Genomic DNA, 57,188 nt, shown 5'->3' on the forward strand with positions numbered 1-57,188 from the left:
CCGCCGGGTTGTTCCCGCATGAACAGACAAATTCTGGTCCGGTTTTACACCAAGCCCGGCTGCCCGCTTTGTGAGGACGCCGAATCGCTGTTGGAAGTTGCGGGGCGTCGTTTCCCGATCGCGATCCAGCCGGTCGACATCCGCCGGGATCCGCGCCTGTTTGCCCTCTATGGCGAGCGCATCCCGGTCCTGGAATTCCCCGATGGCACCCTGCTGGAGCCGCCGGTCACACGGGACCGTCTGACGGCGATTCTGCGCCGCATGGACTGAGCCGCGCGCGGCGTTCCCGCCTTGACGCGCCCCGGCGGCGCATTATCTTGACACGAGGTTGTACACGGAGAACGCGCTCCATGGGGCAACGTGGCTTTCACAACGGCAATGGGCTTTCGCGACCGGTTCTGGTGCTCAACCAGAACTATGAGCCGTTGACCGTCTGCCCCGCCCGCCGCGCGGTGGTCCTCGTCTTTCTCGGCAAAGCCGAAATCATCGAATACCTCGAAGGGGGCATGGTCCACAGCGCCCGCGACAGTTTTCCGCTGCCGTCGGTGGTGCGTCTGGGCGTCTACATCTCCCGTCCACAGAAGCGCGTGCTGCTGACCCGGCGCAACATCATCAAGCGTGATGGCCACCGCTGCCAGTACTGCGGCCAATCGCGCACCGCAATGACGGTCGATCATGTCATCCCGAAAAACCGCGGCGGCGAAGAGACCTGGGAAAACCTCGTCTGCGCCTGCGTGCGTTGCAACAACAAGAAGGGGGACCGTACGCCCGAAGAGGCGGCCATGCCCCTGCGCCGACAACCGCGACGTCCCACCCACATCACATTCATCCAGCGCTTTATCGGCCTGGGCGACCAGCGCTGGAAGCAGTACCTGTTTCTGGATTGACCCACCCGCAGAAATACGCCGTGCAAGGCGGGCAGGTCTCAGACTTGCCCCACATATCCCAATCATCCGTAGAAGCGGCTGTTGAGCCGCGCTCGGCCGTCTGATGACAAAATCGCCATTCGGGAGATTGGGCCTCCCAAGGGCGCCATCGTGGCGCCGCTTACGCCGGCAAATGCATCGCCCGCCGCACTTCCGTCATCGTGTCGGCGGCGCGGGCACGGGCCTTGTCGGCGCCGACTTTCAGCGCCTTGTCGAGGGTCGGCTGGTCCTTTTCCAGGGCGGCGCGTCGCTCGCGCACCGGGCGCAACGTGGCGTTCAGATTGTCCGCCAGACGCATCTTGCAGTCGACACATCCCAATGCCCCGCTGCGGCAGGGTGGCGCGATTTCGGACTCGTGAGTGGGTGTGTAAATTTTGTGTAATGAATAAACCGGACAGATCTCCGGACGTCCCGGATCGCCTTTGCGCAGTTTGTTGGGGTCGGTGAACATCTTTTTGAGCCGGGCGCGGGTCTCATCCTCAGAATGCGAGAGCGAAATCTCGTTGTTGTAGGATTTCGACATCTTGCGCCCATCCAGCCCCGGCACCGCCGCAAACGGGGTCAGCAGAGACTGCGGCTCGGGAAAGACTTCCCCGTAAAGTGAATTGAACCGACGCGCCACCTCGCGGGTGAGCTCGATGTGCGGCAATTGATCCTGCCCGACCGGCACGCCCCCGGCGCGGTAAACGAGAATGTCGGCCGCCTGCAGCAGGGGATAGCCGAGGAAACCGTAGGAGTCCAGCCCCAGCTCGTTGGCCTTGTCCTTGTAAGAGGGGACGCGCTCCAGCCACGGGATCGGCGTGATCATGGAAAACAGCAGATGCAGTTCGGCATGCTCTTTGACCTGGGATTGGATAAAGACCGCGGTCCTGGCGGGGTCCAGGCCGGCAGCGATGTAGTCGATCGCCATCTGCCGGATCCGCTCGGGCAGTTGCGCGGTGTCGTTGTAGTCGGAGGTGAGCGCGTGCCAGTCGACGATACAGCAGTACATCTCATGGTCCTGTTGCAGGCGGACCCAGTTTTTGAGCGCGCCTTCGTAATTGCCCAGATGCAGACGTCCGGTCGGCTGCATGCCCGAAAGGATAATCTTATTGGCTGCCATGTTCTCCCTTAAGTCCCGTGAAATCACCATCCGGATCCATCCCGGATCAATCCCGCCAATTAATGCCGCGCGACGGTGACCGTCACTGAGTTTCTGGCACGCACCGGTCGCGCGACTAGGGGCTTTCAGGCCCTTGTCCTGCACCCCCACTGACATGACGTACGGGGGGGCGAGCCTCCCGGCGAGCCGCCACAGCATGATCGCCTTGTTGCATCCATATCCATTCCTTCCCCCTGAACGGATTCGCGAATCGTCGACTGAAGCGCCCACCTTCAGTGGCGGCTCCGCAGGAGCTTCGCCCTCCCGGCACTGTGCGCTGGTCTCGGCTGCATGCTCAACAAAGATCCTAGGACCCGGCAAAGAGCGCCGGGTCCTGGACGACGGAACACGGCATTGCGCAGCAGGTCTGGGAGCGGGCCCTGGACACACCAAACCCGTAGAAGCGGCTCTTGAGCCGGGTCGCGCTCGCCTTGAAAACGAAGACACCCGTCAGGGATTCGCGCCGGATTGACCAAACGCAGCGCGGCCGTAACCGCGGTACTGCGTGGGATTGGGAGAGGGAGGGACTTACTTGGACCGTAGATCGGAGCGGATGGAACGTCGATCGTAGAACGGTCACGGCCGCTGCGCCCTGCCGCAGAGGGACCTGCGACCGGACATATGCGCTGCACCTCCGCAGCACAATCTTCTGAAGACCTGCCTGTCGTTTGAGTCGGGACGGGCCTGCCGCCCCGGTAATGTCGTAAGGCCGGTTCTGCGCCGCATCGAGCCCCCCAGGGCCCTCGCGCGGCAGACATGCGCAGTTGTTTCCTACCCGGAACTTTGCTCTTGGTTCCAAATGAGGAGAATAAGTTTTGAGTATTTGCGCTGACTTCGGTGAAAACGGTGTTCACAGTTCGACCACCTCGCCTCCCTTGGGATGTCCCCATACCTGCTTGCTCTAACCCCTTGATTTTATGGAGTTCAATGGCGCGTCACTTAATCTGACCGTTTAAGAACAGTTGGCATCTCCCTATCTGTTAGCACCTTGCGCAGGCGTTGTTCACGGATCAAACAGACCTGCGCAACGGCAGACAACTTGCAATGGCCCATTAACGGCAGGGGAGTGGATCACCGGGTGAGGCGCTCCGACTCCTCGTGGGAGCAAGGCAGGACGAGTGAAGGGAAGCAGGGATTTCGGTCGCAGAGGGAGGAGTTCGGAGATGTTACCGCAAGCAGGCAACCATCGAATCGCAAACATCCTGTTTGGGATCGCGGTCTTCGCGCTGGCCATGGCCCCGTGTGGCCCGGCGTGGGCGCAATTCGCCGGGGGCGGTCTGTCGTCCAACGGCGTCAGCGTCTCGGGGTACTTCGATGTACAGGCGGTCGGACGCAACGCCGAGCTGGGCAAGAATGACTTCCAGATCGGCCAGTTGGCGGTTGAGTTGTCGTCGGATCTGTCGCGACGGGTGACGGCGGGGATGGAGATCGCCTACGGTTTCGACGAGAATGTCGCCATCGACGAGGCCTTCGTCGATTGGAACGTTTACCAATGGGATGGCAAGCCGCGGGTCAACCCGCTGGGTACCATCTCGGCGGGTTTTATGGCGGGGCAGTTTGATGTCCCGTTCGGGCTGGACTGGCGGTCCTATCGCAGTGTCGACCGGCCGCTGGTGTCCATGCCCACGGTCATCGCCAACACCCACCGTGGCTGGAACGATCTCGGCGTCGAATTCCACGGCGAGCAGACTTGGGCGAACTGGTCGGTGTTTGCGGTCAACGGCTTCGGCACGTCGAAGACTCTACGGATGCCGGAGCGGGCCGCGCCGACCGGTTTGGTCGCAGGCGGGAACGATGCCGCCTCCGATGATGTGTTCCCCACCGAGGCCTACGGCGCGCGCTTCGGGCTGGTGGTCAACGAGCACATCGAGTTCGGAACCTCCTTCGCCGCCGGATACACCGACAACAACGAGCAGGATGAGCGCCTCTTCGGGTTCGACCTCACCGGCCGGACCGACGAGTTTGAACTGAAGGGAGAGTTCATCAGCCATGAGCGCCACCGGGTCGGCGGGAAGGAAACGGTGTTCGGGTTCTACGCGCAGGGGATGTACAGCGTCGACGAACACTGGTTTGGCGTGGTGCGCCAGGATGTGTTCAACGCCGACGGCGCGGTGGTGTGGCCGCAGAACGTGGCGATGACCAACACGCTTCTTTCCACCTCGGCCGGCGCGGGCTACCGCGTCGGCCCCGGCGCGCAGGTGCGCGTTGAGTACCAACTCACCGATGGCGCCAACAACGACACGGTGTTCCTCCAGACCGCCGTCGGTTTCTGATCGCACCTCCCCCCATTCGCCGCAGTCGGGCGAATGGTCGCTTCACTCACCCCCCGGTCGCTCTGCGAGGCGGCCGGGGGATTTCATTGACATACACGGTGTGACGTGGCAGTGAGCGATGGACGGAAAACCCCTTGTCCTGCTCGGGGAGGGCGAGGCTTCCGCCGAGCCTGCCCTTTTTCTGGTCCCTGACAAGAGCAGGCTCCGCAAAGCGTCGCCCTCCCGTTCGTTACGAAAGTTCCCCATCCGGGAGGGCGAAGCCCGGAGGCGTTGAGCCGCCGCGAATGGTGAGCATTCCCGACAGCGATACGCGCATTCGCGCACGGGGGAATCTGAGGCCGCCCATTGCCTGGGCATGGGTCATTCGACACCCCGAGCCGATTCAGTCGATCTGGCCGCGGATTTCGCCGCTGGGATGCTGGTCGGTGTGCACGTTCACATAGGCGCCGCCCGCGTCGATGATCGCGATCAAATCGGAAAGCGGATGCCCGGCCAGCGGACCGGTCAGGTTGGAGGCGGTGATGACACCCTCTGCGAGGACGCCATCGGTGCGTCCCGGGAGAGTCGGCCCGAGGTAAAGCCCGACCACCACCGGCCCGGCGGTACCGGCCGGTGCGGTGTGGATGTGGGCCGCGCGCACATTCTCGATGTTGGCCACAATGAGTTTGTAGGACAATGTGAGGCCATCACCGCTCAACTGAAATTCAGCCTGGCCCTGGGCGAGGGTGGACACCGCGGGCGTTTCCTCATCTCCGGACAGATGCGTGCGGAAATTGCGGGGCGGCGCCGCCACCGTGACGGTCGCTGTCAGCCATGCCGCCACTCCGATCGCTGACAAGGCCGTGGCCATGGACTTGCGCATGCTTGCCTCCTCTGTGCTCGCTGGTTTGCGGTAACCTGCCGATGGGGCAGGGGACTCGAATAATAGACCCTACCCAAACCGGACAAAAAAAGTTCCGGCCGGACAACAGCCAGCTGGCTGTCCGGCCGGACCCACATCTGACCATTGGGCTAATTCATCGTGGCACTGAAGCGCACGGCGACGCTGGGTCCGCTCCAGTTCTCATCGACATCGGGATCAGGGATCGAGTGCAGGCCGAGCGATCCGGCCACTCCCAGCCCCCAGTTCCGCCCCACCCACCACTCCTTGCCAATGGTGAGGTCGATGACCACGCCGTTATCGGATTCGAGGTCCATGTCATCGGCCTCCAGAGTGAGCGAGCCGAGTCCGACCGAACCGGATAGATAGACATTGGCGGGCATAAGATAGTATGTCAGCCCCACGCCAACCGCGCCGAGGGTGAGATCGCCATCGAGTTCGCCCTCGGCATTGCCGACTTCCGCATCCGGGTTGGTCATGCTCCAGCCGAAGAGGGTCCCGTGGAGCGCGAGATTGGGCGCCACGATGGCCCCGATCGCGAAGTTGAGATCGCCGGCCGGCCCGGAGAATTTGACCTTGGTGTTCATCGCTTCAATTTCGGTGGAGGCGGCGCCGACGCCCGCCGAGAGCCGCAGGAAGAATCCGTTGAGATGGTCCCGATCCCCCGCCGAGGCGTTCGGGCTCAGAACGAAGGCCGTCCGAACGGCGGCAAGCCCCCACGGCGCGACACGCGTAATCGGCTTCATCGATGGTCCTCCGGATTGGGTTGAAAAGTTGCCGGCGACTGGCCGGCGTGCGTTGCCGCCATGGTCGCGCAGCAGAGCGGCCGGGGTCAACCACATTTCGAGCGCCGATCTCAGGATTCGGTGGCAATGCCGCGGACGCGCTCGGCCCCGTGGCGGCGGCGTCCGGGCTATTCCGATGTCCACGGCGTGCAGAGCGCGCCGGCTACGCCAGCGGCCGCCCGTGTGCGGATCATCTGTCCGACCCACTGTTCTGCGTCGTCGCACGAACGGAAGATCCGCACGATACGGGTGCTGTGCGGGGCCATGTCACGGTAGGTCTGGTACATCCGTGCCAGTCCGAACGCGGTCGGATGCGGCGCCACAATCGCCAGATAGGTGGGCTCTGCGGGCGAATCGTTACTGGCCGCCAGTTCCGCCAATTCGCGCACGTTGCGACCGGAGATATATTCAATCCGTTCAACGCTTGAGAGATCAAAGATTTCATGGAATCCACGGTGCTCCGGAAGCGCCCGCACATGCAGTTGGTAATCCCTCACATCGTTGCTTCCAAAAGTGCCAAAGGCACGGACGCGAATGATACGGGCGGCGTGGTCGACAGCGAATTTCAGTGGCATGAGTAAACCCTCCGTCTACACGGTCTTCGCGCGCGGCAGCGGCCCGGTCCCGTCCGTGGCGCCGCCATCGGCGCGCACGGCCAGCGCGCTGTAGGGGGCGCCGCGGCGTTGCGCCGCCTCGGCGTGCTTGCGCTCGCTGATGTCCTGAAAAATCGTGATGAAATACCCGCGCCGCGGCGAGAAGGCCTGCACCGCATACCACCGCCGCAACGGCGCGGCATAGTCCTCAAACTCCATCGGCTGTCCGGTCAGCGCCACACGGCCGTAGTTGGTGATCCATTGTCGGACCACTTCGTCCATGCCGGGAATGACTTGTGTGACGCGTTTACCGATCACATCACCGCGCTTGAGGCCGGTCTGGCGCTCGAAGGCGGGATTGACATCGAGAAACTCGTAGTCGATCGGATAGCCGCGGCCATCGACCACGACCCGATGGATTGCGAACGCCGCCGGCATCGCGTGGAAGCAGGCACGGCAGTCGATCAGATCCTGCGGAACATTGACCGTCCCGCCGGCATCGACCGCGTTCCCCGCTGTCTCATCCGCCTCTGCCGGCACGGAGCGCGGCTCGAACCAGAGCAACCCCAGCACCATGAACAGCGACCCGCACAGCGCCAGCGTCTCCGGCAACAGTGGCCATTCGTAGCCGCCCCGGCCGCGCAGCAGTTCGGTCATGGTGATGATCCGCCGTGTCGCGCTCAGACTACAGCTGCCCATGATGAGCAGCGCCGCGATCCTGTTTTTGGGCGAGGTCATCAGCCGAAATGACAGCAGAACCGCGCAAAATTGCAGGAAGATGGAGAAGCCAACCACAAATCCGATGCTCATACTGCCCCCGATGGTGTCGTCCTGGAAGTCGGTTGTCTGTTTTCAGGTTATCGGAATTTTGCCGGAAACCTTACCCGCCTCGGAAAAGGGAGGCGCGCGACAAACCCGCGGAGTGGGTCGGGGTGCAGGGGAGGGGAGAGATAACGCGACCGCGGCGGTCAGGTTACTTCGATCACGGAGTTATAGCCACCGAATTCGTTTGGCTCCTTGCGTTCGTTGGCGGGATCCTCTTTCCACTCCGAGTCGATCAGGAACTTGTAGCGATACAGCCCGGGCGCCAAATCCAGCCTCAGCCGCCAGAGGCCATCGGCGTCCCTGGCCATCGACTGCGGCGTCCAGTTATTGAAAGTCCCTGCCAGAGCGACGTCCCTGCCATAGGGAGCATCGAGGACGAACGTCACCGGCCTGACCTGGTCGGTTGCCGGTTTTGTGGTCTTGCGCGTGGTCTTCTTCGCCGCCGGGCGGGCCGGCTTGGCGGCGGTCTTGGACTTGGACGTGGGCTTTTTCGCTGGCATGATTATCCCCCGGTCCTGGATGCTTCTCGCTTGTTTTTTCTCTCGGGAACCTATGTTCCCTGCCTGCGCATGCCAACCAGAATCAGCCACGTCCACGCCGGCTGGCCATCAATCTGACAACTCCCGGGACCGGCATCGGGAGTGTGCGGTCATTTACGAAGCCATAACTGAGTGGGAGGCAATGCCTTATTAATTCTTTCTTATTTTCGGCTTTACCTGCGGCGCTAATTGCGTTCCCGGCTGTTTTCGTCGGCGAAAATAGCGCCGGACAACTATTTTCGAATTATTTCTATTCCGATAATAATACTTGGGGGCTATTTTCACCCCCGGGCACCGAAATCCAAGAGGGGGGAGGGTGGCATGACAACCAAAACAGCGGGACAGAGACCGGGACGGATGGTCAAGGCGGGGGAGGGGTACTACGCCTTCGTGCCCGATCCGCCGCCACAGGAGATCGGCTGGACGCCGGCGTTGGTGCGGGCCCTCTCCGATGCCGACCGTCTGGTGGGCCGTTTGGCCGGCGAGGGCGGTCGGCTGCCCAACCCGCATCTGCTCATCCGGCCCTTTATCGCGCGCGAGGCGGTGCATTCCAGCCGGATCGAGGGCACACAGGCGACCATCGGCGAGCTATTGGCCTCCGAGGCGGGCGCGGCCATCGAGCGCAGTCCCGATGACCTGCACGAGGTCGGCAACTACGTGGTCGCGCTCGAATACGGGATCAAGCGGCTGAAGACCCTGCCATTGTCACTGCGGCTGGTGCGCGAACTGCACAAGAAGCTGATGAGCGGGGTGCGTGGCAACCAGGCCACGCCGGGGGAATTCCGCCGCACGCAGAATTGGATCGGCCCGCCCGGCAGCCGGATCGCCAACGCCACCTATGTCCCGCCGCCGCCGCCGGAGATGATGGAGGCGCTCGGCGAGTGGGAGAAATACATGCACCTCACCACCATGCCGCCGCTGGTGCAGATCGCGATCGGGCACTATCAGTTCGAGGCGATCCATCCGTTCCTCGACGGCAACGGCCGTGTCGGACGGCTGCTGATCACGCTCTTTCTGGTCGAACGCAAGATCCTGCCGTCACCGCTTCTGTACCTGTCGGCCTTCTTCGAGGCGACACGGCGCGAATACTACGATCGTCTGCGTGGCGTGACCGAGGCGGGCCGCTGGGGCGACTGGGTCGAGTATTTCCTCAACGGCGTGGCGCGGCAATCGGAGGATGCGCTCAGCCGCGCCGAGCGGATCAACACGCTGTTGGGCGAGTGGCGCAACCGGATCGCCGGCGCGCCCAGCAAGACGCCGGCGCAACTGCTCGCGCTGTTGGCGGAAAATCCCTTCTGCACGATCAAGGGTGCCGCCGAGCGGCTGGGCGTCGCCTTCACCACCGCCCAACGGGCGGTCGAGCGGCTGGAGAAGGAGAAGATTCTCACCCAGACATCGGAATCAAAGCGCGACCGTGTCTACTGCGCGAGGGAGATTCTCGCCATCCTCGAGGAGCCGCCGCACCTGGGCGGTTGAACGAATCGTGTCTTCCGCCACCGCCAAGCCGCTTGTGTCGGCTTGCGAACTCCCGTACGTTGTCCACGGGGCAGCCACCCGCCACCGAAGGGAGACAGATGCCGCAGGCAAAACAGGGCGATACGGTTACGGTGCACTACACCGGCAAGCTGGATGATGGCACCATTTTCGACAGTTCCGCCGGCGGCGACCCGCTCGAGGTCACCCTCGGCGCCGGCTTGGTGATTCCCGGATTCGAAAAAGTACTCTTCGGCATGAACGCCGGCGAGACACGCACCACGCGCATTCCCTGCGAAGAGGCCTATGGCCCGCGCCGTGAAGAGTTGGTGGTGCAGGTGGGACGACACCAGTTGCCCGAAGGCATGGAGCCGCAGGTCGGCGAACGGCTGCGATCGGAGCATCCCGACGGCGCCAGTTTCACCGTGGTGGTGACCGCGGTCACGGACGACGCGATCATCGTCGACGCCAATCACCCGCTGGCCGGGCAGGCATTGACGTTCGAGATCACGCTGGTCGAGATCCTGGCGGCGTAGTCTACGACACCGGCATCCAATAACTGATCTTGACGGCGAAGTAGTGGGAGCCCTCGGCCGAGAGCGCCTGCTCCAGCGATTTGAGCCGTACCCGCCGTCCCGGTTCCTCGAACCCGAAACGGTCCTGCTGCCAGACCAGGTAGAGGGTGCTGCCGGGGCGGAATTCCCAGCGCAACACTGCGTTGCTGCGGAACGATCGCACGCCGAAGTCGTCGGCGCGGAAGTCGAAGGTGTTTGCGCCGTCGGTGACCACGTAGCGGCCGTCCTCCACTTCGGTCAGGGTCCGTCCCGCGACACCATACTCGCGCAGATCGGTGCGGGCCGGCGCCGGCAGTTCGCCGAAGCCGCGATACTCGCCGCTGGCGGCAAACGGCTCCGCGTAGCATTCCAGACTCAGATCGGGCGTGAAGTAGCAGTTGAGCCGCAGCTGCGCCGAAATCTGCGAACGGTAGATATTCCCGAACACGTAGCGGTTGCCGTAGGTCGCCGGATTGCCGGCGTCGTCGGCATCGGGACGCAGGGTCGCCACATACTGACGGGCGTTGACTTCGCGCGAATAGCGCGGCTCAATCGAATACGAGACGCGGCTGCCGATGCGACCGCCCACTTCGAATCCGGCGCTCTGTTCCCAACTGCCGATGTCGTTGCTGAAGTAGAAGACGAACGCCGACAGCGTCGTGCGGCTGGTGAAGTTGTTGCTTGCCGAGATCTCGGTGAAGATGCCTTGCGGCGTTCCCGCCAATGGCCCGCCGCGGGTCAGATCGTCGGACTTGCCCGGCCAGTCGTAGCCGACGAAGTATTGCGTCCGCCAGAAGTTGCGGAAGGTCGCTTCGATGTCCAGTTCGGCGAAGGACAGCATGTGCGAGGGATCGTGCGCGGGCTTCTTCACCGCGGCGAAATTCCAGAAGGAGTTCTGCGAAAGGGTGATCTCGTAGCTGCGGAAGAGCGGCCCGGGCCGCTGCTCGCGGTAGATGAGATGGCTCCACGCGTCGATGTCGTCGACTTTGCTGACGATGCCGGCGTCGTTGAGCTCGAACTCCGGCGATTCCACCGAGAAGCCGCCGCCCCAGAGCCAGTGGCGCCCTGAGCGTTTGCCGCCGCGCAGCCCGAAGGCGTACCCCGACAGCGCGGTCGCGCCCGAGTCGATGCGGACATACCCGGCGTCGGGACGCTGGAAGTAGCGGGCGCTGGATTGCTGCGTGCGCAGGATCGCGCCCTCGCTGCCTTCGACACGGCTGAAGCCGGCGAAACCGACGATGTCGTAGGCGCCGCCCTTGAAACGCAGATTCCAGTCGGCGCTCCCTGTAACGGCGCGCCGGCGCAGGAGCGAAGCCAACGGATCCGCGGCGTCGAGGTCGCGCTCGACCCCGGTCAGAATGATCCCGGCGGTCGACTGGCTGGCGCCGAATTCCTGCTGCAGACGCAACACCCCGTAACCGGTGGCGGGCTCGACTTCGATCTCGGCTTCCTGGTCGGTCGACTTGTCATAGGTCCTGGCGTGTTCACGCGCGGTCAGGGCGCTCAGCGCGCCAATCGACAGGCCGCCGGCGGTGCGCCCGGTGACCTTGGCGGCGCCGAGGATCGTGGCGCTGCCGGGAAAGTCGACATAATCGCCCTCGGCAGGCCCGCGCGGACGGGCGCCGATGCGGCGGGAGTAGAAGTAGTCTTCACCCTCGACCGAAAAGAGCTGACTGCCTTCAATGAAGAACGGCCGCTTTTCGGAAAAAACGGTCTCGTAGGCAGAGAGATTGACCACGGCCGGATCGGCTTCGACCTGTCCGAAATCGGGATTGATGGTCGCGTCCAGGGTCAGGTTCGGCCCCAGACCCATCTTCAAATCGGCGCCGACACGCCCATTGAAGTCGCTGCCGTCACCAAACGGGTTGTCTGGGTCGCTCTCCGATTCCAGATGCAGATCGGCGGCCGAATAGGGGAGAAGCTCAAGGCGGCGCGAGGGCTGGATGCCACGGATACCGCGCAAATCGCCAAACCACGACGACCACCCCGTCTCGCTTTTCGGCACCGGCACCCAGAAGATGTCCTCGTTGCGGGCCGGGATCCAGCGGTTCATGTTCACGCCCCACACCTGCACCTCCTGATCGATGAAGCGCAGTTGCGAGAACGGAATGCGCATCTCGCAGGTCCAACCCAGCGAGTCGATGGCGGTGCGCGCGTCCCAGACCGGATTGAAGGAGAAATCCTTGTCGTATTCGTGGTCGTAGGAGTGGTAACGGTCGGTGCGCACCCCCGCGACCGAGACGCCGAAATCGTAGCAGGTCCGGCGGTCGCGATAGGAGTCGATCGAGACGATCAGCTGCTCGGAGTTGCCGGGATTGTCGCGCCGGTTCAACTCGATGCGCAACGACTCCGGGTGGGCGCAGTGCATGCGCGCCCCGACATAGAGGGCGTCGTCGTCGTAGACAAACCCGACCTCGGTGCGATCGCTTGGGGTTGAGCCCTCGTTGGGCTCCTTCTGCACGAAGTCGTCGGCCATCGGGATCTGGCGCCAGAACGCCTCATCGAGACGACCGTCGATGCGGACATCGCCTGAGGCAACGCGGGTGGCGGTGAGCGTCTTGCGTTCCTTCGGCGCGCCGTTTTGCGCGGCGGCAACGGTGGCCATGAGGATGAGGGCCCCGGCCAGCGGGACCGCCCAGCGCGGCGCTGTCATGCGTGATGATCTCCGGGCATACAAATGCCGTGTCCCGCAGGTCCCCTCCCGGAACCTGCGGGATCACGGTGCTCCGAAGCTACGGTCCAATCGTTACAGATTCCACCAATAGTTCATCTTGATCATGAAGACGTTGCGCGAACCCAGGTCGAAGAGCTGATCCATGCCGCGGCGGAAGGAAAACTGCGGCAGTTCGCGGAAATCGTCGCGCGCCTGCGACCAGACCAGAAAGATGGTCGACCCGGGGCGGTACTCCCAGCGCACCACCACGTTGGCGTTGAAACTCAGAAGCGAGAAGTCCGGATCGCCCGGCGTGCCGTCCAGCGACTGATCCGGCGCGGGCGTGAATGCAAACCCGCCGTCCCAGTACTTGTAATTGTCGTGCGTGATGTGGGCGATGAACGGCTGGGCGTACAGCTGCACCGACAGCGCGGTGGTGAAGGTGGCGATCCCGCGTACGGTCAGGGAAAACTGCTCGGCGTCCTGCTCGGCGAACAGGTATCCGCCGGGGGTGTTCTGGCCGGGCTCGACGGTGGTGATGTAGCGTGACGAATTCCAACTGAGAGCGTAGCTGGGGCCGAAGGTGACCTCCAAGTTGGTCGAGGGGCGCACGGTCATGAACAGATCGTAGCTGTTTTGCGCGCCGTCGCGGTCATCCCCCCAGGAGTAGTTGATGTTGCCGCTGACCGGCTTGCGGTAATCGGTCTCGGCCCAGACCCAGGAGTAGGTGGCGGCCGGCTGCGGCACCATCACCCTTCTGCCGATTTCGTAGTCGTCGACCCGGCGGGCCGAGCGCTCATGGCCGCCGCCCAGGTACCAGAGGTTCTTGAATTGCATCTGGCCATTCCAGTTGAAGCCCAGCCCGAGACGGTCACCGGCGTTGTTCCAGTTGTACCAGGAGTTGAAGTTGTTCCAGGTGCGGCTGATCGGCCCCCAACCCTTCTCGGTGCGGTACTGCAGCCACGACCACCCGCCGACGTAGTCGGCCCGGCGGATGAAACCGAGATCGTTGTAATCGAAGGCGCGGTCGTTGTATTCGAACCCGGTCTCGGCGATGACGTGCCGTCCCGACAGCTTCTCCGCCAGCAGCCAGACACCCCAGCCCGGCGCGCGCAGCGCCGGGTCGGTCGCCCCCGCCTGCCCGCGGAACCCGTAACTGTTCTTTTTGGTCCGCAGCGTCCAGTCCACCGCGCCGGCGTAGGACGGGTTGCGCGTGTCTTTGTAGAGGGACGTCACGGTCAGGCCGACCGACGAGTTGCCGAGGATGTCTTGCTTGACGCGGGCGATGTTGGCCATGCCGCGCTCGGCGACCCGCTCGCGCAGGACCACGGTGTCGCCCTGGCCATCGGCGCCGTAGTACTCGGCGTGCTCATCGGTGGTGATGGCGTTGACCATCGAATACGAGAGCCCGCCGCCGGTCTTGCCGGAGAGTTTGCCGGCGTAGAGAATCGTGGCGGCCTCCGGACGGCTGATGATCATGTCGTCGGAGGCGGCGCCGGAGGGATAGCGCGGCGCCGCGCCGATGCGCCGGGAGTAGAAGAGATTGAACGGCGTGTCGAACAGCTGCAGACCCTCGAGGAAGAAGGGGCGTTTCTCCTGATAGAATGTCTCGAAGCGCCCGAGATTGAGCACGGTGCCGTCGGCCTCGACCTGCCCGAAGTCGGGGTTGATCGTGGCATCCAGCACGGTGTTGGGGGAGAGGGCCCATTTGAAGTCGGCGCCGGCATTCTGCAGCATCTCGCGCCCGTCGGGATTGCCCGGCTTCTTCGGCTCGGTCTGCACCTTGCTGGTCGTATAGGGCAGAAGCTCCAGGTGCCGCGGCGGGTCGATCTGCCGGATGCCTTTCAGCAGGCCGTAACGCGAGACCCCGGTCGCCTCCGAACGGGGGACAAACTGCCAGCGCGTGGTCTCATCGTTGCGCGAGATGTAGCGGATAAAGTCGATGCCCCACTCCTGCTCCGGCTGAGGCGGAAAGCGCAGGCAGTGGTAGGGGATCTTCATCTCCACCGTCCAGCCATAGGGAATCTCGCGCACTTTCGACTCCCAGACCGCGTCCCAGGAGTCATCGCTCCAGTTGTTGTTGTAGATGTAAAGATCGCGCTGCACGCCGGAGGCGTTCACGTTGAACGCGTAGGCGGTCTGACGGTCATGGTAGGAGTCGATCGCCACCTGGACAAAGTCGGCCTCGGTGGAGCGATCGCGGCGGGTGAGGCGACGGCGGATCTCGTGCGGTTTGGAATCGTAACAGACGATGCCCACATAGAGCGCTTCGTCGTCGTAGGCGAGACGCACCAGCGTCGACTCGCTGGCCAGCTGGCCTTCCTTGGGCCAGGTCTGCTTGAAGCCGCTGGCCGCGGGGGCTTCCGCCCAGAACTTTTCATCGAGGAGACCGTCGAGTTTGAACTCGCCGGTGCGGCGCACCGCCATCACTTCGCGCAGCGGATCGGCCTTGATCACGCTGTCGGCGGCGGGTGGCTCGGCCGCCGCGCCCAGCGAGGCGCCAGGAAGGGCCATCGCCAGAATCAGAATCATCGCCTTGTGTCGCCGCATGGACATACCTCACCCTTCCCGGTGGCACGCGCCCCTGATCCGAAGTGGTTGACGCACGATGGCGTCCGGTGGGACTCAGGTCCGGCGTGCTCCGCTTCCAGACCGCCGGTCATCTTCTGTTATTCAGCAAAGTTCAATCGCTGACGTTGTCGCGCGTCCCTCCCATGGTCGCGATCGTTCTCACCCGATTGGACGAGTGACGTGCGGTTCGGTTAGTCGCGGCCATCTGGTGGAGGCGAAAATCTCCCCTGCGATTCCGCACCCCGCGGCGAGAGGACGCCGCGTTGACACTCAGAGTACGGCCGCCTCCGGCGAAAGTTTCGCGCGGGAAGATCAGGTGCGCGCGGCCGGCCCGACCGGCGGTCGGGCGTCGACGGAAGACACGGTGCAGGAGGCCAGGCAGGGAATGAACTCAGAGCGGGCAAACTGCGAACCCCAGACATCCAGCATGCTCTGATCCAGCGCCAGGACACCCTCGCGGGTCACACCCGGCGGCGGCGGCAACAGTTGCGCCATGCGGTCGTAGACCAGCCCGCGGTTGGCTTTCGCCACCCGCGGCAGCAGTTGCCAGAGCGTGAAGACCTCGCACATGTTCGATTCGCGCAACACGGTCTCGAGATCGGCGACATGTCCGCCCTCAAAATCGAACCGGGCGAGCGCGGCGCGGAACGCGTCCGAAGCGCCGCCGAAATAGGGTGTGCCCGGCGCCTCGCCGGGACGGGTCTCACAGACCGCGCCCGACGGCACGCGCATCTCGCGGCCGGCGTGACGCACCGCCACCCAGCCGGAGTTGACACACAGATGGCTGCGTCCGGAGGCGTCGACCGTCAACGTGTACGCGGATCCCAGATCAATGATCGTGGCCGATGGCGTCTCGATGGCAAACACGCGCGGCGTGGTCAGGCCGACCGCATGAATCGTGCCATGGGTCAACGACAATCGCTGGTCGGACGGGCGGGTGCGGACCAGACGGAGGCGCGAATTCGGCGCCATCTGCACACAGCCGTGCTGGTTGACCTCGATCAACGCCGCCGAGGTGTCGTCGGTGACGATCGCGTGACCTTCGCCGGTGGTCACGACACCGTGGACGGCGGTCTCATCCAGGCGCGGCGCGCCGGCCAGCGGGGCGACATGCCAGGCGATCACCGGCTCGCCGGGACGTTCGGCGCCGCCAAACACCGCGATCAGCCAGCAGGCCGCCGCCGCCAGAGGCATCATCGTCAGGATCTCGATCAGTCCCTCGTGACGGCGCGGCGGGGGAGAGGCGGGGGCCTGACGGTAGCGACCCAGCAGCGTCTCCAGACGCCGCACTTCCGGGTCTTCCGAACCTGAGCCGTCCCACAGGTAATCATCGTTGGGCGTCATTTCGTCCATCCCAGTTTTTCGCGCAGCATTTGCATGCCACGGTGCAGATTGACCCGGACCGAGCCGGGTGTCAGGCCGGTGCGTTCGGCAATCTCCGGACCGGTCATGCCTTCCACCAGACGCAGGACCAGCGTCTCACGGTAGGCCTCCGGCAGCGATCGCACCAACAGCAGCACATGCGCCGCCTCGGCATCCTCCTGCGAGCGCGGGTCCGGCGCGGTTTCTTCGATCAACTCGACATCCTCGCGTCTTTGACGGTGATAGTCGTTGGCGCGGTTGCGGGCGATCGTCGCCAGCCAGCCGCCGAACGATTCCGGCTCGCGCAACGACGGCAGGCGCTCCACCACCGCCACAAAGACATCCTGCGCCAGATCGTCAACCTCGCCGCGCGGCACGCGCGCCAGAAGCAGCCCATGCACCATCGGGGAAAAGTCGCGATGCAATCGGGCCATCGCAGCCTCGTCGCCGCGTTGGGCCCGCACCACCAGCGCCGCCACGTCGGTTGTGCCCCTGGCGGCTGTCATCTTCATCCGGTGAAGTTGGCCCACAGGCCAAGTCAGGTCAATGACGCTCTCCATGGCCGCCATCCGCGTTGACTTACGCGACAGTGGAAAAGACGCCCCCGCGGCCATCAGCGTTAGCGTGACTGATCCAACCTGTGGGGTCCGTCCCATACTCCGACGCCCCTCGACGGCCCCCTCGGGCAGGAATAGGCCGGGCAGGGGGGACAGGGGGGAGAACCGCCGGCTTAAGCATCGCTGTCCCAAGGCATTCCGTTCGTGCGTTGAAGGGCCCCCTGCCCGCGGTCTGTGGCATGGGGGTTGCATGTTAGCCGGGGGCGGAGAAGTCACCCAAGTCGGAGAGGATAACGGCCATGAATTCATTGAACAGGCGCATCAACGATCAGCGGGGCATCTCGATCATGGAGATGATGATAGTCGTGGTCATGATAGGAATTCTGGCGTCGCTGGCCGTCCCCTCGTTCCTGGAACAGATGCCGCGGCTGGAGACCAAGTCGCAGGTGCGCGAACTGGTCGGCAAACTGCGCGAGGCGCGCTCGCTGGCGGTCGCCCACAAGACGCCGGCCGGGATCTGCTTCGACGGGTCCGCCAACACCTGGACCGTCTTTCTGGACAACAACCCGCAGAATGCCACGCACAACACCGGCGACTCGGTGCTGGCGACCGGATCGCTGGGCGGACGCGTGGTGATGACATCGAACACTTTCAGCAACCATGATGTGATCTTCAATCCGGACGGCTCCTGCCTCGAGTCCGGCGTCGTCTGGCTGGCGGCCGAGGATGCCAGCACCGGATATACCATCGATGTGCTCGCCTCGACCGGACGGGTCAAACTGGTCGAAGGATACGTCTCCGCCAGCCGCAGCATCCTGACGCAGTAACCCCTGGCATCATAGGGTCGGGTTCGGCCGCCATCCTCGGATGCCGGCCTTCTTTTTCCCCGTCGCCACAAACGGAACAAGGGCGGCCTTGACGACCGCCCCTATTCGTTCACCCACGGTACCAACCACCACCCGGAGAGGGAGGGTGCAACGCTTGCCCCCACAAGACCAGTCTTCCGGAAAACGCAGACGGGGATCTGCGCTCCCGGCGAAAGATTTAGCAAATTGAAGGCCGCGCCCGTACTATAAAGTTGTCAATCAATCGAGAGGCAATACCTGCTGTTCTCACAGAGGGTTAGCGCGTCAGTCCGCAGGGAACCAGAGCGTCTGTGAAGTGGGTTCACGATCTGGGAGTCAGAAAGTCATGGGATTTCCCTACAGGCTCTCGGGAGTTAGCGCAGCCGCTCCCGGCCGATCACTTCCGAGAATATACATTATGTCAGATTATCCGCAGCCCGTAACGGGTAACCAAGGATTGACGCTAAATACTGGCGGCACTCGCAGTTGGGTCTTGCCATCCACTGCCGTCGCGACGATTTTCGGAAAACGCTCTGCTCTATACGGCGGATTGGGGGTCTGCTTTCATGGAAGTTGTTGACGCGCATATACATTTCATCTCGCACAACTATCTGCGTCTTCTCACTCAGCAACGTGAGCACTACAGCGACCTGGAAACATTCATCGCCGAACAGGCCCAGCGCCATCACTTCGAGCCCCCGCCCCAGGACCCGGTCCGTTTGGCCGACCGCTGGGTCATCGAGCTGGACCGTCACAACGTTACCCGCGCCACCGTCATTTCGATGATCCCCGGCGATGAGGTCTCGGTGGGCGCGGCGTTGCGTGTCTATCCCGACCGGTTCATCGGGGTCGCCACGGTCAATCCGTATCTGCCGGTGGCCGAGGAACTGGTCGAGCACGCCGCCACTGAATGGGGTTTTCGCGGAATCATGCTGTATCCGTCGATGACCCGTTGTTCGGTGGCCTCGGAGCGGCTGTATCCAATCTATCGCGTCGCCCGCAAGCACCATATGGTGGTCTACGTCCACATGGGCCGGTTGCGGCTGGCGGCCCGGCGCTGGTGGGGCTTGCCCGATGTCTATGACTGGCGCTATGCCAACCCGGCTGACCTGCATCAGCCGGCGACGGATTTCCCGACCCTGCCGTTTGTTGTACTGAGTTTCGGCAGCGGCACCCTGCCGCAGTTGCTGAAACTCGGCCTGCAGTGCCCGAATGTGTATGTCGACACATCGTCCTCGAACAACTGGCTTTTGGATCAATCGGAATTCCGCGATCTGCAGCATGCCTTTGAAAAGACGCTGGAGGTGTTCGGTCCCGGACGGGTCCTGTTCGGGAGCGATTCCGATTTCTTCCCGCGCGGGTGGCGTCTGCCGGTCTTCAACGAACAGCGCGAGATTCTCGAGCGGCTGCGACTGTCGGACCATGCCCGTGAGGCGATTCTGGGCGGTAATCTGCGCTCGCTGTTCGGTCTGGACACCGCGTAATCGATCGGTCTTGCTCAATCCTTGACCAAGGTCAGGGCCACCCCCGCCAACGCTGTGGATTCCCCGCCTCCGCGCGAACAGCAGCATCGTCATAGTGAGAAGGCCCGATCTGCTGCAGGCAGACCGGGCCGACGAAGCACTCTCTTTTTAACCGCGGGCAACCGGTGTCCCGTCGCCGTTGCCTGCGTCTCCCCTGCTTCTAATCCTCCGCCACGAGCGCAAACTCGGTTTTCGGCGCGCCGCAATTCGGGCATTGGTCGGGCAGGGGCTGGCCGAGGTCGGGCCACATTTCACCGCAGACCAGACACCGCCACATGATTTCCATCTCGCCCATTCGCGCTTACGCCTTCGCTTTCTTCTTCATCCGTGAAACACTCTCGCGGATCAGGGTTTTCAACGACGGCAGGTGAATATCCGCCAGGCGCTTCACATAGAGGCAGCCCTTGCCGCTTTTGTATTTGCCGAGGGTCGCCAGCGCCTTCGAATCGCCCTCGAGACAGCCGGTGATATAGAAGCTGATCTCGGTTTTGCGGGGCGAAAATCCGGTCAGGAACCAGTCGCCCTCGCGTCCGCTGGCGTACTTGTAACGGTAGTCGCCGAAGCCGATGATCGATGAGCCCCACATCTTCGGTTCCGACTTCGTGATCTGACGCATGATGTCCACCAGCGCCAGGCAGTCGGCGCGTGTCTGCTCGTCGGCGATGCCGTTGAGGAACTTCGCGACACTGGCGTCGGTCTTTTTGGTTTTCAGTTCGGCCATGCTGTCTCCGTATGGCAAACGTCGTTGAGCGGTTGCGCTTTCGCGGTTGGACCTCTCAGGGCGCCAGAATGATCGTCAGACCATCGTAACCTTTTACGCCGACAGTCTGCATGGTGCTGGCGGTCAGGCCGCGTTCCCGAAGGATTTCATGGAGCCGCCGGACGCCGCGCACGCGCGGGTCGTCGTTGTTCGGATCGGCGAGCGCTCCGCCGCGGACGACATTGTCGACGATGATCAGTGCGCCCGGGCGGGCCAGGCGCAGCGACGCGTCGAGGTAGCCCGGGATGCTCTCCTTGTCGGCGTCGACGAAGATCAGATCAAACGGTCCCTCCCCCTGCACGGCCAATCGCGCCAGACCCTCGAGTGCGGGGCCGAGACGCACCTCGACACGATCGCCCAGTCCGGCGCGCGCCAGGTTGGCGGTGGCGATGGCAGCATGTTTGGCATCGATTTCCAACGTGACCATACGTCCACCGTCCGGCAGGGCGCGCCCCAGCCAGATGGCGCTGTACCCGCCCAAGGTGCCGATCTCGAGAATCCGCCGCGCGCCGATGGCCCGTGCCAGCAGATGCAGGAGGCGTCCCTGCATCGGCGACACACCGATCGCCGGGAGTCCAGCCGCGGCGCTGTCCTGCAAGGCGGCATCAAGCGCCTGATCCGACGGCGCCAGCATGCCCTCCAGATAGCGGTCGACGGCGGTCCAGAGATCGTGGGTGGCCTCGGGCGGTGATTGATGGAGTTCCATCGGGGTGGGGTGTCTCCGCTCTAAGTTGATCAGACGGGCATCAGAGTCGCTTTAACTACGCAGGAAACCGCAGCAAGATCATCCACTTTCTCGCTCTTCGCCACCTTATCTGCCGGGCCACCAGTTACGCCAGAGCCATCAAAAGCCGGGAGGAACAGCCCTTGCGGTTACGAGGGCGACAACGGCACGTACCGCGGGGCGGGCCAAGCTCCCCCTTCGTCGGTCAAGCGGCGGCCTGCGGATCCCCGCCCGGGGTTTCCTTCTCGACCACCACCGTCAATTCCGTGGCGATCGCCCCCAAAGCGACAAGGATGGACACAATCGGCGCCACGAGGATGCCGACCGCGCCGATGGCCCCGGCGGCCAGCGCCGGCAAATCGACCAGGACTTTGCCGTCCTTGTTCTTGACGATCACCCGGCGGATCTTGCCTTCGGCGCGCACCTTTTCAAAGACTTTCCTCAGTTCCTCGCCGACCTGCTCGGCGGCGTCCTTGAAGCCCGCCTTCAATTCGCTGCCGCTGATTTTGAATTCTTCCTGACGTGACGTCTCGGTCATGGCACACCTCGCGGTTGACTGTTCCAATAATCTGTCGGTATCGGATCGGGCCGCACAAGTCAAACCGGCCGGGCGGCCGTGTCCTAAACGAGCCGCAGTCGGCGGGCGACCGCCCAGGCCAGATACTTCTTGTACGTGAGTTTGCCTTCGACGACCGCGGCGAATCGCTGCGCCGCCGCCGGATCGCCGCAGAATGTCTGTCGGAAGAAGCGCGGCGCCGTATGAAACAGTCGCGCCATGCGCAGCGAGTCGCGCAGTTCCGGCAGGATCGACACGGCGCAGCGACGACGGTAATCGCGCCCGGCCTCATCGTCGGTGGAGCGCAGCAGTGACAGTGCCGCCAGTTGTCCGGAGTGGATGGCGTGGGTGATGCCCTCGCCGGTGAACGCATCGACAAACCCCGCCGCGTCCCCGGCGGCGAGGATCCGTCCGCGGTCCAGGACGCGTCGGAAGCCGCCCACCGGCAGCGGATGCCCCCGCGGCGCGATCAAGGCGGCCGGGAGTCTCAGGTGATTCCAAAAGTCGCGATAGTGCGCGCGCAACGAGCCCGCCGATGCGCGTCGTCCTCCGATGCCCACAACCAGATACGGCCCATGATGCAGCACCCAGCCGTAGCCATACGGAATCCGGCCGAATTCGAGCCGTGCGGTCCCCGGCATAACCTCCAATGGCGCGGCGTATTCGACCGGCAAACGTTGCTCGAGGGCAACGCCGAATCGCCCGGGCGGGTCGGGAGCGCGGAGCGCACGAATCAGGCCTGAGTTCGCGCCGGCGCAGAGGATCACGCCGCCGGCCCAGACCGCTCCGGCGGTCGTCATCAGATTGATCCCGGCGCCGTCGCGCTGGACGGCGGTAACCTTGGCCGTCAGCAGCGCCGCCCCGGCCGATTCGGCCGCCGCGATCAGATGCGCATCAAAGATTGCGCGATCGACAAAGACACCCAGTCCCTCCGGCGCCACGTAGCGGACGCCCCGGGTTCCGTCGCGCAAGTCGACCGTATCGAAGCGGTGTTCAATGACATCCTCGCCGAGCGGGAACTCCAGCATGCGCAGGGCGCGATGGGCCACCCAGCCGCCGCAGAGCTTTGGGCGCGGCAGCGGCTGCTTCTCGATGATCACCGCACGCGCGCCTCCCCGCACGGCCGAAAGCGCCGCGCTCGCGCCGGCGGGCCCGGCTCCGATGATGGCGATGTCGTATCGGTTCATACGTCTACCCGTGGCGCAAGATACTCCACGCGACCGGATGATGCCGTAGACGAATCATCCGCCATGCGCGGATGGAACGCATGCAATCGCATTTGCCAGAAGTCGATACGGGAGTTCGTTCAATGTCTGCTTTAGGATGGGCACTTTTCCGCCGCCGAATTGTAAAAGAAATATCCGTCCATCTGGCAGCCCGCATCAATCCTGTTCCATATCCGGAAGGAGGACGACCATGACGTGCAAGGCACTCTCACTATCGTCGGTGATGCTCGCATTGGCCATGATCGCGGCCGGCTGCGGCGGTGGCACCGAACAAACCGCGAGCGCCCCCGGGCAGACGCAATCGGCGACCCAATCCAAACCCAAATCCAGCGCGGTGCAAACTGTCAGCGTTCCATCGGGGACGATGCTCACTGTGGCGCTGGATCAGCAACTGCGCACCGACACGCACAAAAGCGGCGACGCCTTCAGCGCCCGCACCACCGAGGCGCTAATGGTTGATCGCCTGACGGTCTTCCCCGCCGGCGCAATGGTGCAGGGTCGGCTGGAGAATGTCGAGGAGCCGCATCGCACGGCTGGCAAGGCGAAGATGACTCTGGTCTTTGAATCGATCACCGACGCCAGGGGCAAGACCTACGCCATTGAGGCCCGGAAGATTGTCCTCGAAGGCGAGGGCGACAAGATCAGCGACGAGGAGAAAATCGCCGGCGGCGCGGTCATCGGCGGCATCATCGGCGCGCTCACCAGCAAGGACAAAGCGAAGGGCGCGGCGACCGGCGCGGTGGTCGGAGGCGCGGCCGGCGGCGCGATTGCGCTGGCCACCAAGGGGCAGCAGCTCGAACTGCCCGCAGGTCAGCGGTTCGCCGTCGAACTGATGCGCTCGTTCGATGCGCAGGTCGCGGCCAGATAAGTCACCATGATCGCTTGTTGTGCGAGACTGCCCTCCATGCGCGGGGGGGCAGTCTCTTTTCCGGACTCCAGTACTCGCATTGCGAGGCGGGTTTTCACGCGGCCGGGTTGGCAACGATGCGTGTCCGAACCAGCGCCCTGACCAGACATGCCGTCAGGGGTCTGGCGGCGGTAAAGTGGATTGATCCTTCCCGTTGGAGTAGCCCACAGCAGATCGGCATGAGCACGCATCGCCTTCGGGCTCATTACAAAGGCACGGCAGTGGTTGGCAATGGGGCACAGGCACCAATCCCGCCATTCAGATTGAGGGTCGGAATCCGGAATTCTCCATTCTCTTATTCGTTGTAGACCGCCGGAGGCCCGTCCGGGTTCACAAACTCCCAAGACTGGCGCGTCGGATCTCTTTGCCAAAACGACAGATAGCGAGACAGATGCCGTCGGGAGGGAAAAGCGAAAAAAAATTGCGCCCGATGGAACCGGTAAAACCAGACAGCTTTATATACACATGCGAGCCGCCGGCAGGGCGCCGGCGGGAGCAGCAGTACTCTGGCCCTCCATTGGAGGAGGCCACTTCAACGTTAAGGAGGTTGTGGTATGACCAGCACCACGGCAACTACTGCGGCCTTCAGTGTCGAGGTCGCGCACTTCTCGGACATCGATCGTCCCGGTGTCTGGGTGGACCAGAATGACGGGAAGCTGTATCGCATCTTCCCGGGTTCGCTTCAACCGGGGCACTCGCCGTTGATCGACGTTCCCACGGCCCGCAACCTAATCCTGGTGGACGCGGATCCGGCGGCGCTGTACGAGAAGGTACGGATGGTCTGCTCCAACCACAACATTCGCGTCCAGCCCTACGAGCCCTGAGGCAATCGTAGGTTAGATCGGATTGGCATCGTACGGCCCCGCGCGCCCATCGCGCCGGGGCCGTGCGATTTGCGGCTCAAGAGCCGCTTCCACGTTCGAATGGTTGAGCGATTTGCCGCTCAAGAACCGCTTCTACGATCTGATGGTTGAGTGTCCGGCCGGGTTGGTCGGAATCCAACGTAGAGGAGGCCGACGGTGAGCGCCACCTCGCCGAGCAGGATCGGGAAGGCGTATTTGGAGAGAAGCGTCCCCGCCGTCGGCGCGAAGATGCCGAGGAACGACAGGATCATATAGGCAAGCCCGTTCAGGATCAGCCAGATGCCCAGAAACCGCGGCAGGAATCCCGACCGATAGACCAAAGCGCCCAACGGCAACAGCCACAGCCCCCAACTGAACTCGGAGAGGATCGCACTTTTGCCCACCAGGTGCAGGCAGAGGGCCGCCATGATCTCCCGCTGTGCCGGATCGAGCGTGGCCAAAAACCCTTCCCCGTGCGCCATCTCCAACGCGCCGAATTGCAACAGCAGAGTGACCAGCCCCTGCGGCAAGTGGACGAGGACCACCAGCGCCATCAACGCCGCCAACACATGATGCACATGCTTCAGCAACTGGTAGAGCAGCAGCGCCACCAGCATGAACACCACCATCGAGACCTGCCCGACCACCAGGTCGATCCGCAACATCGTCGCATGGTCGAGGATACTCTCGGTCGTCGCGGCGGCATCTCCGGGGACGATCACGGCGCCGCGGACATACATGAGACTGAACACCCCGCCGATGACAAGCAGCAGGTATAACACCCCGGCCAGCCGTGCGATTTGCTTCGTTGAGTCCATCAGGTCCCCGCAGGTTGGAGTTGGACCTCATACGGCGTCCCCGGTGGACATGTTTCGTTTGCGTAGGGGATATTGACAGTCGACGTCCGCTGATCCGGCGCGGATTGGAGACACCGAGCGTTCGACACTGCGCAGGGAAGCCGCCGGCGTCATCGTCATCCCAAGTCGGCGGCTCCCGGCCGTCTTGGAATCGTTGGCGCTCTCCCCCGCCGGTCGGGCGCTCACGTCTTGCGCATCCACACACCCCAGGTCACCGGCCCGGCCACTTCATCGCTGACCGGCGTGCCCGCCAGCTTCAGCGCCAGCTTGATCTGACCGTGGTGGTATCCCTCATGCCAGATCATGTGCTGCAGCAGCAGGATCGGGTGATCGTAGTGCATCGCCATGGCCTGCTGTGCCTCCACCCGCCCGCGGACCGCCTCACGCACCGCCGCGGCGCTTTCCGCCAGCATCCGCGCGATCCGTTCCACATCGGTGTCATGCACCCACTCGTTCGCGGGCAGTTCGCGCGCGCATTCGGGCGCGTCCTCGGCCACAAACACCAGTCGCACATAATGCATGTGGGTGAACAATTCCGCCACCGTCGGCCCCTCCACCGTCGCCCGCGCCGCCAAGCCGCCCGTCGGAATTGCCCGCAGCAGATTGACCAGGATTCGATTGTTACGGTCCCAGGAGTCGAGAAGGAGGTCGAGCAGATGGTCGGGGGATGGGGTTGGCATGGGCTGCTCCTCTCGGCTCATTTCGTTGGCCAAGGCCCGTGGTGTGGAAACTCGGCATGGGGTGGAGACGGCTTTGTGTCGCCCTTACAGGGCTTTCTCTGTGTGTCTGGCCAACCCAGGGCTCACGCCCTGGGCCAAGGTACTTTCACGCCTCCGGGGTTCTGACGTGAGGGATCTATTCCCTGTGCGCATTACGGTCTGTGACCTTTCGCCCCTGTGTCAATTCGAAGCATCAGAAGCGTACGCCATGTGCGTCCGCCCCTATGCCCCCCAGCCCGGCAGGGCGGCGGCTTGCTTGATCCAGGCGGTCAACTGGGCGTCATCGAAATCGTCCTCGTGGATGTCGATCCAGCGTGCTTCGGGGCCTGAGCCGCCGGGCGGGACCGGTTGCAGCGATGCGCCCCGGAAGAAGGTCACCTTGACATAGCGCGTGAAGACATGAAACGACAGAAACCAGCCCTGCCCGGCAATGCCATAGAACGGGGAGTTCCACCGTACCGCCTTGCGCACGCCGGGGACATGACGATCGATGAGGGCATCGAGACGCCTACCGATCTCGCGCTTCCAGCCAGGCATGGCGGCGATATAGGCGCGCACCGGCGCGGCGCCGTCGGCTTTGGCGATCTGCGGATTGCCGCCCGTGAGCAGGCGCGGCCGCTTCACGGTGCGTTGAGACTTCGTTTTCTCGAGCGTCAATTGTGAGTTGGCGGCCAACGCCGCTTTCACCAGCGCCTTGAAAGCGCGCGCATCGACCCTCTCCCCTTCGCGGATATCGATCGCCCGGCGTGCATTGCCATCCAGACTGGCGTTGAACAAGCCGGCCGGGTCGGGGAGACTGGCGCCGCGCGCAAACGTCAGCTTGACGACCTGCTTGTAGGTCTCGCCGGTGCAGACGATCCCGTGATGCGACCAGACAGGCACGCCCATCGGGTTGCTGGGCTTCTTCCACTTTCGCTCTTCGATCATCTCCGGGTCGGCCGCGAGGATCAGCGCCCGCATGCGAGCCAGAGTCTCCTCGCGCCAATCCCCGCGGACGGCGGCCTTCCTGCCGGTCCGTCTGGCGTCAGTTTTCCCTGCGACAGTCGCCGTCCTCTTGTGAGACTTGCCAGCCATTGTGCTCTCCCCGGCGAATACCATTACACCAAGATGGTGCGTGCAAAGAGCGCACACGCCCTACTTCTGCCAGAGGCCGAACTGCAGATCGCCGAGGAAATAGATCGCCCAGGTGCCGGTGTCGCCCTGTTGGGTCGGACCATAGGCGACCACGCCGCCGGCCGCCTCGGCGTCCTTGATGGCCTTGGCGATGTCGGCAACTTCCAGATAGGTGCGGATGATCGGTTGCTCATGCTCGGCCAGCGGCGCGCGCACGCCGATCAAACTCCCGTCGGCCGCCTTCGCTACCCGCGCCGCGCCGAGATCGGCCACCGGCGGACCGAAGGACAATCGATGAACCCGCTCCAGCGCCGCGCACTGAGCGGCAACGTCACGGCAAACGATCTCCAGATAATGGACACGCATATTCGACTCTCCCCTCTGTGCCGGCCCTACGTCCTCCCGGATGGCGCGCAACTTTGTCCACACTTCGGCGGTCTCCGGCTGCGACGACGCGCAAATGAAGACACAGTTCCCGACGGGCATGACGGAGCGCCAGACCTGAATCTCCATCCGCAGGGTCTGTTCCCTGCCGGTGGTGAATGGCTCGATCCATTTCAATTTACCGTTGTAGGCCGTGACCTCTTCGCCGCCGGCGCGCTTTTGCGGCGGCGTCGCGGCGTCGACAACAGACATTGTGAACCGGGTCACGTCGAGGACCTTCCCTTTGGACTCGGCCACCGCCTGGGCCAGCCCGCGGTAGTAGGTCAAAAGCTGGGTCTCCAGCGTGTGTGCATCGGTCGGCTGGTCTCCCGGCAACCAGAAAAGCAGCGCATAGGAGAAGAACGTCGCGGAGTCGGCGTTCATCCATCCCGGCGCAAAGCGCAATTCTTCGAGGCCGCTCCACTTCATGTCCGGCGCAAACGACGGCGGCAGCGGTATTGTCTCTTTCGCCCAGCCATCCGGTGTGGGCACAGCAAAAGGCAATTCCGCCGCCTCCTGCGCAAACGCCGCAGCGGCGAGGAGCATGCTGGCAAACAGGACACTGATTCGTGGCTTCATCTATCCATTCCAGACGGGTGGCCCTGACCTTCGTCAGGGCAGGCCTGAGTCACTTGCCGGGTGCCCCTCCGCTCGCGGTGGGAGTCCTTGGATGCGGGAATCTACAACGGAACCGCCTGAACCTGCAATGGCGCTTCTCCTAGTCCCTGATCGGCGTTCAAACTCGAACACTCCTAATCCGATGGAGCGGCAACCAACTCGCGCTCGGCCGGATTTATGGTGGCAGTCCGTATGGTGCGCGCGCTCTTTGCACGTACCGCTTTCTGTGCGCAAACTTCGTCGCGGACGGCGTGATGGTTTCAGCATCCTCGCGGGCGTCGAATTACCGGGCGCGTTCCTGGATGAAGCGGATGCAATTGCCGTCTGGATCCTTCACATACATCTCGCGGTTCCCCCAGGACTGATCGACGGGTCCCGAATCAATCACGACATTCCTGGCGAGCAGTTCTTTGTGCATCGCATCGACGTTTTCGACCGCCAGGTAAACCACGCCGCCAGACACGCCATCGCCCGGGAAGGACGACAGGTGCAGCCACACGCCCTCGCGCTCGATGACCATGTAACAGGGGTCGGCGCCCGCAAGATCGGGACGCATGGCCTGCCGCAACCGGAAACCCAGCTGGTGGCAGTAGAACTGTTCCGCTGCGGCGGAGCCGCTGACATGCAGGACGGGCACAACGTACTTCAGCACACGTCTCTCGATTCTGATTCCACTGATGGCGGGGTGGCCCTGATGCGCTTTCTCGCAGGATCAGGGCCTGCTCAGGACCTTCCTGTCACGCCGAAATCTATCATCAAGCGCATCCATCCGCAACGGCACATTCCCATAGCCCGTCCGCGCCCTCGCGCTCGACCACAACCATTCGCATGGATCGCTGACCAGTCCGCGGGTTACCGGATTTCATTCAATGTAGTCTACCGCCTTGGCAACGGTGTCCCAATTGTAAAGATTCCGGTCGTACCCCCCACCGGCTTGCCAGAGGCGATGCACCACTCGCTTTCCCTGGCGCGCTGTAATGACGGGTGGCCCTGACGCGCTCTTTGCGTCAGGGTTTACTCTGTCCCGCTGGGCTCCGCGAGTTGGCGCATAGGCAACACGAATTGGTGATGGTCATCCCCATACTGGTCGCTGCGGGCTTTGGCAAGCCCTGATCCTGCGGGAAAGCGCGTCAGGGCCACCCCTGGGGTTTGTGGCGCAGAATCAGCGCCCGGGATCAGGGCCACCCTGCCGCGAGCTGGCGCATACGCAACACGACTCGATGATGGTCCTCCCATGCTGGTCGCTGCGGGCTTAGGCGAGCCCTGATGCAAAAGGCGCATCAGGGCCACCCGCCGCTCTGACATCTGTCTCATTATCGCTTAGGTAATCCTTATTCTTCCACCAGGCTCATCTGGCCACTCGAGCTTCGGGATCATCGGTTCGAGCTCGTTGAGCCATCTGTTAATAAATCTTGCCCGGAAAGGCGAAAAAACATATCTGCTCGCTCGACAAGCAGTCCGCTTGTTGATGTGTCGCTTAAAGAATGTATCGCACGACGCAAAGCCTACAGGGCCACCCCATGATGCCAGAAACGTAAATCGGGAAGAGAGCGGAAGCGTAATCTGCGCGCCCGAGCTATCGAAGTCACCCTTCCACTTACCTGTTTCTCCTCCGATATCGACTATCGCGACCGGGTTGTCCGAAGTCAGAAACTGAAGATCGTCTCTTGCATCGATGATCGTGTGATCCATCGAGGCAATCTGCTTAGCGAGCTGAGGCAGCAACTTAAAGTATAGACTCATTGCGGCTCCCGGGTTCAAGCTAATTGTGTAGTTGTCTCGATTGAGAAACCATTTCCGGAGCTCTTCAGGGTCCATGCCGCCAAGCTCGAACCCCTGTGACTGGAATTCAGCAATCTTTTGTCGCCACTTAATTGGATCCTTTGCCGCTTTGTACACAACCTTGTCAATGAAACTCTTCCCAAACCCAAAGAAGATATCTCTCAGTGCAGCAGTCCGGTAGTGCATACTCGCCACAAATAGCGACAGCGATGCGTACTCTTCTGCTCTCGGCGTGCGGCGGTCCTCGACTATTGCACGGATAATAGGGGCAGCGATATCCTCTAATTTCCTCAAGTGTTCTTCGAATACGTTGTGTTCCTCACCGTCCACATCCTTAGCACGATAGAAATGCTTGATGACGGAAGCGTCATTGGGGTGTATTGGGATTGGCTCTCCACCGCCGCGCTCGTATCGCCACAACATTCCATCCGCTCGCTCACCACCGTTCGTGAAGTTGGCAAGGTAGAACCGTGGAATGACGTGATGTCGATTCTTCTCGAGAAAGCGATCCGGAATCTCAACCATATGCTTTCGTGAACCACAAAGATTGCTTCGTCGCTTCGCTTCTCGCAATGACGATCAGGCGGTCATTCCAGCCACACCCAGACGCACTACGTCTCCGTTTACTGCGTCAGTACGGTGGCGACATAGAGGTTGATGCAGCTCTCGTAGGGTGGGTGCGCTCTTTGCACCCACCGTTTTCGCTCTTCACATGCCGCCGATCGGGTTAACAAAGATTGCTTCGTCGCTGCGCTCCTCGCAATGACGATCAGGCGTTTACTCAAGGCCCACCCATACTGTCTTCAATTCCGTGTACTGCTCCAGCGCGGCGGCGCCGAGGTCGCGGCCGTAGCCGCTGCTTTTGTAGCCGCCGAACGGGGCGGCGGCGTCATAGAGGTTGATGCAGTTGATCCAGACGGTGCCCGCCTGGAGACGCGCGGCGGTGCGGTGGGCGCGGGCGATGTCGCGGGTGTAGACCGCGGCGGCGAGACCATAGGGGCTGGCGTTGGCCAGCGCCGCCGCCTCCTCTTCCTCATCGAAACGCATCACCGCCAACACCGGCCCGAAGATCTCCTCGCGGGCGATGGCCATGTCATCCGTGACCTCATCGAATACCGTTGGCTCTACGAAGTACCCAGCAAACCCTTCGGCTCGCTTTCCGCCGGTCACAAGCTTGGCACTCTCCATCTTCCCCTCGTCGATGTAGCGGAGGACACGGTTCATCTGCGTTTCGGAAACAAGCGCGCCCATGCGGGTCTTGGGATTGAAGGGATCGCCGGGGGCATAGCGGGCCGCCTTGGCGATGACCCCCTCGAGCACCTGATCGTGAATCTTTGACGAGACAATCAGCCGCGACCCGGCGGCGCAGACTTCGCCTTTGCCATAGAAGATGCCGACCAATGCGCCGCGAATGGCCTGCTCGATGTCGGCGTCGGCGAAGACGATGTTTGCCGATTTGCCTCCCAATTCGAGCGAGACCCGTTTGAGCGTGGCCGCGGCACGCGCGCCGATCTCGCGTCCAACCTCGGTCGAGCCGGTGAAGGCGATCTTGGCGACCAGCGGATGATCGACGAGGGCCCGTCCGGCGGTCGGCCCGAATCCATTGACGACATTGAGCACACCGGGCGGGAAGCCCGCCTTCTCGGCGGCGTCGGCGACCTCGAGCGCGGTGAGCGGAGTTTGCTCGGCCGGCTTGAGGACTAAAGTGTTGCCGCAGGCCAGCGCCGGGGCGAGTTTCCAGGCGCACATCAAAATCGGGAAATTCCACGGGATGATCGCGCCGACCACCCCGACCGGCTCGCGGCGGGTGTAGACAAACTGCGGCCCGGCGACCGGGATGGTCGCCCCTTCGATCTTGTCGGCCCAGCCGGCGAAGTAACGGAAAACGCCGATCGCCTGATGCAGGTCAATCTTCGATTCGAAGACCGGCTTGCCATTGTCGATGGTCTCGAGATTGATCAGCCGCTCGGCCCGCCTTTCCAGTTCATCGGCCAGTTTCCAGAGCAGCATCCCACGGGCGGCGGCGGACAGTGTCCCCCAAGGGCCTTTGTGCAATGCATCATGTGCCGCTTTAACCGCCCTGTCGATATCGGCGGCATCCCCCTCGGCGACTTCGCAGTAGGGCTGGGCGGTGATCGGGCAGATGTCGGTGAAGGTCTTGCCGGATTGCGCCGGGGTCCAGGCACCATTGATGTAAAGATCAGTGAACTGGGGCTTGAGCAGTGGCAAAGTCATGCGCCGTCCTTGTCGGTCGAGGTGGGCGGCAATGGCCGCGGTGGTGTTCGGGATTATTTACACTCAGAGGCGGGCAAATGCAATCATCTTGCGGCGAGTGCCCTCACCCGTTTTGCCTTCGGCAAAACGACCTCCCCCAGAGGGGGAGGTGAACTTTCCGTATCGAACGAATTCATGTTGAATGGTAGTGCGTCCGCCTCGCTGGACGCAGGCGACGCGAGTGCCCCTACTCGTTTTGCCTTCGGCAATACGACCTCGACGAGCGGGGAGGTGAACAAGCGTTTCTCTTGAAACTGGAGGGGGCCGGGGGATGAAAGTCTGCATAACTTCAGCGTCGTCGATATTTCATCCAATGAATTAACCGGACGAAGTACACGGAATGTTCACCTCTCCCTTTGGGAGAGGTCGATTCCGCCGTCAGACGGAATCGGGTGAGGGGACCCGGCGCGATTTACGATTGGCGATTTGCGATTGTTGGATCAGGAGACGGCCGCGTGTACACAGACGACGGATAAGAGCAGGCTCGGCGGAAGCCTCGCCCTCCCCTTCTGCGCATTTGCATCGGGAGGGCAAGGCTTTGCCGGGCCTGCTTTCCTGCCGCGGACACACGGGCCTAAAGGCCTGTGCCACCCCTACACGTCATCAATCACTTCAATCGACAATCGAAAATCGTCAATCGCCAATCGTCAGACGCCCGCGAACTTCGGGACCCGCTTCTCCACATACGCGGCCAGGCCTTCCTTGGCGTCCTGCGATTGGAACAGTTGCTGTTGCAGTTCGCGCTCGATCGCCAATCCCTCGGAGAACGGCACTTCGCAGCCGGAGCAGACAGCACGCTTGATCCGTCCGACCGCCTTGGCGGCCTTGGCCGGCGGGACAAACTGGCGGGCATAGATCAGCACGTTGTCCATGAACTCGTCGCGGTCGTAGATGTGATTGACGATGCCGAAGTCGAGCGCTTCCTCAAACGAGAAGGTCTGGCCGGTGCACATCATCTCGATGGCGCGGGCCTTTCCCACCAGCCGTCCGAGACGCTGGGTGCCGCCGGTGCCGGGAAGCACGCCGAGGGTGACTTCGGGCAGACCGATCTTGCCGCCCTCTTTCTTGGCAATGCGGATGTCGGCGGCCATGGCGATTTCCAGCCCGCCGCCCACGGTGTGGCCGTTGAGCGCGGCGATCACGAGCTTGGGTGTCTGCTCGAGTCGGTTGAGCGTTTCGTTGGCGTGCAGGCAGAAGTAGTACTTGAACTGCGGCGTGACCTCGGTGAGCATGCGGATGTTGGCGCCGGCGGAGAAGAACTTGTCGCCGTCGCCGGTCAGCACGATCACATGCACATTATCGTCGAAACGCGCCCGAAGGATGGCCTCATCCAGCTGCCGCATCATTTCGTAGGTGTAGGTGTTGGCCGGCGGATCGGACATGGTCAGAATCGCGATGCCGTCCTGAGCGTCGTATTTGATCAACTGCTTTTCCATTCTCGTTCCTCCCTAGAGCCAGACGGTGTCGAATCATGAGCGAAATACTATACAATCACGCCAATTAACCGCGCGCGGGCAGGGCTGTCAATGGGGGCAAGGGGCTGACAGCCCCTTGGCCGGTGGATCAGAGCACTGCCTCGCCTCCCGTCATCCCAGGACCCTGCGCTCTTGGCCGGGTCCTGGGATCTTTGTCGCGGTCACGATGGCGCAGGTGGTCAACCTGTGCTCCGCAGGCAAGAAGAGCAAAGGGCAGGTCTCAGACCTGCCCTACGATTGAAAGATGTGGATGCAATCGAACACGGCAGCCATCTGATTTTGCCCGACGAATGCGCCGGATGGCGCGTATAAGGCACGGGTCGGTCAACCGGGTCGTTGCCGCTTGCCATGCGATATTACCTCCCCCTTGCCATTGTGCTGGTGCTCTTGCCGACTGTGACGGCGCAGGCGGAGAATGCCACGCGTTTCAGCAACGCCGTGACGCAACCGGGTGGGTCGTTTTCTGTCGACATCCTGATCGAGAACGATGTCATCCTGGGCGGGCTGACGGTGCCGTTTCGCTGGTCCACTCCGGATCTTGTCCTCGATTCGGTCAGGCCGCGTCCGGAGCGCTGGGAAGGGATCATGAAGTCCATCCCGGGTGTGCCCAATGTCCCGGAGCGGTATTCCACCTTCACGCTGATCACTTCGCTCATTCCCGGCGAGGTGGGCTGGGTCCCGGTCGGGGATGGGCCGGTGGCGACCCTCTATTTCCATGTCGATCCCGGCGCCTTCGATCAGTACGCCTTCATCGACTCAGTCTACCAGGTGCTCAATGATCAGCCGATACGCTGGGTGAACTGGTCGAGCTACACCGGCGGGCTGATTGCGCCGTCGGTGTATCCCGGACGGATCACCATCGGCGACCCGGAGGCGGTGTCCATCGGTGTTTCACCCACGGCGATCACGGTCAGGGCTGAGACCGGCGATGCCGATCCGGCGGCGCGGAGTCTGAATATCTTTTCCGTCGGCGGGATTGAGGTCGATTGGGGCGCATCGTGGTCGTCGGACTGGCTTGAACTGACGCCGGCGGTGGGCAAGACACCGGCCTTTCCGACCATGTATGCCGACCCGTTCTTCCTGCTGCCGGGCATCTATCAGGACACCATCGTCATCACCGCGCCGCTGGCGGACAATTCGCCGCTTCTGGTGCCGGTGGTCTTCACGGTCGACACCGCCACGCCTGAGCCCCCATCGGGATTCGACTTTCGCTTGTTGCAAAGCCGTCCCAGCCCCTATGTCACCTACACCGATCCGGAGACCGCGATCCCGTTCGTACTGGAAGAGCCGGCGCATGTGCGGATCGAGATCTTCGACATCCTCGGACGGCCGGTGCGCACGCTGGCCGCGGGGGAGTTTGGCGCCGGGGAGTCGAGCGTGGTGTGGGATGGACGCGACGCGCGTGGACGGCCGGTGGCCTCGGGGCATTACCTCTGCCGCATGACCACAACGCAGGGCGAGATGTCGCGGGTGATTGTGCTGATTCGGTAAAATACAAGGGGCTGAAAGCCCCCTCTCCGGCATTGCGAGTTGCCTGAATAGCTCCTCGCAATGTCGTCCCGAGTCCGGAGGGCAGGGAATCTGCTTCGTGTGACCAGGCGCAAGCATCCTCCACCCGCGCCAACATTTCATTGCCATTACAACGGCTGGCGGCCACGGAAGCCGGCTTCGATCTCGTGCCAGAACTCGATCGACTTCTCCCCCATCCGCCAGCAGAGGAAGACTTCGCGGTTCTCGCGCAGGTGCGGGAAGTCGATCAGGCCGGCTTGCACGTCCTTGATCAGGATGCCTTTGTCCTCCAGGTCGCTCATCAGCCGTGTGATGGCATCGGAGATGACCAGGATCTCGGCGGTGGCGGCGCTGCCGCCGTTGCCGGGGGCGCGCTCGTGGATTGATTCGAGCGCGGCCTGATGCGCGGCCAGTTCGGCGCCGAGCGCATGAATCCGCTCAAAGACCGACAACACATGCGGCAGGAGGGCGTTGGCCTCCGCAACGGTGAAGTGCTTCTGGAACTGGTGCTCGGGCATGCGATGGCTTTCGTGCGTGCGCGCGCGTCGCGTCCAGGTCGCGATCATTGGCGACGGCGGCGGCCTTGTGGGTCCCTACGCATCGGGGAAGACTTTCCCCGGATTCAATATACCATCGGGATCGAACGCGCGCTTGAGCCGTTTCATCAAATCCAGCTCCGTCGGCGAAAGGGCGATCGGCATGTAGTGCTTCTGGACCCAGCCGATGCCGTGCTCGCCGGAGATGGTCCCGCCCATGGCGACCACCCGTTCGAACAGTTCGGTGATCGCCCCGGGGAGCCGTCCCTCCCACTCGGCGTCGTTTAAATCCATCTTAAGAATGTTCACGTGCAGGTTGCCGTCGCCGGCGTGCCCGTAGGTGATCGCGGTGAGCCGGTGCTTGGCGCAGATTGTGCGCACCACGCGCACCAGCTCGGGGAGTTTGGCGCGCGGCACCACGGTGTCCTCTTCCTTGTAGACCGAGACCGACTTGACCGCCTCGCCGATGCCGCGCCGCATCTGCCAGATGTCGGCGACCTTCTGCGGATCATCGGCGACCAGCGCATCGCGCGCGCCCTCGTTGAGGCAGATTTCGCCGACCTGCTCGGCGTCGCGCTCCAGCAACGCGCGGTCGTTGCCATCCAGTTCCAGAAGCAGGTGCGCCTCGGCGTCGGACTGCGGGAACGACTTTCCGAATTTCTGCTCGGCGCAACGCACCGCCGCGCCTTCAAGGTACTCGGCGGCCGAGGGGGACAGACGCGCCATGAAGATCTTGGTCAGCGCGCGCGCCGCCGCCTCGCCATCGTCGAAGGGGCAGACGATCATGATGCGTTCCTTCGGCAGCGGGATGAGCTTCAACGTGATCTCGGTGACGATGGCCAGGGTGCCTTCGGAGCCGACCAGCAGCTGGGCGAGGTTGTAGCCGGTGACATTCTTGAGCAATTTGCCGCCCCAGCGGATGAGGTCGCCGTTGGAGAGCACGGCCTCGACGCCGAGCACATAGTCCTTGGTGACGCCGTACTTGAGCGCGCGCGGCCCGCCGGCGCACTCGGCGACATTGCCGCCGATAAAGCAGGATCCGCGCGAGGCGGGATCGGGAGGATAGAAAAGCCCCTTCGCCTCGACTGTCTCCTGCAACACCTGCGTGATCACCCCCGGCTGGACGACCGCGACAAGGTTTTCGGTGTCGACCTCCAGGATCTGATTCATCTTCGCCAGCGAGAGGCAGACGCCGCCATGGACCGGCAATGCCCCGCCGGAAAGCCCGGTTCCGGCGCCGCGCGGCGTGACCGGCAGTTGGCGCGCGGCGCAGTGTGTCATGATCGCCCGCACCTGCGCGGTGGTGCGCGGCAGCACCACCACCTCGGGCGGGAAGGACAGATCCTCGGTCTCATCGGACCCATGAATGTCCAGATCGGCCCGGTCGGTAAGCACCAAGTCGTCGCCGCAGATGGCGCGGAGGGCATCGAGATCAGATTGGTTGATTCGAGTCATATCATCAGGGGAGGCGGGCGGAGATGCCCGAGGTGACAGTTTGGCGCCCGGCCATCGTTTTCGCCTCATCCGCGGCGCGGGCAATGCGGTTGAGGTAGTAGATCGCCAGCGCCAGCGGCGCGGTGACCAGCAGGACGATCAGCGGCCACGGGGTCCTCAACGCGGCGCCGGTGGCGATCATCAGCGTGAACAGATTCAGTCCGCCCATCAGGATGCCGATGCAGACGAAGATCGCCAGCATCATCTCGCGCATGAGATCATGCAGACGGGCGCGCGCCGCAGGTGGCAGCAGCGCGATCTCGGCTTTGCGTGGCACGTTGTAGGCGCCGGGAAACTTCAAGAGCACGATGCAGAGGATCGCCATGACGGTCGCGGTGATCGGCCCGACCCACATCTCCCAGCCGCCGCGCTCGGACCAACGGTCGGGATTGCCGGACAGATCGAAATGCACCGGCACCCGCCGCGGCAACGCGTCATAAAATGCCAGCGGCAGGAGCCACTGGCCTATGGTCAACGCAATCAGCAGAACAAAGAGAACCCTACCGAGGCCGGATTGCGGAATCATATGAACGCTGTCCTGCGCCTTTCCTGCCTGACACACCGTCGCCCGGTCACCCGCGGTCATTCCCGCTTAAAGCCGCGGGGATGACGGACGGCAGACGGCTACATCGCGAAGTCGCCGTGCTTCTGAAGGTGGGCGATCAATCCGCCGTCGGCGAGGATCCTCGTCATGATCGGCGGCAGGGGCTGGAAACGCCGCTCGAGGCCGTTGGTCTCATCGCGCAGGATGCCGGCGGCGAAATCGATGGCCAGCGTGTCCCCCTCGGCGATCCCATCGGTGTCGACCTCGATGCAGGGCAGGCCGTTGTTGATCGCGTTGCGGAAGAAGATCCGCGCGAACGATTTGGCCAGCACCGCGCGGGCGCCGGAGAGTTTGATGATCACCGCCGCCTGTTCGCGCGAGGAACCCATGCCAAAGTTGTTGCCAGCGACGACAAAGTCTCCCGGCTTGACCCCGGCGGCGTAGTCTTCGCGGGCATCGCAGAGCGTATGCTTGACCAGTTCCGGCATGTTCGACAGCAAATGGACATAGCGTCCGGGGAAAATCAGGTCGGTGGAAATGTCATCGCCGAAAATCCAGGCGCGTCCCTTGTCGCTCATGAGATCACCTCGCGGGGGTCGGTAATGACGCCGGTGAGCGCCGAGGCGGCGCAGGTGGCCGGCGACGCCAGGTAGATGAAGGCCTCGGGATTGCCCATCCGTCCCTTGAAATTGCGGTTCATGGTCGACAGGCAGTTTTCGCCGGACCCGAGAATGCCGGTCTGAATACCGGGGCAGGCGCCGCAGCCCGGCGAATTGACCAGCCCGCCGGCGCGGATGATCGTCTCCCAGACTCCTTCGCGCAGGCCATCGAGATAGACGGAGCGCGACGCGGGTGTGGCGACCAGCCGGGTGCCTTTGGCGACCTTATTGCCCTTGAGGATCGCGGCGATCTCGCGGAAGTCCTCGATCCGGCCGTTGGTGCAGGTGCCGAGGTAAATCTGATGGACCCGCAACCCCTTGACCTTCCGGTCGGTGACGCCGACGACGTTGTCGACGTTGTGCGGCATGGCGATCTGCGGCTCGAGCGTGGCGCAATCGACGGTCATCTCAAAGACGCACGGCGCATCGCGGTCGCCGGCCAGCGGGGTGTAGTCCTGCGGACGGCCATGCGCTGCGAGGTATTCCTGCGTGCGCGCATCGGAGGCACACAATCCGCACTTGCCGCCCGCTTCGACCGCCATGTTCGGCAGGACCGCGCGATCGGGCACGCCCCATGCGTCGATGGCGGTGCCGACAAACTCCATCGAACGGTAGGTGGCGCCGTCGACGCCGATCCTGCCGACGATGTGCAGCATGACATCCTTCGAGTAGACACCCTTGGGCAGTTTACCGTTGATGACAAAGCGCATCGTCTCGGGGACCTTAAGCCAGGTTTTGGAGAGGTACATCGCCACCGCGACATCGGTGGAGCCCATGCCGGTGGCCAACGCCGCCATGGTGCCCCCCATGCAGGTGTGCGAGTCGCCGCCGATGATGATATCCCCCGGCTTGGCGTAACGCTCCATGACGATCTGATGGCTGATGCCTTCGCCGACGTCGATTAATTCGACATTCCACTCGGCGGCGAAGTCGCGGATGGTCTTCTGCTCGTTGGCCGACTGGACCGTCGACGAGGGCGAGGCATGATCAAGGAAGAAGCGCACCTTGTCGGGCTGCTTGAAACCCCGGAAGCCGAGTTTCTGCAATTGCGTAATCGCCAGCGGACCGGAGAGGTCATGGGCGAAGATCTGATCGACGGGCACCATGACCAGCTGCCCGGGACGGACCGTCTCCCCCACCTTGGCGGCAATAATCTTTTCAACCAGCGTCATTGGCATGCGTGATCTCCTGCGCCCCGCGATGAGTTACGGCGGGACCGGGCAGTATAATGGCGCGCGTCGCGGCGATCCAAGCGCTTTCAGACGGCGGTGGCGTCGGGTGTCTGTTCGGGCAGCGCGCGAATCCGCGCGGCGGCGCGTTCGAACAGGGCGGCATTCTGTTTGAAGGCGCGCCACTCGGTCGCGCCGCTGGTGACGCCCAGGAGAATGGTAAGTCCGCCCAGCGCCCAATGCAGCCAGGGTGTCATCTGGCCGAAGAGCACACCACCGGCGACAATCAAAGTCGCGGTGGCCAGAAGCGGCAGCCAGTGGCCCAAACGGGTCACGCGGCGTTTGATTGCCTGCGCCTCGACGGCGTAGTCCTCCCCCAGTTCGTATTTGGCGGCCGCGCGCACCATGGCGGTGCGCATGCCGATGAAGTAGTAGGTGATCATCACCTGCGCCAGCGCATACAGGAAGGTCGAGACCATCCCCATGAGGTAATGCGTCTCCCAGGTGAACAGCCGCGGCGCGGCGTAGCCGATGATCGCGGCGGCGCTCATCCCGGCCAGGCCGAGCCACTTGGCGACGATGAGGAGGAAGGCAAGCATGGAGTCAGGCGATGGAGTGTATCGCGATGGCGGAAGGCGTGTCTGGACGCTGCCGCGCTAAAAAAGATTGCTTCGTCGGTCCGATCCGCCTTCGGCGGATCGTTCCTCCTCGCAATGACGGATGGAATTGCGTGAAGCTTCTCGGAGAGACCGTCCCTCCTCGCAATGACGGTGGCGGCTGATATAGTTCACGCATCGTCATTGCGAGGAGGAGTTCGCATGAGGCGGACGACGACGCCTGTCCGCCGCGGCGGAAAGCAATCTTTGTTCCTCCCCCCGGCGCGAACGGTTGTCTGAGCACATGCCTCAAGGTCACTCCAACGCCAGCGCCGTGCGCTACTTCCCCACCGCGCGGTAGGTCATCGTGCTCAGTTCCACCGGACGGAAGCCCGGGATCATGCGCGCCAACCCGGCCACCAGGGTACCGGGGGCATCGGGACGCACCCGGATCGACCATTCCTTCCACTCGCCGTCGAAGGAGACCACCCACTGTCCTTCCTGCCAGCGCATCAGGCCGTTGACCGACGGATAAGATTTCTCGGTCCAGCGCACGGCGTAGATGCTGTCGCCGGCGACCGGCATCACCTGGCCGCTGCCGCGTGAGATGGCGGCGCCCTTGTCGGCGTTGACCAGCACGCGTCGGATCGCCAACCCCTTGCCGCTGCTGTCCGGCGCGAATTGCAGGGTGTCGGAGTAGTTCACCTGGAAAAACAGCCCGTTGCCGACCCAGTGCGAGGTTTTTCCGCCGGCAAAATACTGCAGCGGGTTGGTGCGGAACAAGTCGACGGTCTGCGCGCCGCACGGCGCGGCCAGACCGAGCACGACGAGGATGGCGGCCAGCCACTTCACGTTTACTCTCCCATGATCTGCACGCGCACCTGACGGTCGCGCGGCCGGTTGTCGAATTCCAGAAACACAATCTGCTGCCAGGTGCCGCGTGCCACTTTCCCTTCAGACACCGCGGCGGTAAACGATGTTCCCACCAAAGTCGAGCGCAGGTGGGCATATCCGTTGCCGTCGCCCCAGGTCTGATCATGCGCGTAGGGCACTCCGGCGGGCACCAGACGATTCATCAACGCCGGCCAGTCGCGCAACAGACCGGGCTCATGCTCAATGGTTGATACCGCGGCGGTCGAGCCGACGGCGCAGACCACGACGATGCCGTTGCGGATTTTGCTCTTCCCCACCGCCGCTTCGACATCGGCGGTCAGATCGATGATATCGCCGTCCCCGCGCGTGTGAAACTTGAGAATGTGGGAGTGGACCATGGGTGCCTCGCGGACCCTCAGACGGCATCCGCCGTCTGGGTTCGTTCCGGCGCGCCGTCGGACGGCGAGGTCGCCAGTTGTTGCAACGCCAGGGCGCGTTTGATCTTGCGGGTCGATGTCTTCTCGAAGGGGTCATCGCGCATGGTCCACTCCACGATCCGTTTGTAGGGCGCCATGCCTTCGCAGGCCCCCTTGACCGCCGCGGCCATCGCCGCCTGCAGGGACTGACGGTCACGCACCGCCTCCGGCTGGAAGGCCGCCAGCCATTCGCGGTCGGGCACCACGATCGCCCCCACCAACTCGCCGGTCTTGCCGGAGCGCTTGATCCCGTAGACCATCGATTCCGCGACACCCGGCTGGGCGTTGAGCACCGATTCGATCTCCTCCGGATAGATGTTTTTGCCCGCGCCGGAAATGATGACATTCTTCGAGCGTCCCACCACATGGATATGTCCGTCGGGATCCAGCCAGCCGAGATCGCCGGTAAGCAGCCAGCCATCGCGCAGCACGGCGGCGGTGTCCTCGGGACGGTTCCAGTATCCGGCCATCACCATCGGGCCGCGCACGGCCAGCTCGCCGATGCCATCGGCGTCGGGCTCGCGCACTTTCACTTCGACGCCCGGCAACGCCGGGCCGACGGTGTCATAGCGGTGATGACCCGGCCGATTGACCGACACCACGGGCGCGGCTTCGGAAAGGCCATACCCCTGCAGAATCGGGATGCCGAACACATCGAAAAACTCACTGACCTCGGCGGGCAGCGCCGCGCCGCCGGAGACGACCAGCCGCAACGACGCCAGCCCCGCTTTCCTCCGCGCCCCGCGGAAGAGCATCTGGCCGCCGCGTTTCCAGCCGAGGCGATGGCCCAGACGCACCATGCCGGCGATGGCATTGAACAGTCCGCGCCGCACGGGTGAGGCCTCCTCCACCTTGCGCGCGATCGCGTTGCGCATCTTTTCGTACAGCAGCGGCACCGCCAGAATCACGGTCGCCTGGTTGGCGCGCAGGTCATCGAGAATCTCATTGGATTTCAGACTGCGGGCATAGGCCACCTGCGCCCCGATCGAGAGCGGATAGAGGAAACCGGCGGTCGATTCGAAGGCGTGGTGGATCGGCAGGACCGACAGGAGCACATCCGAATGCTCCAGAAGCCGCATCTCCTGAATCGCCATGATGTCGGTGACGATGTTGGCGTGGGTGAGCATCACGCCCTTGCTGTAGCCGGTGGTCCCCGAGGTGAAGATCAAGGTCGCCAGCGACCGCGGGTCGATCGGCGGCGGCGTCGGGATGTCGCCATCGGCGGCAGCGAATCCCGGCCAGATGTTCGCCAGCTCAACCACACGGGTCTTGACGGTGGGGGAATCGAGATAGGCGGAGCGGGTATCGACAATCAACAGCGCGGCGTCGGCATCATGGAGGATGCCGGTGACTTCCACCGGCGTCAGCATCGGGTCCAGCGGCACCGCGGTGGCGCCCGACCAGTGCACCGCCAGGTAGGCGATGGCGAAGGCGAAGCGGTCGCCATGGCGGATCGCCACGCGCACACCGGGTCCGGCGCCGTGGTCGGCCAGACGCGCCGCCAGGGCCGCGACGGCCGGAAAGAGCGCGCCATAAGTCACCGGCGCAAATCGGGCATCGACCCAGCGCCACAACGCCGGCTGGTTCCGCCATTTCCCGGCCGCTTCGGCGAGGAAGGCGGGAATGCTGACAACCGGACGGTCGAGGAACCGTGACTCGGACTGCGACATCGACTCATTATACCGCCCGCGCCCGTTTCGGTCACCCAAAAACAGAGCGGGCGCACCCGGTGCGCCCGCGTCCTGTCTTCGGGGAATGGCGGCTTAGCGGTTGGCCAGTTGCTCGACCCGCCGCTTGACTTTTTCGTCGATGTTGAGAATCTGCGCCCGATCGTGGTAGGGCACCACCTCGAACTTGCCGAGCAGCTTCATTTCGGTCAGCACCGCCGAGATGTTGACCACGGCGTTTTCGATCATGCGCATCGATTCGACCAGACGGCCGTCGGGGTCCTCAAACTGTCCGCGACGCACCGCCATCTCGACCAGTTCCGAATGCCCCATGATCGTGGTGGTGGCGTTGTTGATGTAGTGCGAGAAGGTCGCGCAAATGGCATCGAGAACCTGGTGGATCAACTCTTCGCGCGAAGCGACCGGCGCTTCAAGGAGCAATTGCTCCAGCTCGCCGTAACTCTCGCGCAGACACTGGTTGGCGTTGCGCAGAATGTCGAGTTCGCTGCCGATGTCAACCTGGAGAATGCCGCCCATCTCATGGAGGGCCTCGACGGCGCTGCGGCTGGCAAAGGTCAGATCGATCGGGTGCAGACCCAGCGCGGTGAGGATGCGGTTTTTGCTTTCGACCCGGCGGCGGGTGAGCGGCACGCGCGGCTCGCAGCCCATCTGACTGATTCGGTCGGCCAGCGCGGTGACAAACGCCAGGCGCTCATCATCGGGGACGCCGCGAACGGCCAGGCCGCGGTCATGGTGACGGCGCACGGCGTCGCAGATCGGCTCGGGCACGCCCTGTGTCTGGCACCACCAGGATCCCGCCTCGGCATGGTCGATGCCGAAACGGTCGTTTTCGTGCGGCGCCCAATCCTCGCTGGGCAGCTCGCTTTTCAGGAAACTGCGATAGGACTCGCCGAAGACATGCCCCATCAGCAGCAAACCGACATCATGGAGCAATCCGGCGGCGAAGGCCTCCTGCGGCGGCTGGCAGCCGCAGCGCTCGGCCAGCATCTGCGCATTGAGCGCGGTCTCAATCGAGTGCCGCCAGAACTGGGTGATATCAAGCACCTGCGCCGGTTCGGGACGGACAAAGGCCTCGCGCACGCAGGCGGCCAACAGCGCGGCGCGCACCGAGCGGAAGCCGAGACGGTCGATCGCGTCGGGAATGTTGCGCAACGGAGTGGTCAGTTCACGGCTGGGCGCGCACAGCCGCAGAACCATGGTGGCGGTCTGATGCTCGGCGGTCAGACGGCAGATAAACTCACGTTGTCCGTCTGCGTTCTCCTCGAAACGCAGGCACTCCAATGCGACCTCCGGCAACGAGTACAGCTCGTTGAGTCGGAGAATCCTCTCGCGCACCGACAGACCGGGCATGGGCAGTATTAATCTCCTCGGACGGGGCACGGCGTATCGGCCAAATATGCCCTATCACTATCAAGTTATCGGCGCGAGCGGGAGGGAACTTCAGAGGGAAATAATCGAACAGAAAACGGCGGATTCATGGAGCGCCGGTTTAACGGACAACCCTATCATGCTATCCCGCAGCGCTTTACGATGCGCGCAATTTGCGGCGGAGGCGTGTTTGACGCTGGAGCAGGCGCTCACGCGGCCCCGCGGCGCTCAGATCGCCGGTGGCGGCGCGGAATTCCAGCCCGGTCAGCGCCTTGTCGACTATCGCCAGTGCGCCCCGGTAGTCGCGGCGGCGATGTTCGAGATGTTTGGCCAGTTCTTCGGCGATGGAGACATCCTGCGGCGTCGCTGCCGCCGCCTGCTCCCACTCGCGGTGGGCGGTCTCGTATTCGCGTTCGCGTTTGAGGATCAGCCCACGCAGACGATGGATGGCGGCGCGTTCGACGGCGTCATTGACCCGCGACGCCGCCTCTTCCAGCGCGCGGAGCGCGGGCTGGTGCGCGCGGTGGCGATACCAGAAGCGCGCCAGCGCCTGCAAGTCGGCGGCGGAGTCGAGGCCGGGTCGCTGCGGCTGGGTCCGCTCATTCAGCCAGAGCGCATAGACAAACAGCGAGACCACATCGAGGCGGTTGTGCTCGAAGACCGCATGCAGACGCGGGCTGAAACCCTGGCGCAGGTATTCGAAGTACACCTCCGGCACCTCGGCGCCGGGGAGGTCCTCGATCCGGGCGATGCGCAGCAGCGACTCCTCCACCTGCGCCAGCGAGCAATTGGGCAGACGGTGCTTGAACAGGGCGCGTGTCGGCCAGAGCAAATCCAGGTGCGGCAATTCGCGAAACTCCGAATCGATGCGCCAGAAGTTGAACCGTCCTTCCAACAGCGGCAGGTCAAACGCTGCGCCGTTGTATGTGACCAGCGCCGCGGCGCTCTCGAAGCGCGCGGCCAGTTCATCAAGCGCGCCCGCCTCATCGGCGAGATCGGGAAGGAAATACTGATCGACGACAAACACGGCGCCGTCGAAGCGCCCCACGGCAATCAGGAAAGCGACTGTGCCGGCGCCGCCGGCCAGGCCGGTGGTCTCGCAGTCAACAAAGAGACACTCGGTCAGCGGACACTGACGATCCGGCGCCGACAACGGCACACGCAAGCCCGCGGCGGCCGCGCGTTGGCAGAGATCCTCCACCCAGGTTTCGCCCCATGGCTCGCGCGGTGTATAGCCGATCCGTCGCTGCCAGAACCGTCCGCGCCGCGCCACGACCTCGCGGGCATCGACCGATTCCGGGCCGATGATGGGCGCCGGTGTCGGCGCGCGCTCCGGCAGCGCCAGATGCGCCGCGATCCGCGCCAGTTTCGCCTGCAGTTCACCGGGACCGGGGTTGTTCATGCTGTTTCTCGAGCACGATCTGTTCGAAGCGGGCGATCTGCGCCAGCACAAACGGATCGGTTTCCTTCGCCTTCAGTTTCGCGATGGCCTTGGCCGATTCCAGCGGCCCCTTCTGCGACAACCCCTCCACGGCAAAACCGCGCCGCTTTGGATCGGGATCATCCAGAAGTTTCCGCAGCCATTGGCGCGACTCCGGGTCGCCGGTGGCGCCGAGCGCGACAATGACATCGGGGGTAGTTGTGATCCCATCGGGGAGCGCGACGGTCTGGTCATGCTGCGCGAGGGCGCGGATGGCGGCCTGACGCACGCCGTAGAATTCGTCATTCAACGCCCGGAACAGGACCCGCGTGGCGGCGGTGTCGGGCAGATACCCCAACGCCACCGCGCAACTCTTACGCACGTCACTGTCGGCGTCGGATTCCAGCGCCGCGATCAATGGCGCCAGCGCGCGTCGGTCGGCGGTCTTGCCGAGGGCGGTGGCCACCTGCGAACGGACGCTGTATTCCGGATGATCAAGATGCGCCAAAAGCGGCATCACCGCGGCCGTGTCCTTGATCCGTTCCAGACAACGGGCGGCATTGCGCGGCGCATCCTCGCCGGCCGAATCGAGATAAGGGACGATGAATGGTGTGGCGACCGTCCCCATCTTTTCGAAGATCTCGGCCAGCCGCAACCGTTCACGGGCGTCGACGGTAAACAGATAGCGCGACAGCCATCGCGCCCCCGTCTGCCCCATTTGCGCCAGCGAGTCCTTGGCCGGTTCGACATATGAGGCGTAACGGACATTCCCCTCGCTGGCCCAGCGGAACAGACGCGCCACGCGGGCGGAGTCGGTTTCGGCCAGAATGGTTTGTGGGGCGAAGGCGATAAACGACATCAGGAGCAGGCTCGACAGTCCGATGCGGCGGATCGCCCTCCCGTTGCCTGCGACTTGGTCTTGTTGATCCGGCGCGCAAAAAAGCAGGCTCGGCAGAAGCGCTGCCCTCCCCTGGCTTGGGAGATTGCTGCGCCGTTGGCGAGATGGCGTGAGCGAGTTGTTCATGGGGTCACCTTGCGCAGCCAGGTGGAGTCGGCATCGACGCCGACGCCCCACAGCGAGCGTGACAGCCAGATGCGGCGGTCCCGCCCCGGACCGATGTAACGGTCGGCGCCGTCGAGATCGAGAAACAGGCCGATCGAGCCATAATCGCGGCGGGGATTGCCATACCCCTGGGTGTTGATGGTGTCGCGCGCGTTGTAGGTGTCATCGCCGGAGCCGTCGATCAGCACACCGACGCCGTTGGCCGAGCCGGCTGCCTGCGACAGGTCGCTGCAGGTGTAGCGGTCGTTGCCGGACGCGTCGATCAGATACCCCTGCGACCAGTCATGCCCGCACCCTTGCGAGACTCCCTTGGAGGCATACATGTCATCGCCCCGGCGGTCGAAGAGACAACCGGCCGACATGTGCGCCCCGGCGCCCTGCGCGTATTGATACGACGAATACTGATCGTTGCCGCCGGCATCATAGAGGCCGCCAAACGCCCACCAATATGCGCTTCCCTGCCCGAAGATGTCGGTGACATAGAGGTCATGCCCGCCCAGATCGAAGAGCAGTCCGACGCCGCCGGAGAAATACGGCCGGGCGCCATAGCCGAAGCCCTGCGAGAGCGAATAGTTCCGGTCGGCGTACTGGAGTGTCGCCTGATACTTGCCGCCGGCAAAATAGCTGTCGTTGCCGCCGTCATCCATCAGCACACCGACGCCGGCGGCAAAGCCGAAACCCTGCGCGTACATGGCGGCATTGCAGCGGTCGTTCCCCTCGCCCGCATCGAAAAAGAGCCCCATCCCCCAGGCCCCGGCACCCTGCGTGAAGGCATCGCCCTCGTAGACGTCACGTCCGCCGAGATCATACAACGCTCCGACACCGAACCAGCCGGCGCCCAGCGTGAAGTTGCCGCCGCGGTATGTGTCATCGCCGCCGACATCGATCAAAAGCCCCAGATTCCAGAAGCCGCAACCCAGATCGAGTCCATCCGGCGCCTGGTAAAGATCATCGCCGGACCAATCGACTACCACGCGGGCGCGCCCGGGTGTCATCGGCGCCAGCTCGTAGACATCGTCGCCGCCGGGATCGATAATCGCCACCGGACTGCCGGTGTAGGTATCCTTGCCGGCGGTGCCGATCACGACATCGCCGACGGCGGTGCGCAGAATCTGCATCTTCCCCGGCGCGCCGCCTTCGGGAGGCAGCGGCGCCTGGGTGGGCAGGCTGAGCACCCGTTCATCGACGGCGAAGGCCATCGCCATGATGTTGTCCCACCAGCGCACACGGCCGGCATAGGCGAGGATATGGGCGGCCAGAGTGTCGCGCGCCTTCTGCAGCGAGTCGATGGTCTCGGCCGCGGCGGTGTTGATCGATTCCTCTTCCGTGGCCAGTTCGACAGCGTCGGTCAGAAACAAGTGACGGTCGCGCTCCGGGATTTCCGCCAGGATTCGTTCAATACGCGTGCTGTCGGCGCAGGCGGCCAATGTCGCCGACAGCCAGTTGAGCCAGTAGATCGAAAGCCCCGTCTTGGCCGCGTTGGGTATCGCCACCGGGCCGGAAGCCAGACGGGTCTCGCCGAAAATCTGGAGCAGCTTGACCGAGACGTCACGGGCGCGCAGACGGATGTGACGGGCCTCGTTCTCGCCGCGAATGGCGCGGTCGGCGACAATCGACTGCATGATCTGAGGCATCGAGGTTGGCTGGGCCATCGCCTGATCGACTGTCTTCAGCCGCCAGGGATCGACCTTCACATAGTCGGTGCGCAGCGAGAGGTCCTGCGGCAAGACACGAATGTAGGAGAGCGCTTCGCCGACAGCCGCCTCGGGCCAGGGCCAGAGACCGGAATCGGGGGGCTGCGCCTGGGCTGTGAGCGCCAGGGCGAGCACGAGACATGCAGCGGCAAACCCGCGCGGGAGGTAGATCATGCCGCTTCAATAACCAACGACCGGGGCTTCGTCAATCGCTTTGCGGCCACAGAAAAGCCCACCGGAGCGTGTCCGGCGGGCGTGAAGTTTAGCGGAGGATCAAACCGGGCGTCGCAGGGCGATGTCGGCAATGGCCTTGCGGATCTGTTCCAGACGGAAGGGCTTGGGCAGGATCATGTCCACACCCGCGCCTTCCAGTTGCTCCTTGGTGATCTGCGCGCCCCAGCCGGAGATGACGATGACCGGCAAGGGCGGAGTGAGCTGACGGGCGCGACGGGCCACATCCCAGCCGTTGACACCCGGCATGCCCAGATCGGTGATCACCACATCAAAGTCTTTGTCCTCCATTGCCACGATCGCCGCGGCGCCGGCATCACAGGTGTGGACCTCGTGGCCCACCTCGCGCAGCGCTTCGCCGATCACATCGAGAATGGTGGCGTCGTCGTCAACCAACAGAACCCGTCGCCGCGCGCTGTCGACGGAGACCTCGCGCACCGGCGGCGGCGCCACGCCGGTGTCGGGCGTGTGGGGCAGTGTGACCGTGAAACGGCTGCCATGGCCGAGCACTGACTCGACCTGCACATCGCCGCCATGACGCTTGACCACGCCATAGACCACCGCCAGCCCCAGCCCGGTGCCCTCTTCGCCTTTGGTCGTGAAGAAGGGCGAAAAGACATGTTGCGCCTGTTCGGCAGTCATCCCCACGCCCTCGTCGATGACCTCCAGTTGACAGAGGCCATCGCGTCGGCCGGTGAGCAGCGTGAGCGGGCCGCCGCCCGGCATGGCGTCGAGGGCATTGAAGATCATGTTGGCGACGGCGTCGACCAGTTCGGAGCGCACACCGCTGACGGTGACATTGTCGGACAGATGGGTGTCGATGGTGTAAAAGATGCCGCGCTCCTGCGCCTGCGATTCCCAGCGGTAACGGGTCACCTGCATGGCGTCGCCGATGACGTCGTTGAGGTTGACCGTCTGCATGTCGGTGCGGTGGCCCTGACGGGTGAAATCCTGCAGGCGCTTGACCGTCTCCCCCGCCTGCAGGACAATCATTTCGATGTGCTCGACATGACGCTTGATCTCGTCGACGTCGGATTTCATCCGCACCAGCTGGGCTCGTCCGAGGATGGCGCCGAGCATGTTGTTGATGTCGTGGATGACGCCGGAGGCCATCTCGCCCAGGATGCGCAGTTTTTCGGCGCGCTCCATGTCGGCGGCGGAGAGGGTGCGTGGATCGGCGCCCCGCGGGCCGGCGGACCCCCACAACGGGGCCCCGGCGGAGGGCCGGGTCTCACGGACGGTGGAATCTTCGGTCGGCATGAATCGTCTTCGCTTCCCTTTACAGGGCGCCCACCGGCGCCTTTCGTCCGGCGGCGGCCGTCGCGTGACGACGGGCGGCGTCGGCCAACGAGGCCGGACGGACAAAATCGGTTTCGGACGCCGGCGCCGATTCGGCCGGACGGGTCCAACTCCATCGCTCGCGCGGAATGAGCGCGCCCTCATCACCGGCGCGGATGGCCGCCTCCTGCAGAATCTCCATCAACGTCGTATGGATGCGCGTGGCGGAACGCTCGATGCTGCCCAGATAACGGGAGACCTCCGGCGAGACATCCGCCTGCTTGAGACGGATCAACTCCGCCGAGCCGATGATCGTGGTCAGTGGATTGACCACTTCACGGCTCCAGGCCTTGAGACGTTCACTCAGCGCGTCGGCCGGCGTTGCGGCGCCGGATTCGCCGCGATCCAGACTCCACTTGCGGCAGAGAGCATCGGCCAGTTTGCCCAGCACCATGCGCGAGCCGGCGTCCAGATGCGCCCGGTCGGGATGACGCCGCTCGATGACGTCGATCACCCCCAGCGGCATGCCGTTGCGGTGAATCGGCACCAAACAGCCGGTCTTCATCCGCCGGTCCATGGCCAGCGCGGCTTCGGAATCGTCCATGACCGCTTCGGGATCGCCTTGGTTGACCGTCAACGTGCGGCGGCTCTCCAACGCCCAGCGGTGCCAGGGCAACTGAGCCAGCGGCACCTGACGCGGACGGTCGGGGTCGGCGATGCGTCCCGACGCCCCCACCTCGGAAAGCGATTGCATGCGGTCATCGAGACGATAGACGCGGATGCCGGTGGCGTCGACCATGCCGGCGGCGGCGTTGATGAGCGATGCGTCATCGTCGGCCGCGTCGGAGCCCGCATGTCCGAGAAAGGCCAGTAGCTGTTCCTGACGCTGCCGGCGGCGTGTTTCGTTCAACAGGCAGAACCACGGCGCGAGATGCGCGGCAACGGTCTCGAGCAGACCGACGGCGGTTTCGTCGAATTGGCCGGGCTGACGGTGCGCCAGCGTCAGGGTGCCGGTCACACGGCGGCCATCGCGCACCGGCACGATCAACCGCGAGCGCATGCCCAACCGACGCTCCCACGGCCACGGCTGCGTGTCGTCATCGTTGCCCTCGTCGTCGGCCATGTCGAGATCGGGCGTGATCACGGCGCGCCCGGTGTCCAGCACACGGCGCAGCGCCGCGCCGGTCACCGGCCAGCCATGGCGGCTTTCGGTGACGCGTTGCGAGTCGGCGAGCATCGACACACGATCTTCATGGGCGCGCGAGTCGCCCAAGGAGGAGATGGAGAGGTAATCGTAGGCGATAATGCCCTTCAGCGCCTGATCAATGACCGACGGCGCCGCTTCCAGACGTCGCGCCGGCAAGAGTTGCGGCATGGCGTCGGCCAGACGGGCGGCGAGAATGCCGCGGTCGCCGTGCTCGATCACTTCGCACCATTGGGAGAGGTGGCGCGCCACCAACGCCGCGGCGGCGATCCAATCCGACGGCGCGGGGCGGCGCGGATTTTGCACGAGCAGGATGCCGTAGACATGGTCCCCGTCGCGCAACGGCAGAGTGACCAGCGGCGTGTCGCCGGCGCCATGCACCAGCGCCAGCGGCTCCGACTGCGAGGCCCACCAGGCCAATTCGGCCATCAGGCCGGTATGCTCCGGCGCGGGCGCAGTGAGCGCAGCGGCGTCAACTCCGGCGACGCCGAGACGACGCACCTGGCGGCGGCGCAGACTGATTTTGTAAACGTACGCGCAGTCGGCGTCGACATCGCGCCGAAAGACTCCGGCCAGATGAAGCAGCATGGCATCCAGCGAACTGTCGGCGGTCAACTCATGCGCCAGATCGTTCCAGAGACGGTGGCCATTACGGCGGTTCTGTCCGCCGCCTTTGCGCCACAATCCCGCCAGCGCCGCCAGAGCGGCCGCCGGTGCGGTCCATGCGAGGATTGTGTCCATCATACCCCCTCCAACACTCATGCCCTCCGTGGCAATGCGCAGCGCGCCGGTCACAACGGTAACGTCCCAGACCGGGTTCACGGGGAGGAGCGCGAACATCTCATGTCCTGTCACTGCGCGTTTCGGTGTTTGGTCCGTGAGGGTCCATCCGGCAGGGCCGGATGCGACGCGACTTCATGATGGAAACCGCGAACGTGGGGCTGCTCCCCATACCGCTCATCTATAAAGTCGGCTGCGCAAGCGAAACCTTAACAAGCAATTACGACCCGCAAGCGGGAAGTTTCCCTCACAAGCGATTTGCGGCTAACAAGTTGAGTGTATGCAAGAACCTGCAATGCCAATCCGCCGTACGCACATTCGGCGTAGACACCGCTTTCGAGCCGCGCCAGTGATCGCGCAGAGGACCGAGGGGCGGAAAGCCGCTTGCACCGTCGATGAAGATGACGAGCACCCGCGCGCGGCGCTTGAGGGCCGTGCGCCGGTGACGGGCGCAAGCCGTCACCCGCGCGGGATCTTGTAGAAATTCTTGAAATGGGTTTTCACCAGACGGGCGAGAACTTCGAGGCCGTGCGATTTGGCAATCTGCGCAGCGGCGACATCGACCGGGGCGCCGGCGCCTTTGGGCAGCGTGACGCCGTACTCCCGGCCGAGAGCCTGCAGGCGACGCAGAAACTCGGCACGGGCCAGCACCGAGGCGGCGGCCACCGCAATGTCGGCTTCGCCGCGCGGCATCTGCACCAAACGCACCTGCCGTCCCTTCTCGAACAAGGCGCGCTCAATGAGCGACTCATCGCCAAACTGGTCGGCGATGACGATGTCGACCGCGACTTGCTCGAGCAGGTTTTCGATCGCGCGCGCATGCCCCCAGGCCAGCATGCGGTTCAGGTTGCGGAATTTGCCGTAGAGTTCGTTGTATTTCTCAGGTCCGATGGCCACCACGCTGTGCGGGATGCCGGCCTCGCGGATCTGCGCCGCCAGCCTGGCGGCGCGTCCATCGGAGAGCTTTTTCGAATCGGTGATGCCCCAGTCGGCGAGGAGAACGCCCTGGGCGAAGTCGCAGGCAACCGCGGCGATGACCAGCGGTCCGAAGAAGTCGCCCTTGCCCGACTCATCGGTGCCGGCGCGCCGTCCCGCCGGCGCCGGCCCGGGCGCCAGGGAGAGTTGCTCGGCGTCGGTCCGTTTATTGACCGGGCGCGGCAGAACCGGTCCCCCCGGTGGTGTCGGCGGGCGGATCGAAATCCACCGACATGATGATCGCCTTGGCTTCCTCGTTGACGGTGCGGTAGATCTCGCGCTCGCAGGTGAAGTGCAGCAGATACACCAGATCCCCGCGCTTGGCCAGATACAGATCGCCCAGCAGGGCGTCCTCTTTCAGTTTGTACTCGTCCTTCGCCCGGTTGTAGAGCTGGACCTCGTAGTCCTGGCGAAAGTGCATCGCCAACGCTTTCTGGCCGTCGATGGTGATCGGCCCCTGCTCGACAAACTGGCCTTTGATCAGAATCGGAAAGGCCTTGGCCAGATCCTTGCGCGTGGCGCGCTTGCTTTTGCGGTCGGCCAGTTCGGCGGCGTAGGCCTCCAGCGGCATCGCGGAGGTGTCGACGTAGACGCCGATGATCGGCATGGTGAACTTCTCTTCATTGTCGAGATAGTCGGTGGGGACATTGACGCTTTTCTGCGTGAGGACAAATCGCGTCCCGCGCGGCTTGCCGGCTTCCTCGTCGTCGATCTTGCCGAACTTCCAATTGTCATACTTTTCCATCGTGAAGCCATAGAGCGCATCGCGGTAGAAGTTCCCCGCGGCGGTGCCGGTGGGACGATTCTCCCCCGCCGCCGCCACGGACACCAACAGCGCTATCGATAGCATCGCCCCAAGGCGCGGTCCTGACATGCGATCCTCCTCTCCGGCAGTGGTACACGATAACCGAAGCGGGCGCGCTTGCCAAGTCTGAGAGTGAGGCGGGATGACACGATCGCGAGGGCAAAAAATCAGGGCCGGGGGGTGATGGAGTTGGGATCGGCCACGCTCGGGAGGGTCAGTAGCGAGCGCAGGACATCATCCCCGGCCCATATCGTTACAGCATGCAAGCCCGTCCTTTGTTCCCGAACGAGATTGCCGCTTGTCAGTCTCTGTCTACATTTATTGATCCATTGGCATAAACAACGCTGCGTCGATTCTGTTTCCTGCCGCCGTGGGACGATCGGCCCCGATTGGCGACACTGGCAGAGAGAGCAAACGGCGTACCGCGTCCTCCCTCACGTATTAGTTACGATGAAATACCGAACTCGTTAGCAGATAATGCGTTGAAAATTTGGTCTTCGCGGAAGGATGCAGCGGTTTGCAGAGCTTCGGCAACCGAGCTATGGCCGCGACTCGCCCGGACCCAGACCCCAGTGGAGTTTTTCGCGCAGAACCCGCAAAAACGAGCGCCCAGGGAAGTTGATGAGACGGGCCGGGAAGGGGGCACGGGCAATTTCGACGGTCGCTCCCGTCGCCAGTTTGCGTGTCCACTGCCCGTCGACTGTCAGCATCGCCTCGCCGGCGACCGCGCGGACCGTGACGCTGAGTCGATCATCGGCGCCGAAGACCATGGGACGCTGGGCCAGCGTATGCGGCGAAATCGGCGCCATCAGGAAGCCCTGCATCGTCGGCAACAGAATCGGCCCGCCCACCGAGAGGGCATAGGCGGTCGATCCGGTCGGGGTGGCGACAATCAGACCATCGCCGGCGATCTCGCTTAGGAAGTCGCCGTTGAGGTGCACGTGGAGGTGGATGATCCGGGCGATGCCGCCCTTGTCGATCACGATGTCATTGAGGGCCGCCCAGTGATGCTTGCCGCCCTCCGGCTCGCGCACCTCGAGCATGAACCGCTCCTCGATGATATACTGCCCGGCGGCCACCCGGTCGAGGGCCTGCTCCGCTTCCTCAGGCGAGGCCACCGTGAGGAAGCCCAGCGTGCCCAAATTGATGCCGAGGACCGGTGTGCCGGCCTCGCAGACTGCCCGCGCTGCGGTGAGAATCGTGCCATCGCCGCCCAGCGAAAGCAGCAGGTCTATCTTGCCGGTGAATCGTCCTTCGGGGATCGATTGGAAGTCGGGCGTACGGGCCGCCTGGACGCGTTCGCAGGCCGTGATCGGCCAGCCCCGGGCGTCCGCCCAACGTTCCACCCGCCGCAGAACCTCCTCGGCGTTGGGACGCAGGGTATTGACGATCAGGCCGAGTCGTTTCATCCCATCTTCCTTATCGGTCGCGGGCGATGATGAAATCGGCGACGGCGGCCAAAAGCGCCGGATCGCCGTGGAATCCGGACAACGCGGCTTTGGCCTCCTCGACCAGCGCGGCGGCGCGTCGGCGCGAGGCCTCCAAGCCAATGGCGGCCGGGTAGGTCACTTTCTGGTGCTTCAAGTCGGAGCCGGTCGGCTTGCCCAGTTTCTCTGCCGGCTCGGTCAACTCGAGGATGTCGTCGATGATCTGGAAGGCCAGCCCCAGCGCATCGCCAAAGCGCCTCAGAGGCGCCAGGTCAGGATGCTCCAGCGCGCGGCCGGTCATGACGCCGCCGGCCAACAGACTGGCGGTGATCAGCCGACCCGTCTTGCGCTGGTGGATCGCGCGCACCAGTTCCTCGGTGGGAGTCTTCCCTTCCGCCTCGAGATCGGCCATCTGGCCATCGGCCATCCCTTCCGGGCCGACCGCGTGAGCCAAGAGCCGGATGATCTCCGCTCCCCCTTCACGGCCCAGGATTTCGAACGCCAGCGCCTGCAAGGCATCACCGGCCAGGACCGCGGTGGCCTCATCGAACGCAACGTGGACGGTCGGACGGCCGCGGCGTTGGTCATCGTCGTCCATGCAGGGCAGATCGTCGTGGATGAGCGAGTAGGTGTGCAGCATCTCGATGGCGGCCGCCACCGGATAGATGGCGGGCCGATCGCCGCCCAGCGACCGGTGGCCGGCCAGGCAGAGGATCGGGCGGAGCCGCTTGGCGGGCGCCAGCACCGCGTGACGCATGGCATCAAACAACCGCGGCGACGCGCCCGGCGGACAGGTCAGGATACGCGCCAGCTCGGCTTCAAGATGCTGCTGCTCGGCGCGCCAGAAGGTCAGCAGCGCGGTCGCGGGGCCCACATGCGCCTCAGAGGATGAGCCGCTCATGCGCCTCCGGCATCGGCGTCGTCGCGGGCGCTCAGCTTCTCGATCTTCTCCCGGGCCGCGCCGAGTTTCTCGTTGCAAAACTTCACCAGCGTCATCCCCTCGGTGTAGAGCTCCAGCGACTCCTCCAAGGCGACATCGCCGCTTTCAAGACGGGCGACGATCTCCTCCAGACGTTCGAAGGCCTGCTCGAATTTCTCCGGCGGGGCGGATTTCGGCTTGTTCATGGAGACATGGTAGCAGATTGGCGCGGGCCGAGACAATGGCATTCACGCGCGCCGCGCGCGCGGGCAGCAAGGGGCTGACAGAGCGCTGTCGTGCGATGCAACGGGATCGTGCTATTCGGCAATCGACCGGATGGTCCCGCCGGCGAGGGTGGTGACGAGACGATCACCGGCGCGGACTGTCGCCGGGTCGCGCAGGGCCGCCGGGTCGCCCTCGCGGCGGGTGATCGAATACCCGCGCTGCAGAACCTGTTCGGGCGAGAGCGCCTGCAGACGTCCCTGCAAGCTCGCCACCCGCTGCGTGTGGTGGCGCATTTCCTGCTCGAGGGTTCGCATCAGACGCAGCGCGGTCTCATCGACACGCTGCGACCACTGCAGGAACAGATCGGCGGGGCGGCGCAGCGCATGCGACATGGTGAGCCGCTCGAGACGCTGGGCGCGTGTCTGCAACAGTCGGTCGATGGCGCGTTCCAACCGCCGGCTGAGTGTCGGCATCTGCTC

Annotated in this window: 53 protein-coding genes and 1 pseudogene (1 of these 54 running past the window's edge); 10 read left to right on the forward strand and 44 right to left on the reverse strand. The window is 63.8% G+C overall.

From position 1 onward, the window contains the following. Positions 1–270: glutaredoxin family protein (locus tag VNN55_08625; GenBank protein ID HWO57614.1), on the forward strand; the 270-nt coding region annotated here is incomplete at its 5' end. A gap of 80 nt (positions 271–350) precedes the next feature. After that, positions 351–887: an HNH endonuclease gene (locus VNN55_08630; GenBank protein HWO57615.1), complete on the forward strand. Its 537-nt coding sequence runs from the start codon at positions 351–353 to the stop codon at positions 885–887. Positions 888–1,047: 160 nt separating this feature from the next. Here the strand turns inward: VNN55_08630 and trpS are convergent, their stop codons facing one another. Continuing rightward, a complete protein-coding gene (gene trpS, locus VNN55_08635) occupies positions 1,048–2,028 on the reverse strand; it encodes a tryptophan--tRNA ligase (protein ID HWO57616.1) in 981 nt (326 codons plus the stop codon). Between the two features lie 1,202 nt (positions 2,029–3,230). Here trpS and VNN55_08640 point away from each other — a divergent pair. Continuing rightward, a complete protein-coding gene (locus tag VNN55_08640; GenBank protein ID HWO57617.1) occupies positions 3,231–4,340 on the forward strand; it encodes a hypothetical protein in 1,110 nt (369 codons plus the stop codon). A 382-nt stretch (positions 4,341–4,722) separates the two neighbouring features. On the opposite strand, the gene VNN55_08645 is transcribed toward VNN55_08640, so the two are convergent. The 5 genes from VNN55_08645 to VNN55_08665 form a co-directional block, all read right to left on the reverse strand. Next, positions 4,723–5,202 carry a CHRD domain-containing protein gene (locus VNN55_08645; GenBank protein ID HWO57618.1) on the reverse strand — a complete coding sequence of 160 codons (480 nt, stop codon included), beginning with the start codon at positions 5,200–5,202 and terminating at the stop codon, positions 4,723–4,725. A 149-nt stretch (positions 5,203–5,351) separates the two neighbouring features. Continuing rightward, positions 5,352–5,966, reverse strand: a complete 615-nt coding sequence (locus VNN55_08650) for a hypothetical protein (protein ID HWO57619.1) — start codon at positions 5,964–5,966, stop codon at positions 5,352–5,354. Between the two features lie 167 nt (positions 5,967–6,133). Further along, on the reverse strand, positions 6,134–6,580 hold the full coding sequence (locus VNN55_08655; protein HWO57620.1) for a hypothetical protein: 447 nt from the start codon (positions 6,578–6,580) through the stop codon (positions 6,134–6,136). A 15-nt stretch (positions 6,581–6,595) separates the two neighbouring features. Next, complete coding sequence (locus tag VNN55_08660; GenBank protein HWO57621.1) at positions 6,596–7,408, reverse strand: PAS domain S-box protein; 813 nt, start codon at positions 7,406–7,408, stop codon at positions 6,596–6,598. Positions 7,409–7,566: 158 nt separating this feature from the next. After that, the gene (locus VNN55_08665) at positions 7,567–7,923 is read right to left on the reverse strand and encodes a glycogen-binding domain-containing protein (GenBank protein HWO57622.1); all 357 of its coding nucleotides are present in this window, start codon (positions 7,921–7,923) and stop codon (positions 7,567–7,569) included. A gap of 360 nt (positions 7,924–8,283) precedes the next feature. Here VNN55_08665 and VNN55_08670 point away from each other — a divergent pair, with 360 nt between their 5' ends. Further along, positions 8,284–9,438, forward strand: a complete 1,155-nt coding sequence (locus VNN55_08670; GenBank protein HWO57623.1) for a Fic family protein — start codon at positions 8,284–8,286, stop codon at positions 9,436–9,438. Between the two features lie 98 nt (positions 9,439–9,536). Further along, the gene (locus VNN55_08675; protein HWO57624.1) at positions 9,537–9,971 is read left to right on the forward strand and encodes a peptidylprolyl isomerase; all 435 of its coding nucleotides are present in this window, start codon (positions 9,537–9,539) and stop codon (positions 9,969–9,971) included. Position 9,972: 1 nt separating this feature from the next. Here VNN55_08675 and VNN55_08680 read toward each other — a convergent pair whose 3' ends face one another. The 4 genes from VNN55_08680 to VNN55_08695 form a co-directional block, all read right to left on the reverse strand. Next, positions 9,973–12,642 (reverse strand): DUF5916 domain-containing protein, encoded by a 2,670-nt coding sequence (locus VNN55_08680; protein HWO57625.1) that lies wholly within the window; start codon positions 12,640–12,642, stop codon positions 9,973–9,975. A gap of 93 nt (positions 12,643–12,735) precedes the next feature. Continuing rightward, the gene (locus tag VNN55_08685; protein HWO57626.1) at positions 12,736–15,192 is read right to left on the reverse strand and encodes a DUF5916 domain-containing protein; all 2,457 of its coding nucleotides are present in this window, start codon (positions 15,190–15,192) and stop codon (positions 12,736–12,738) included. A 333-nt stretch (positions 15,193–15,525) separates the two neighbouring features. After that, complete coding sequence (locus VNN55_08690) at positions 15,526–16,557, reverse strand: FecR domain-containing protein (GenBank protein HWO57627.1); 1,032 nt, start codon at positions 16,555–16,557, stop codon at positions 15,526–15,528. Continuing rightward, complete coding sequence (locus VNN55_08695) at positions 16,554–17,081, reverse strand: sigma-70 family RNA polymerase sigma factor (GenBank protein HWO57628.1); 528 nt, start codon at positions 17,079–17,081, stop codon at positions 16,554–16,556. The genes VNN55_08690 and VNN55_08695 overlap by 4 nt, the downstream gene beginning before the upstream one ends. Before the next feature lie 350 nt (positions 17,082–17,431). On the opposite strand from VNN55_08695, the gene VNN55_08700 reads away from it, so the two are divergent. Both VNN55_08700 and VNN55_08705 read left to right on the forward strand, forming a co-directional pair. After that, positions 17,432–17,959, forward strand: coding sequence for a GspH/FimT family pseudopilin (locus VNN55_08700; GenBank protein ID HWO57629.1), 528 nt, complete (start codon positions 17,432–17,434; stop codon positions 17,957–17,959). A 584-nt stretch (positions 17,960–18,543) separates the two neighbouring features. After that, on the forward strand, positions 18,544–19,461 hold the full coding sequence (locus VNN55_08705; GenBank protein ID HWO57630.1) for an amidohydrolase family protein: 918 nt from the start codon (positions 18,544–18,546) through the stop codon (positions 19,459–19,461). A 199-nt stretch (positions 19,462–19,660) separates the two neighbouring features. On the opposite strand, the pseudogene VNN55_08710 reads toward VNN55_08705, so the two are convergent. The 5 genes and pseudogenes from VNN55_08710 to VNN55_08730 form a co-directional block, all read right to left on the reverse strand. After that, positions 19,661–19,792, reverse strand: a pseudogene (locus tag VNN55_08710) (hypothetical protein). Positions 19,793–19,801: 9 nt separating this feature from the next. Beyond that, positions 19,802–20,221, reverse strand: coding sequence for a DUF1801 domain-containing protein (locus VNN55_08715; GenBank protein HWO57631.1), 420 nt, complete (start codon positions 20,219–20,221; stop codon positions 19,802–19,804). Between the two features lie 55 nt (positions 20,222–20,276). After that, positions 20,277–20,966 (reverse strand): O-methyltransferase, encoded by a 690-nt coding sequence (locus VNN55_08720; GenBank protein HWO57632.1) that lies wholly within the window; start codon positions 20,964–20,966, stop codon positions 20,277–20,279. Between the two features lie 223 nt (positions 20,967–21,189). Further along, complete coding sequence (locus VNN55_08725) at positions 21,190–21,522, reverse strand: DUF4342 domain-containing protein (GenBank protein HWO57633.1); 333 nt, start codon at positions 21,520–21,522, stop codon at positions 21,190–21,192. 83 nt (positions 21,523–21,605) lie between these two features. Next, entirely contained in the window at positions 21,606–22,727 is a 1,122-nt protein-coding gene (locus VNN55_08730) for a geranylgeranyl reductase family protein (GenBank protein ID HWO57634.1), read from the reverse strand. Between the two features lie 229 nt (positions 22,728–22,956). Between VNN55_08730 and VNN55_08735 the strand changes: the two genes are divergently transcribed. Then, complete coding sequence (locus VNN55_08735; protein ID HWO57635.1) at positions 22,957–23,634, forward strand: hypothetical protein; 678 nt, start codon at positions 22,957–22,959, stop codon at positions 23,632–23,634. A gap of 593 nt (positions 23,635–24,227) precedes the next feature. Continuing rightward, complete coding sequence (locus VNN55_08740; GenBank protein ID HWO57636.1) at positions 24,228–24,497, forward strand: hypothetical protein; 270 nt, start codon at positions 24,228–24,230, stop codon at positions 24,495–24,497. A 119-nt stretch (positions 24,498–24,616) separates the two neighbouring features. On the opposite strand, the gene VNN55_08745 is transcribed toward VNN55_08740, so the two are convergent. From VNN55_08745 to VNN55_08780, 8 genes are all read right to left on the reverse strand, one after another. Next, positions 24,617–25,333 (reverse strand): DUF4386 domain-containing protein, encoded by a 717-nt coding sequence (locus VNN55_08745; GenBank protein ID HWO57637.1) that lies wholly within the window; start codon positions 25,331–25,333, stop codon positions 24,617–24,619. A 221-nt stretch (positions 25,334–25,554) separates the two neighbouring features. Continuing rightward, a complete protein-coding gene (locus VNN55_08750; protein ID HWO57638.1) occupies positions 25,555–26,052 on the reverse strand; it encodes a DinB family protein in 498 nt (165 codons plus the stop codon). A 261-nt stretch (positions 26,053–26,313) separates the two neighbouring features. Next, positions 26,314–27,189: a DUF1801 domain-containing protein gene (locus tag VNN55_08755; GenBank protein HWO57639.1), complete on the reverse strand. Its 876-nt coding sequence runs from the start codon at positions 27,187–27,189 to the stop codon at positions 26,314–26,316. Positions 27,190–27,225: 36 nt separating this feature from the next. After that, the gene (locus tag VNN55_08760) at positions 27,226–28,206 is read right to left on the reverse strand and encodes a hypothetical protein (GenBank protein HWO57640.1); all 981 of its coding nucleotides are present in this window, start codon (positions 28,204–28,206) and stop codon (positions 27,226–27,228) included. A 322-nt stretch (positions 28,207–28,528) separates the two neighbouring features. Continuing rightward, on the reverse strand, positions 28,529–28,897 hold the full coding sequence (locus VNN55_08765) for a VOC family protein (GenBank protein ID HWO57641.1): 369 nt from the start codon (positions 28,895–28,897) through the stop codon (positions 28,529–28,531). Between the two features lie 668 nt (positions 28,898–29,565). Further along, positions 29,566–30,552, reverse strand: coding sequence for a DUF4238 domain-containing protein (locus tag VNN55_08770; protein HWO57642.1), 987 nt, complete (start codon positions 30,550–30,552; stop codon positions 29,566–29,568). 252 nt (positions 30,553–30,804) lie between these two features. Then, complete coding sequence (locus VNN55_08775; protein HWO57643.1) at positions 30,805–32,262, reverse strand: aldehyde dehydrogenase family protein; 1,458 nt, start codon at positions 32,260–32,262, stop codon at positions 30,805–30,807. Positions 32,263–32,948: 686 nt separating this feature from the next. Further along, positions 32,949–33,737 carry an enoyl-CoA hydratase-related protein gene (locus VNN55_08780; GenBank protein ID HWO57644.1) on the reverse strand — a complete coding sequence of 263 codons (789 nt, stop codon included), beginning with the start codon at positions 33,735–33,737 and terminating at the stop codon, positions 32,949–32,951. A 387-nt stretch (positions 33,738–34,124) separates the two neighbouring features. On the opposite strand from VNN55_08780, the gene VNN55_08785 reads away from it, so the two are divergent. Further along, positions 34,125–35,267 (forward strand): FlgD immunoglobulin-like domain containing protein, encoded by a 1,143-nt coding sequence (locus VNN55_08785; protein HWO57645.1) that lies wholly within the window; start codon positions 34,125–34,127, stop codon positions 35,265–35,267. Positions 35,268–35,413: 146 nt separating this feature from the next. On the opposite strand, the gene VNN55_08790 is transcribed toward VNN55_08785, so the two are convergent. From VNN55_08790 to xseA, 21 genes are all read right to left on the reverse strand, one after another. Then, entirely contained in the window at positions 35,414–35,851 is a 438-nt protein-coding gene (locus tag VNN55_08790) for a DUF2203 domain-containing protein (GenBank protein ID HWO57646.1), read from the reverse strand. Between the two features lie 27 nt (positions 35,852–35,878). Then, positions 35,879–37,276, reverse strand: coding sequence for an FAD-linked oxidase C-terminal domain-containing protein (locus VNN55_08795; protein HWO57647.1), 1,398 nt, complete (start codon positions 37,274–37,276; stop codon positions 35,879–35,881). Between the two features lie 4 nt (positions 37,277–37,280). After that, entirely contained in the window at positions 37,281–37,841 is a 561-nt protein-coding gene (locus VNN55_08800) for a DUF1648 domain-containing protein (protein ID HWO57648.1), read from the reverse strand. 98 nt (positions 37,842–37,939) lie between these two features. After that, positions 37,940–38,437 (reverse strand): 3-isopropylmalate dehydratase small subunit, encoded by a 498-nt coding sequence (locus VNN55_08805; protein HWO57649.1) that lies wholly within the window; start codon positions 38,435–38,437, stop codon positions 37,940–37,942. Then, positions 38,434–39,696: a 3-isopropylmalate dehydratase large subunit gene (locus VNN55_08810; GenBank protein ID HWO57650.1), complete on the reverse strand. Its 1,263-nt coding sequence runs from the start codon at positions 39,694–39,696 to the stop codon at positions 38,434–38,436. Before VNN55_08810 ends, VNN55_08805 begins: the two co-directional genes overlap by 4 nt. 80 nt (positions 39,697–39,776) lie before the next feature. Beyond that, positions 39,777–40,286, reverse strand: coding sequence for a hypothetical protein (locus VNN55_08815; GenBank protein HWO57651.1), 510 nt, complete (start codon positions 40,284–40,286; stop codon positions 39,777–39,779). A gap of 336 nt (positions 40,287–40,622) precedes the next feature. Next, positions 40,623–41,135, reverse strand: coding sequence for a hypothetical protein (locus VNN55_08820; protein HWO57652.1), 513 nt, complete (start codon positions 41,133–41,135; stop codon positions 40,623–40,625). 2 nt (positions 41,136–41,137) lie between these two features. After that, positions 41,138–41,554 (reverse strand): secondary thiamine-phosphate synthase enzyme YjbQ, encoded by a 417-nt coding sequence (locus tag VNN55_08825; GenBank protein ID HWO57653.1) that lies wholly within the window; start codon positions 41,552–41,554, stop codon positions 41,138–41,140. 17 nt (positions 41,555–41,571) lie between these two features. After that, positions 41,572–43,302: an AMP-binding protein gene (locus tag VNN55_08830; GenBank protein ID HWO57654.1), complete on the reverse strand. Its 1,731-nt coding sequence runs from the start codon at positions 43,300–43,302 to the stop codon at positions 41,572–41,574. A gap of 93 nt (positions 43,303–43,395) precedes the next feature. Next, complete coding sequence (locus VNN55_08835) at positions 43,396–44,670, reverse strand: HDOD domain-containing protein (protein HWO57655.1); 1,275 nt, start codon at positions 44,668–44,670, stop codon at positions 43,396–43,398. Between the two features lie 175 nt (positions 44,671–44,845). Beyond that, a complete protein-coding gene (locus VNN55_08840; GenBank protein HWO57656.1) occupies positions 44,846–46,090 on the reverse strand; it encodes a ribonuclease H-like domain-containing protein in 1,245 nt (414 codons plus the stop codon). Beyond that, positions 46,068–46,967, reverse strand: coding sequence for a HEAT repeat domain-containing protein (locus VNN55_08845; GenBank protein HWO57657.1), 900 nt, complete (start codon positions 46,965–46,967; stop codon positions 46,068–46,070). The genes VNN55_08840 and VNN55_08845 overlap by 23 nt, the downstream gene beginning before the upstream one ends. 161 nt (positions 46,968–47,128) lie before the next feature. Next, positions 47,129–49,039, reverse strand: coding sequence for a hypothetical protein (locus VNN55_08850; GenBank protein ID HWO57658.1), 1,911 nt, complete (start codon positions 49,037–49,039; stop codon positions 47,129–47,131). A 99-nt stretch (positions 49,040–49,138) separates the two neighbouring features. Continuing rightward, positions 49,139–50,356 carry a response regulator gene (locus tag VNN55_08855; protein ID HWO57659.1) on the reverse strand — a complete coding sequence of 406 codons (1,218 nt, stop codon included), beginning with the start codon at positions 50,354–50,356 and terminating at the stop codon, positions 49,139–49,141. 19 nt (positions 50,357–50,375) lie between these two features. Then, complete coding sequence (locus VNN55_08860) at positions 50,376–52,322, reverse strand: GAF domain-containing protein (protein HWO57660.1); 1,947 nt, start codon at positions 52,320–52,322, stop codon at positions 50,376–50,378. 495 nt (positions 52,323–52,817) lie between these two features. Next, positions 52,818–53,558: a ribonuclease HIII gene (gene rnhC, locus VNN55_08865; protein HWO57661.1), complete on the reverse strand. Its 741-nt coding sequence runs from the start codon at positions 53,556–53,558 to the stop codon at positions 52,818–52,820. Next, positions 53,500–54,207, reverse strand: a complete 708-nt coding sequence (locus VNN55_08870) for a hypothetical protein (GenBank protein HWO57662.1) — start codon at positions 54,205–54,207, stop codon at positions 53,500–53,502. Before VNN55_08870 ends, rnhC begins: the two co-directional genes overlap by 59 nt. A gap of 470 nt (positions 54,208–54,677) precedes the next feature. Further along, entirely contained in the window at positions 54,678–55,547 is an 870-nt protein-coding gene (locus tag VNN55_08875; GenBank protein ID HWO57663.1) for an NAD(+)/NADH kinase, read from the reverse strand. 10 nt (positions 55,548–55,557) lie between these two features. Further along, complete coding sequence (locus tag VNN55_08880) at positions 55,558–56,466, reverse strand: farnesyl diphosphate synthase (GenBank protein ID HWO57664.1); 909 nt, start codon at positions 56,464–56,466, stop codon at positions 55,558–55,560. Continuing rightward, positions 56,463–56,690, reverse strand: a complete 228-nt coding sequence (xseB, locus tag VNN55_08885; protein ID HWO57665.1) for an exodeoxyribonuclease VII small subunit — start codon at positions 56,688–56,690, stop codon at positions 56,463–56,465. Before xseB ends, VNN55_08880 begins: the two co-directional genes overlap by 4 nt. A gap of 111 nt (positions 56,691–56,801) precedes the next feature. After that, on the reverse strand, positions 56,802–57,188 hold the end of the coding sequence (gene xseA, locus VNN55_08890; GenBank protein HWO57666.1) for an exodeoxyribonuclease VII large subunit. Its footprint extends 804 nt past the window's final position; only the last 387 of its 1,191 coding nucleotides appear in the window; its start codon lies off the right edge, out of view; its stop codon occupies positions 56,802–56,804.

This window comes from bacterium (assembly GCA_035559435.1).
Lineage (GTDB): Bacteria > Zixibacteria > MSB-5A5 > WJJR01 > WJJR01 > JACQFV01.

Excerpts from the sequence above, each read along its gene's own strand:
- VNN55_08630 (HWO57615.1), top strand. The coding sequence starts at position 351 with ATGGGGCAACGTGGCTTTCACAACGGCAATGGGCTTTCGCGACCGGTT.
- trpS (HWO57616.1), bottom strand. The coding sequence starts at position 2,028 with ATGGCAGCCAATAAGATTATCCTTTCGGGCATGCAGCCGACCGGACGT.
- VNN55_08640 (HWO57617.1), top strand. The coding sequence starts at position 3,231 with ATGTTACCGCAAGCAGGCAACCATCGAATCGCAAACATCCTGTTTGGG.
- VNN55_08645 (HWO57618.1), bottom strand. The coding sequence starts at position 5,202 with ATGCGCAAGTCCATGGCCACGGCCTTGTCAGCGATCGGAGTGGCGGCA.
- VNN55_08650 (HWO57619.1), bottom strand. The coding sequence starts at position 5,966 with ATGAAGCCGATTACGCGTGTCGCGCCGTGGGGGCTTGCCGCCGTTCGG.
- VNN55_08655 (HWO57620.1), bottom strand. The coding sequence starts at position 6,580 with ATGCCACTGAAATTCGCTGTCGACCACGCCGCCCGTATCATTCGCGTC.
- VNN55_08660 (HWO57621.1), bottom strand. The coding sequence starts at position 7,408 with ATGAGCATCGGATTTGTGGTTGGCTTCTCCATCTTCCTGCAATTTTGC.
- VNN55_08665 (HWO57622.1), bottom strand. The coding sequence starts at position 7,923 with ATGCCAGCGAAAAAGCCCACGTCCAAGTCCAAGACCGCCGCCAAGCCG.
- VNN55_08670 (HWO57623.1), top strand. The coding sequence starts at position 8,284 with ATGACAACCAAAACAGCGGGACAGAGACCGGGACGGATGGTCAAGGCG.
- VNN55_08675 (HWO57624.1), top strand. The coding sequence starts at position 9,537 with ATGCCGCAGGCAAAACAGGGCGATACGGTTACGGTGCACTACACCGGC.
- VNN55_08680 (HWO57625.1), bottom strand. The coding sequence starts at position 12,642 with ATGACAGCGCCGCGCTGGGCGGTCCCGCTGGCCGGGGCCCTCATCCTC.
- VNN55_08685 (HWO57626.1), bottom strand. The coding sequence starts at position 15,192 with ATGCGGCGACACAAGGCGATGATTCTGATTCTGGCGATGGCCCTTCCT.
- VNN55_08690 (HWO57627.1), bottom strand. The coding sequence starts at position 16,557 with ATGACGCCCAACGATGATTACCTGTGGGACGGCTCAGGTTCGGAAGAC.
- VNN55_08695 (HWO57628.1), bottom strand. The coding sequence starts at position 17,081 with ATGACAGCCGCCAGGGGCACAACCGACGTGGCGGCGCTGGTGGTGCGG.
- VNN55_08700 (HWO57629.1), top strand. The coding sequence starts at position 17,432 with ATGAATTCATTGAACAGGCGCATCAACGATCAGCGGGGCATCTCGATC.
- VNN55_08705 (HWO57630.1), top strand. The coding sequence starts at position 18,544 with ATGGAAGTTGTTGACGCGCATATACATTTCATCTCGCACAACTATCTG.
- VNN55_08715 (HWO57631.1), bottom strand. The coding sequence starts at position 20,221 with ATGGCCGAACTGAAAACCAAAAAGACCGACGCCAGTGTCGCGAAGTTC.
- VNN55_08720 (HWO57632.1), bottom strand. The coding sequence starts at position 20,966 with ATGGAACTCCATCAATCACCGCCCGAGGCCACCCACGATCTCTGGACC.
- VNN55_08725 (HWO57633.1), bottom strand. The coding sequence starts at position 21,522 with ATGACCGAGACGTCACGTCAGGAAGAATTCAAAATCAGCGGCAGCGAA.
- VNN55_08730 (HWO57634.1), bottom strand. The coding sequence starts at position 22,727 with ATGAACCGATACGACATCGCCATCATCGGAGCCGGGCCCGCCGGCGCG.
- VNN55_08735 (HWO57635.1), top strand. The coding sequence starts at position 22,957 with ATGACGTGCAAGGCACTCTCACTATCGTCGGTGATGCTCGCATTGGCC.
- VNN55_08740 (HWO57636.1), top strand. The coding sequence starts at position 24,228 with ATGACCAGCACCACGGCAACTACTGCGGCCTTCAGTGTCGAGGTCGCG.
- VNN55_08745 (HWO57637.1), bottom strand. The coding sequence starts at position 25,333 with ATGGACTCAACGAAGCAAATCGCACGGCTGGCCGGGGTGTTATACCTG.
- VNN55_08750 (HWO57638.1), bottom strand. The coding sequence starts at position 26,052 with ATGCCAACCCCATCCCCCGACCATCTGCTCGACCTCCTTCTCGACTCC.
- VNN55_08755 (HWO57639.1), bottom strand. The coding sequence starts at position 27,189 with ATGGTATTCGCCGGGGAGAGCACAATGGCTGGCAAGTCTCACAAGAGG.
- VNN55_08760 (HWO57640.1), bottom strand. The coding sequence starts at position 28,206 with ATGAAGCCACGAATCAGTGTCCTGTTTGCCAGCATGCTCCTCGCCGCT.
- VNN55_08770 (HWO57642.1), bottom strand. The coding sequence starts at position 30,552 with ATGGTTGAGATTCCGGATCGCTTTCTCGAGAAGAATCGACATCACGTC.
- VNN55_08775 (HWO57643.1), bottom strand. The coding sequence starts at position 32,262 with ATGACTTTGCCACTGCTCAAGCCCCAGTTCACTGATCTTTACATCAAT.
- VNN55_08780 (HWO57644.1), bottom strand. The coding sequence starts at position 33,737 with ATGGAAAAGCAGTTGATCAAATACGACGCTCAGGACGGCATCGCGATT.
- VNN55_08785 (HWO57645.1), top strand. The coding sequence starts at position 34,125 with ATGCGATATTACCTCCCCCTTGCCATTGTGCTGGTGCTCTTGCCGACT.
- VNN55_08790 (HWO57646.1), bottom strand. The coding sequence starts at position 35,851 with ATGATCGCGACCTGGACGCGACGCGCGCGCACGCACGAAAGCCATCGC.
- VNN55_08795 (HWO57647.1), bottom strand. The coding sequence starts at position 37,276 with ATGACTCGAATCAACCAATCTGATCTCGATGCCCTCCGCGCCATCTGC.
- VNN55_08800 (HWO57648.1), bottom strand. The coding sequence starts at position 37,841 with ATGATTCCGCAATCCGGCCTCGGTAGGGTTCTCTTTGTTCTGCTGATT.
- VNN55_08805 (HWO57649.1), bottom strand. The coding sequence starts at position 38,437 with ATGAGCGACAAGGGACGCGCCTGGATTTTCGGCGATGACATTTCCACC.
- VNN55_08810 (HWO57650.1), bottom strand. The coding sequence starts at position 39,696 with ATGCCAATGACGCTGGTTGAAAAGATTATTGCCGCCAAGGTGGGGGAG.
- VNN55_08815 (HWO57651.1), bottom strand. The coding sequence starts at position 40,286 with ATGCTTGCCTTCCTCCTCATCGTCGCCAAGTGGCTCGGCCTGGCCGGG.
- VNN55_08825 (HWO57653.1), bottom strand. The coding sequence starts at position 41,554 with ATGGTCCACTCCCACATTCTCAAGTTTCACACGCGCGGGGACGGCGAT.
- VNN55_08830 (HWO57654.1), bottom strand. The coding sequence starts at position 43,302 with ATGTCGCAGTCCGAGTCACGGTTCCTCGACCGTCCGGTTGTCAGCATT.
- VNN55_08835 (HWO57655.1), bottom strand. The coding sequence starts at position 44,670 with ATGCCCGGTCTGTCGGTGCGCGAGAGGATTCTCCGACTCAACGAGCTG.
- VNN55_08840 (HWO57656.1), bottom strand. The coding sequence starts at position 46,090 with ATGAACAACCCCGGTCCCGGTGAACTGCAGGCGAAACTGGCGCGGATC.
- VNN55_08845 (HWO57657.1), bottom strand. The coding sequence starts at position 46,967 with ATGTCGTTTATCGCCTTCGCCCCACAAACCATTCTGGCCGAAACCGAC.
- VNN55_08850 (HWO57658.1), bottom strand. The coding sequence starts at position 49,039 with ATGATCTACCTCCCGCGCGGGTTTGCCGCTGCATGTCTCGTGCTCGCC.
- VNN55_08855 (HWO57659.1), bottom strand. The coding sequence starts at position 50,356 with ATGCCGACCGAAGATTCCACCGTCCGTGAGACCCGGCCCTCCGCCGGG.
- VNN55_08860 (HWO57660.1), bottom strand. The coding sequence starts at position 52,322 with ATGATGGACACAATCCTCGCATGGACCGCACCGGCGGCCGCTCTGGCG.
- VNN55_08870 (HWO57662.1), bottom strand. The coding sequence starts at position 54,207 with ATGTCAGGACCGCGCCTTGGGGCGATGCTATCGATAGCGCTGTTGGTG.
- VNN55_08875 (HWO57663.1), bottom strand. The coding sequence starts at position 55,547 with ATGAAACGACTCGGCCTGATCGTCAATACCCTGCGTCCCAACGCCGAG.
- VNN55_08880 (HWO57664.1), bottom strand. The coding sequence starts at position 56,466 with ATGAGCGGCTCATCCTCTGAGGCGCATGTGGGCCCCGCGACCGCGCTG.
- xseB (HWO57665.1), bottom strand. The coding sequence starts at position 56,690 with ATGAACAAGCCGAAATCCGCCCCGCCGGAGAAATTCGAGCAGGCCTTC.